At 38.0% G+C, this 40,469-nt stretch carries 34 protein-coding genes and 1 pseudogene; 19 read left to right on the top strand and 16 right to left on the bottom strand.

All coding sequences use genetic code 11. The features are described 5' to 3' along the window. The 5 genes from L647_RS0118430 to L647_RS0118450 all read left to right on the top strand — a co-directional run. Positions 1-669, top strand: a 669-nt coding sequence (locus tag L647_RS0118430) for an IS30 family transposase (protein ID WP_024610111.1), incomplete at its 5' end; no start/stop codon positions are given. A gap of 132 nt (positions 670-801) precedes the next feature. Further along, positions 802-2,100: a M20 family metallopeptidase gene (locus tag L647_RS0118435; protein WP_024612345.1), complete on the top strand. Its 1,299-nt coding sequence runs from the start codon at positions 802-804 to the stop codon at positions 2,098-2,100. 307 nt (positions 2,101-2,407) lie between these two features. Further along, positions 2,408-2,821: a GFA family protein gene (locus tag L647_RS0118440; RefSeq protein ID WP_024612346.1), complete on the top strand. Its 414-nt coding sequence runs from the start codon at positions 2,408-2,410 to the stop codon at positions 2,819-2,821. Positions 2,822-2,834: 13 nt separating this feature from the next. Next, positions 2,835-3,281, top strand: coding sequence for a Rid family detoxifying hydrolase (locus L647_RS0118445; RefSeq protein ID WP_024612347.1), 447 nt, complete (start codon positions 2,835-2,837; stop codon positions 3,279-3,281). A gap of 78 nt (positions 3,282-3,359) precedes the next feature. Further along, positions 3,360-3,581, top strand: coding sequence for a hypothetical protein (locus L647_RS0118450; protein WP_024612348.1), 222 nt, complete (start codon positions 3,360-3,362; stop codon positions 3,579-3,581). On the opposite strand, the gene L647_RS0118455 is transcribed toward L647_RS0118450, so the two are convergent. After that, on the bottom strand, positions 3,561-4,766 hold the full coding sequence (locus tag L647_RS0118455; RefSeq protein ID WP_024612349.1) for an MFS transporter: 1,206 nt from the start codon (positions 4,764-4,766) through the stop codon (positions 3,561-3,563). The genes L647_RS0118450 and L647_RS0118455 overlap by 21 nt on opposite strands. A gap of 105 nt (positions 4,767-4,871) precedes the next feature. Between L647_RS0118455 and L647_RS0118460 the strand changes: the two genes are divergently transcribed. Further along, positions 4,872-5,663: a helix-turn-helix transcriptional regulator gene (locus L647_RS0118460; RefSeq protein ID WP_024612350.1), complete on the top strand. Its 792-nt coding sequence runs from the start codon at positions 4,872-4,874 to the stop codon at positions 5,661-5,663. A gap of 19 nt (positions 5,664-5,682) precedes the next feature. Here L647_RS0118460 and L647_RS01000000124550 read toward each other — a convergent pair. The 3 genes and pseudogenes from L647_RS01000000124550 to L647_RS0118475 all read right to left on the bottom strand — a co-directional run bounded on the left by L647_RS01000000124550 (position 5,683) and on the right by L647_RS0118475 (position 9,210). After that, positions 5,683-7,747: pseudogene (locus tag L647_RS01000000124550) on the bottom strand (TonB-dependent receptor). Between the two features lie 74 nt (positions 7,748-7,821). After that, positions 7,822-8,478, bottom strand: coding sequence for a YoaK family protein (locus tag L647_RS0118470; RefSeq protein ID WP_024612351.1), 657 nt, complete (start codon positions 8,476-8,478; stop codon positions 7,822-7,824). 33 nt (positions 8,479-8,511) lie between these two features. After that, complete coding sequence (locus L647_RS0118475) at positions 8,512-9,210, bottom strand: transporter substrate-binding domain-containing protein (protein ID WP_024612352.1); 699 nt, start codon at positions 9,208-9,210, stop codon at positions 8,512-8,514. 122 nt (positions 9,211-9,332) lie between these two features. On the opposite strand from L647_RS0118475, the gene L647_RS0118480 reads away from it, so the two are divergent. The 3 genes from L647_RS0118480 (at position 9,333) to L647_RS0118490 (ending at position 11,129) form a co-directional block, all read left to right on the top strand. Beyond that, the gene (locus tag L647_RS0118480) at positions 9,333-9,581 is read left to right on the top strand and encodes a TIGR03643 family protein (protein WP_024612353.1); all 249 of its coding nucleotides are present in this window, start codon (positions 9,333-9,335) and stop codon (positions 9,579-9,581) included. 76 nt (positions 9,582-9,657) lie between these two features. Beyond that, on the top strand, positions 9,658-10,026 hold the full coding sequence (locus L647_RS0118485; RefSeq protein WP_024612354.1) for a hypothetical protein: 369 nt from the start codon (positions 9,658-9,660) through the stop codon (positions 10,024-10,026). A 23-nt stretch (positions 10,027-10,049) separates the two neighbouring features. Further along, positions 10,050-11,129, top strand: coding sequence for an endonuclease/exonuclease/phosphatase family protein (locus tag L647_RS0118490; RefSeq protein ID WP_024612355.1), 1,080 nt, complete (start codon positions 10,050-10,052; stop codon positions 11,127-11,129). Between the two features lie 452 nt (positions 11,130-11,581). Here the strand turns inward: L647_RS0118490 and L647_RS0118495 are convergent, their stop codons facing one another. From L647_RS0118495 to L647_RS0118505, 3 genes are all read right to left on the bottom strand, one after another. Continuing rightward, entirely contained in the window at positions 11,582-13,777 is a 2,196-nt protein-coding gene (locus L647_RS0118495; protein WP_024612356.1) for an AAA family ATPase, read from the bottom strand. Positions 13,778-14,643: 866 nt separating this feature from the next. Beyond that, entirely contained in the window at positions 14,644-16,020 is a 1,377-nt protein-coding gene (locus L647_RS0118500) for an NAD-dependent succinate-semialdehyde dehydrogenase (RefSeq protein ID WP_024612357.1), read from the bottom strand. A gap of 221 nt (positions 16,021-16,241) precedes the next feature. Next, positions 16,242-16,757, bottom strand: a complete 516-nt coding sequence (locus tag L647_RS0118505; RefSeq protein ID WP_024612358.1) for an NUDIX hydrolase — start codon at positions 16,755-16,757, stop codon at positions 16,242-16,244. Positions 16,758-16,991: 234 nt separating this feature from the next. Between L647_RS0118505 and L647_RS0118510 the strand changes: the two genes are divergently transcribed. From L647_RS0118510 to L647_RS0118535, 6 genes are all read left to right on the top strand, one after another. Continuing rightward, positions 16,992-18,332, top strand: a complete 1,341-nt coding sequence (locus L647_RS0118510) for a sigma-54 dependent transcriptional regulator (RefSeq protein ID WP_024612359.1) — start codon at positions 16,992-16,994, stop codon at positions 18,330-18,332. A 14-nt stretch (positions 18,333-18,346) separates the two neighbouring features. Continuing rightward, complete coding sequence (locus tag L647_RS0118515) at positions 18,347-18,556, top strand: hypothetical protein (protein ID WP_024612360.1); 210 nt, start codon at positions 18,347-18,349, stop codon at positions 18,554-18,556. Between the two features lie 38 nt (positions 18,557-18,594). Continuing rightward, positions 18,595-20,079, top strand: a complete 1,485-nt coding sequence (locus L647_RS0118520) for a sensor histidine kinase (protein WP_024612361.1) — start codon at positions 18,595-18,597, stop codon at positions 20,077-20,079. Further along, positions 20,080-20,541 (top strand): response regulator, encoded by a 462-nt coding sequence (locus tag L647_RS0118525; protein ID WP_024612362.1) that lies wholly within the window; start codon positions 20,080-20,082, stop codon positions 20,539-20,541. A 10-nt stretch (positions 20,542-20,551) separates the two neighbouring features. Further along, positions 20,552-22,519 carry a hybrid sensor histidine kinase/response regulator gene (locus L647_RS0118530; protein WP_024612363.1) on the top strand — a complete coding sequence of 656 codons (1,968 nt, stop codon included), beginning with the start codon at positions 20,552-20,554 and terminating at the stop codon, positions 22,517-22,519. A 381-nt stretch (positions 22,520-22,900) separates the two neighbouring features. Then, the gene (locus tag L647_RS0118535; RefSeq protein ID WP_024612364.1) at positions 22,901-23,515 is read left to right on the top strand and encodes a fumarylacetoacetate hydrolase family protein; all 615 of its coding nucleotides are present in this window, start codon (positions 22,901-22,903) and stop codon (positions 23,513-23,515) included. On the opposite strand, the gene L647_RS0118540 is transcribed toward L647_RS0118535, so the two are convergent. The 3 genes from L647_RS0118540 to L647_RS0118550 form a co-directional block, all read right to left on the bottom strand. After that, entirely contained in the window at positions 23,472-24,389 is a 918-nt protein-coding gene (locus tag L647_RS0118540; protein ID WP_024612365.1) for an ABC transporter substrate-binding protein, read from the bottom strand. The genes L647_RS0118535 and L647_RS0118540 overlap by 44 nt on opposite strands. A gap of 128 nt (positions 24,390-24,517) precedes the next feature. After that, the gene (locus L647_RS0118545) at positions 24,518-25,570 is read right to left on the bottom strand and encodes an aldo/keto reductase (RefSeq protein WP_024612366.1); all 1,053 of its coding nucleotides are present in this window, start codon (positions 25,568-25,570) and stop codon (positions 24,518-24,520) included. 12 nt (positions 25,571-25,582) lie between these two features. Further along, entirely contained in the window at positions 25,583-26,014 is a 432-nt protein-coding gene (locus L647_RS0118550; RefSeq protein ID WP_024612367.1) for a thioesterase family protein, read from the bottom strand. A gap of 403 nt (positions 26,015-26,417) precedes the next feature. Here L647_RS0118550 and dinB point away from each other — a divergent pair, with 403 nt between their 5' ends. Beyond that, positions 26,418-27,470, top strand: a complete 1,053-nt coding sequence (gene dinB / locus L647_RS0118560) for a DNA polymerase IV (RefSeq protein WP_033024493.1) — start codon at positions 26,418-26,420, stop codon at positions 27,468-27,470. A 142-nt stretch (positions 27,471-27,612) separates the two neighbouring features. Continuing rightward, on the top strand, positions 27,613-29,148 hold the full coding sequence (locus tag L647_RS0118565; protein WP_024612369.1) for a leucyl aminopeptidase family protein: 1,536 nt from the start codon (positions 27,613-27,615) through the stop codon (positions 29,146-29,148). An 88-nt stretch (positions 29,149-29,236) separates the two neighbouring features. Here the strand turns inward: L647_RS0118565 and L647_RS0118570 are convergent, their stop codons facing one another. Then, positions 29,237-30,874 (bottom strand): methyl-accepting chemotaxis protein, encoded by a 1,638-nt coding sequence (locus L647_RS0118570; RefSeq protein WP_024612370.1) that lies wholly within the window; start codon positions 30,872-30,874, stop codon positions 29,237-29,239. Between the two features lie 146 nt (positions 30,875-31,020). Next, positions 31,021-33,246 carry a S9 family peptidase gene (locus L647_RS0118575; RefSeq protein WP_024612371.1) on the bottom strand — a complete coding sequence of 742 codons (2,226 nt, stop codon included), beginning with the start codon at positions 33,244-33,246 and terminating at the stop codon, positions 31,021-31,023. Between the two features lie 111 nt (positions 33,247-33,357). Here L647_RS0118575 and L647_RS0118580 point away from each other — a divergent pair, with 111 nt between their 5' ends. Beyond that, positions 33,358-33,762 carry an HIT family protein gene (locus L647_RS0118580; protein WP_024612372.1) on the top strand — a complete coding sequence of 135 codons (405 nt, stop codon included), beginning with the start codon at positions 33,358-33,360 and terminating at the stop codon, positions 33,760-33,762. 41 nt (positions 33,763-33,803) lie between these two features. Here L647_RS0118580 and L647_RS0118585 read toward each other — a convergent pair whose 3' ends face one another. Beyond that, on the bottom strand, positions 33,804-35,513 hold the full coding sequence (locus L647_RS0118585; RefSeq protein ID WP_024612373.1) for a hypothetical protein: 1,710 nt from the start codon (positions 35,511-35,513) through the stop codon (positions 33,804-33,806). A gap of 300 nt (positions 35,514-35,813) precedes the next feature. On the opposite strand from L647_RS0118585, the gene L647_RS0118590 reads away from it, so the two are divergent. Next, positions 35,814-36,653, top strand: coding sequence for an HDOD domain-containing protein (locus L647_RS0118590; RefSeq protein WP_024612374.1), 840 nt, complete (start codon positions 35,814-35,816; stop codon positions 36,651-36,653). Between the two features lie 72 nt (positions 36,654-36,725). Here the strand turns inward: L647_RS0118590 and rdgC are convergent, their stop codons facing one another. The 3 genes from rdgC to L647_RS0118605 all read right to left on the bottom strand — a co-directional run. Beyond that, positions 36,726-37,643, bottom strand: coding sequence for a recombination-associated protein RdgC (gene rdgC / locus L647_RS0118595; RefSeq protein ID WP_024612375.1), 918 nt, complete (start codon positions 37,641-37,643; stop codon positions 36,726-36,728). An 80-nt stretch (positions 37,644-37,723) separates the two neighbouring features. Then, a complete protein-coding gene (locus L647_RS0118600; RefSeq protein WP_024612376.1) occupies positions 37,724-39,490 on the bottom strand; it encodes an ATP-binding protein in 1,767 nt (588 codons plus the stop codon). A gap of 310 nt (positions 39,491-39,800) precedes the next feature. Further along, positions 39,801-40,469 (bottom strand): IS30 family transposase (locus L647_RS0118605; protein ID WP_024610111.1); only part of this gene is annotated, 669 nt, incomplete at its 5' end.

Genomic DNA, 40,469 nt, shown 5'->3' on the forward strand with positions numbered 1-40,469 from the left:
AAAGAAAGTGAACGGTCTGTCAGCCATGAATGCATTTATCTGTATATCTGGGAAGATAAAAAAGCAGGTGGTGAGTTATACCTACATCTGCGCCGACACGGTAAGAAATATCACAAGCGCAGTCATGGTAAAACAAACCGAGGGCAAATAAAAAATCGCGTTAGCATTGAAGAACGTCCACAAATAGTTGATGAGAAAGGTCGTATCGGAGATTGGGAAATAGATACCGTTATAGGTAAAGGTCATCGAGGCGCCCTTGTTACCATTGTAGAGCGGGTCACCCAATTCACTGTATCAACTCAGGTGGCAGGCAAAACAGCACAAGCCGTCACTGCGGCGACGATAGAACTATTAAGGCCATATAGGTCAGCGCTTCATAGCATCACGGCTGACAATGGAAAAGAGTTCGCTTATCACGAGCAAATCACAGAGGCTTTAAGTGTACCTGTTTATTTTGCTCACCCTTATCACTCATGGGAGCGCGGATTGAATGAAAACACGAATGGATTACTACGCCAGTATTGGCCGAAGAGCACAGATTTTAAGACGGTAACACCAGCGCAAGTTATACCAGTACTTGAGCAACTTAATAATCGTCCGAGGAAGACACTAGGATTTGAAACGCCTGCAAAATTGATGCAGGATCACTTGGCGGCTAAAGCCGCCTAAACGTTATGCACTTCAGATTTGAATCCGCGATATAAAAAAGTGAACCCTAATTTACTTTTTTAATTTGTACGCATATATTAAAAATACAAAAGTCGTTGTTGGCTTAATTACAATAAAAATAAAGGATGGAACATGAAACGCTCATTAATTTCACTCGCAATAGGATTCGCCGCATTTAGTACTTTCAACGCAAACGCAAACGCAAACTTAGACCAGCAAGTAAAAAGCGTGGAGCAGCAAGTTATAAAGTGGCGACGCGATTTTCATCAAAATCCAGAGCTTGGCAATCGCGAAACGCGTACCGCCGGTATAGTCGCTAAACATTTAAAAGCACTCGGTATGCAAGTACAAACCGACATTGCTTATACTGGTGTAGTTGGTATTTTAAAAGGCGGTAAACCAGGTCCAACCGTTATGTTACGCGCCGATATGGATGCACTTCCAGTAACCGAAAAAGCCGATGTAGAATTTAAATCAACCAAAACGACTAATTATCGCGGCGTTGATGTAGGTGTTATGCATGCGTGTGGGCACGATACCCACGTAGCTATGTTAATGGGCGCCGCAGAAGTACTTGCCAATATGAAAGATGAATTACATGGCAACGTTATGTTTGTTTTTCAACCGGCAGAAGAGGGCGCACCACAAGGGGAGGAAGGTGGTGCTGAGCTTATGCTAAAAGAGGGTATATTTAAAAAATATAAACCCGATGCTGCATTTGGCTTACATATAACGTCAGGTCTACACAGTGGGCAAATAGGCTATCGAAGTGGTCCAGCAATGGCTAGCGCTGATAGTTTTGAAATTACTGTGCATGGACGTCAAGCGCATGGCTCTGCACCTTGGACAGGGGTTGATCCTATTGCAGCCGCTGCGCAAATAGTAACGGGCGTAAACCATATTGTAAGTCGTCAGGTTAATATCACTAAAGAGCCGGCAATTATCTCATTTGGAAAAATAGCTGGTGGTGTTCGTAATAATATTATTCCTGAAGAAGTTGAAATGGTAGGCACTATTCGTAACTTTGATATGGACAATCGCGCGCAAATATTTGAAAAAATTAAAACTACAGCAACACATATCGCTAAATCATCAGGTGCTACAGCTGATGTACATATTCACGAAGGCTACCCTGTAACAGTTAACAACCCTGAGTTAACGGCAAAAATGCTACCAACCTTAGAGAGAGCAGCAGGTGAGAATAACGTAATCGAAATGGATAAAATAACGGGCGCAGAAGACTTCTCGTTTTATGCACTTGAAATACCAAGTGTATTTGTATTTTTAGGCGGTACTCCTGCGGAACAAGATTTAGCAACCGTTGCAAGTAACCACTCTCCGTATTTTTATGCCGACGAATCATCATTTAAAGTAGGAACCAAAGCGCTTAGCTTATTAGCTATTGACTATCTAAACACCCATAAAAAATAGTTTTAATGCACCACGTTACGCATTAGCCTAACGTGGTATTGCTGTTTTATTTAAAAGGTTTCATCATGTTTTTAGCGGCTGCTCAAATTTTAAAAACATTATAAGGCATTAAAAAACCAACCGAAGATATAAAGAAGCGGTAAATATTTTTATAAATTATTAAAAATAATGAATCGTTATTGCCGGTCTTTATATCCGAGTTCAATCTTTGTAAGTGCTTGTGGCTCAAATGCGCAGCAATTTACATGAAAATCATTCAGAATATTTAAAGTATATTTAATCTTCATAAGCATTAAGGGTCTAAATAGTGAAAATTACAGGAAGCTGCTACTGCGGCGATATAAAATACCAAGCTACAACGCAGAACAATAATGCACTAGTGTGCCATTGTAGCGATTGCCAACGTATGTCGAGCGGTCCATTTAGAGCTGTTATAGTTGCAGATCCAGATAGTGTTGTGTTTACTCATGGCGAGCCTAAAGAGTATGTAAAAACGGCGCAAAGCGGTAACAAGCGCGCTCAAGGTTTTTGCGGCAATTGTGGTACAACACTTTATGCTACAAATGCAGAAAAAGAAGGTCGTGTTTATGGGCTGCGTATTGGTGCTGTTGATCAGCGCGATGAGTTTAAACCGTCTGCACAAATTTGGTCTAAATCAACGCTTACATGGTTAAATAATTTACACGAAGTTCCTGCTTTTGAAACCACACCACAAAAATAAAGTGAATCAGATAATGAACACACTGATAAAAACAGTTTTTATAGCAAGTTCGCTAATCACCTGTAATGCTTTTGCAACATCGAGTAATGTCGAATTTTTAAATACAGGTAAAGCGAACCCTAACTTACCATTTTCGCAAATAGTAAAATCTGGTAATACACTTTATATGTCGGGGCAAATAGGTATAAACCCTGCAACAGGTAAGTTGGCTACAGGCGGTTTTGAAGGTGAGACTAAGCAAACGCTTGAAAATATTAAACGTACTTTAGAGCAGCATAATTACAGTATGAGTAATATAGTTAAGTGTACGGTTATGCTTACTGATATAAACGATTTTAAAGCGTTTAATGCTATTTATACCCAGTATTTTAATGCGCCGTATCCTGCTCGTAGTGCTTTTGCTGTTAATGCGTTAGCGCTTGATTCGTTAGTAGAAGTTGAGTGTATAGGCGCACTTTAAATTTAAAAGTGAGTTTTTCTGAAATTTTATTAGTTAAACGGCTGTCTATTTGAATAGTTACACAACAGAGGAAAGATCATGTGTAGTTCACCAAAAAGCAGCCGTGCAGTAAATAAAACAGTAATAAATTTTAATGACGAGTTAACGCAAGAGCAACGTTTACGTTTTGCTGCAAAAGCTAATTTAGCGCAAGAGCGTCGTGAGCAGCGCGAAGCGACGAATAAACGCTATGAGCAAAAGCACGCGAGTAGTAAACCTTCATCTGGTTTATTTTCATGGTTACAACAACTCGTTAGCTGATTTAGCCAAAGTGGTATTTTTACCACTGCCTAAACCGCATAATGCACACAATACTCCAGCAATAGCGCATAACCACAATGGCGCACTCCAGCTTCCCGTAGTTGTGTGTAATGCACCAGCCAGCATAGGTCCAATAGCGGCAAGTAAATACCCTACACTTTGCGACATGCCCGAAAGCGAAGCCGCTTGTTGCGAATCATCGGTTCGTAAACTAATAAACGACAGCCCCAATATAAAACACGCTCCAGAGCAAAAACCCAGCATTAAGGTCCATACAAAGGCAAAGTTAGGCATGTAAAGTAGCCCCAACGCACTGAGTGCACTCAGCATGGCTAAAATAAAGCTAAGCGCGCTTTGATCTTTTAATCTGGCAAGTAGCGGAATTAATATTAAACCAGGCAATGCAGTCGCTATTTGAAAAGCACCATGATAAGCACCCGCTTGGGTAGCTGAGTGACCGGTTTCGGTTAATATGCTTGGTAACCACGTAATAATTATATAATTTAAAAAAGAGTTTAAACCCAGTAATAAGGTAATTTGCCATGCTAGTAAATAACGCCATACACTTTTAGAAGTGTCAGATTGCTGAGCAATATTCGCAGGTTTTGTATGCTTACTTAATTGCGACATCCATACAATAATACTCGCCAAGGTAATAATGGCTGATGAACCCAGTGCAAGCTGCCATCCTAACCCGTTTAGTTGGCTAAGGGGGAATACTAAAGTAGAAAACCCACCCGATACAACGCCCATAGTAAGCACGTAGGCAGAGGTCATTAACGCAATCTTAGCAGGAAAGTCGCGCTTAATTAGGCTTGGTAATAATACGTTTGCTATAGCAATACCTACACCAATAATAGCGGTGCCTACAAAAAGCATGGCTGAGGTATTTATTACCCGCGCCGCAACCCCTGCAAGTATAAATAACAAAGCTACAAACAAGGTGCGCTCTAGCCCTTGCTTTTTAGCAAGAGTTGCAGCCATTGGCGATACAACCGCAAAGGCAATGAGTGGTAATGTTGTTAAAAACCCAGCTTGTGATGCGCTAAGCCCAAAGTGATTAATAATTTGTTCAAGCACAGGTGCAATACCTGTAAATGTGGCACGTAAATTTGCAGCAATAAGTAATATGCCAAGCACAAGTAATATGCCAGCAAAGCGTGATTTGGGTGTGTTATTTAACAAAAAAGATGCCATTAAAGCTAATATTTAATGGGCGCTAGTATAAAGGCTTAGCAAAAACTATAATTTAGAGATAATGACATTAAATAACTAAAAACAGACAAAACTATGTTTGATGCAATTGGTTGGGACGACATTAAAAATTTTGAAACTATGGCGCAGCCCATAATAGCCAAAATAGAGCACGCCCATGCAAGTCACGAAATCCCTCTGCACACTCATCCAAAAGGGCAGTTAATTTTAGCGCTGCATGGTTATGTAACATGTGAAGTGTCGGCAAAAATATGGATGGTGCCTACGCACAGTGCAATTTGGATCCCAGCAAAAAAGGTGCATAGTAATAGGGCGTCTGATAACGCGCAGCTTTGCCATTTATTTATTGATAGTAGTAAAAGCGGTATGCCACTAAATACCTGTACGTTAGCCATTACGCCGCTGGTTAAAGAGCTAATGTGTGAGTTGGCTGCGCATAATCAGCACTATGCTTTAAATAGTAAAACTGCACGTTTAGCGCAGGTGTTGTTTGATCAACTTATAGATATGCCCGTACAGCCACTTGATTTTGTATTATCTAAAAACGAGGTAATTCAAATCATGAGCGATCAGTTAATAAACATGCCAAACAATCGAAAAACACTACCACAATGGGCTAAGCAGTTTGCATTAACTGAGCGCACATTAGCGCGGTTAATTAAAAAAGAAACCGGTATGACATTTGGAAAATGGCGTACGCAATTACATATAATTACAGCCTTAAAGGCGCTTTCTGATAAGCAAAGTGTGCAGCAGGTGTCGGAGTTACTTGGGTATGAGTCGGTGAGTGCATTTATTACTATGTTTAAAAAAGTGATGAAAAAGTCGCCCATGAAATACATGAGCGACTTAAATCAGTTAAATTAGCTTAGTCTTTAAATAAGCACTACCACGTATAAGTTGCCGAAAGCATGGCATTACGTGGTTTGCCAGGAAAGTACCTGTCGCCGGTAAAACTGGTGTAATCGGCGCGCTCTGCATAAGCCTCATTGGTTAAATTAATAATGCGGGCAAGCACTTCAAGATTACTAGTAACTTGCCACTGTGCGCGCAAGCTTAAAACATCATGCCCTTGGTATTTATTTAAGTTTTCTGGGTCGGTGTAGTAGTTACCAACACGATGCCATTGCAAAGCAAGTTGTGTATTACTGAGTGCTTGCCATGTTAAATCGAGATTAGCAATATTGCGCGGCGCGGTATCTATGTCGTTGCCATTTATATTTAAACCATTAAGTACTTGGTTGTTAGTATAAGTATGCTTTGCATGTGTGCCTGCAAAGTTAAGCGCAAGCGACTTAGTGAGCTGGTAGTCAAGCTCAAGCTCAATACCACGATGGCGAGAGCTGCCATTATTTACCGTAAAAAAGTCGCTATCGCGGTAAATAGTGTTGTGTTTACTCATAGCGTAAACCGACACGCCATAACGCAGTTTTTCGTAAATTCCTTTAATACCTAGCTCTGCATTATTAGCTATTTCGGCGCTTAAGTTTGCAGTAGTTTGCTCGCGTTGTAATTGGTATAGCTCAGCCGCTTGTGGCGCTCTGTAACCGCGAGAAAAGTTCGCATAAAGCGTGTTATTTGTATTGTACTGATAACTTACGCCAAGCTTTGGCGATAAATTACTAAAGCTATTTTTCCCACTTTCAGGGCGACTGTATCGGCAGNCAGCCACCAAAGCCGCATTTTGTGCCATCGTCTTTTGTTCTACCTGCTAGCATATTATTGGTGTAGTCGTACTGCATATGCTCGTAGCGTACACCTGCAGTAAGTAACCATTTATTTAATTGCCAATCAATAGATGCAAAAGGCGCATAAAGCGTCGCGTTTACATCGTAATCGTAATGTTTACCTTGTGGCACTGTAGCAACTAAAAATGCAGAGCCCTGAGTTGGCTCATTTTGGCTTTGAGTAAAGTCGGCTTGCGTGTATTCGCCATCAAGCCCTAGGTTTACTTTTACATTACTTTGTAAATTATGTTGATAAAGCGATTGCACACCAAAGCCGGTTTGGCTGTTTTTTTCAAGCGGTGTGCCGGGTAAAAAGTGCTTAAAAAAGTCCATGTTTTGGTCACGAAAATATAACGTAGTGGAGAGCACATCATCGTTATTTAATTGCCATGTTGCGTTGCTCCATGCTCTAAATGCACGTGCTTTTCTAAATGCGTCAGGGTCAAAGTTTTTTTGCGCTAGGTCTTCGTTTTTATAGCTTTCAAAGCCTGTAATAAATCCTGCAGTTTGCTGATCTAGGTTTGTGTAAGTAAGGCCAGAGGTAAGTAATAAATTATTATTTGAATAGCGATGGCGAATATTAACTTTTTGTTGTTTTACGCTTTCGTCGTCGCGGTAACCGCTATCGTCGGTAACACTTGCGTTAATGCCTATACCGCTGTTGCCGTAATCTTGTCCTGCGCGTAATTTGTAGCGAGTATAGCCGTACGAGCCATAGTCTAAACCAACTAAACCACCGCCTTGAGTGGTGTCGGGTGTTATTACATTAATAACACCATGCACAGCGTTTGAACCATAAAGTGCAGAACCAGGACCTTTTAACACTTCAATACGCTGCGCCATTTCGCTGTGCGCTTCAAATAACTCGTTTATGTTACAAAACCCAGCGGCTCTCAGTGGTATGCCATCTTCCAAGGTTAATATGCCACCACATGCGCCTGCGCCCGAAAGCACTTGTGAGCGCAATGCGGGTAAATATTCTTGACCATTTCCGCGTTGAATATTAGCACCTGCTACACGTTGCAGGGCTTCTTCAATATGGGTAGGCGCTATGCTATTTAGCTGCGCTTGCGTTAGTGTACTTATTGATAAAGGCAGTGGGGTCGATAACGCTTCAATACGTGATGCCGTAGTTGTTATGGTTTCTATTGCATCATTATTTTGATTGTTGGCAAACGCAGTGTGGCTAAAGGGTAATAACAGCGGCAAAAAATAAGGTTTCATACATTCCTTGAAAGTGATCTATATTGCATTGCCTCTATAATATGCGGTTTTTATGTGCTTTTAAACTCGTTGCGTTAAAGCGTACGTAACCTATATATTTTGTATATAAAAGATAATACAAAGCACGCAGCCGCCGGAAATAATAACGCGAGCACTAAAAAGTACTTAAATAAAATATAACCAACAATTCCACCTAATAAAAAACCGCTAATAATGAGTAAAAATATAACGCACTTACGAGTATCAAATTGCTCACCTTTTAATGCTTTGCCAATCATTAAACCAAGGTCGGTAAAAATACCCGTTAAGTGTGTGGTACGAACAACTGCGCCACTGTAATTAGTCGCTAGCGCATTTTGTAAACCACATGCGGCAGAGGCTAAAACAATCCCATAAACAAATGTGTTTTTTAGTAAATAGGCACTCGCCAGTAGTAGCAGTCCTTCAATAAACAGTAAGGTGTCGTAATGACGACCAAGTTTTAATGAGCCACCAGAGAGCAATAAGCCCGACAGTGCAGAGCCCAACATAAAGCTAATTATTATTGAGAGTAGCAACAAGGCTGTGCTGGTATTTGTTATTGTTTTAATACCAAGCAAAGTAACTGAGCCCGATACATGCGAAATAGCCTGATGTTCAAATCCTAATAAGCCTACCGCGTTAACGATGCCCGCTATAAATGCGAGTGTGAAAGCGCCGTATTCAACCCATTTTGGTAGTTTTTTAAACATGCGTTATTCCGTAAGTATTAATAGCTTATAAATTTAGTTATTTTTATGCTGTTGAGCTTTAAAGCGCTTTATTTGTTCATCAACTAATTTTGTATCAATTAAACCATGCTTAAAAGCAATGTAAGTAGGAAATGTAAACTCATTTAATTGCCGAGAATAAATATTCTTATATTCTTTTGAGTACCATAAACCTGCTTGATAGTTAGTTATCGCGTATTCAACACGGTTTTTTTCTAGTAGACCAAAGGTATCTTTTGTTGAGAGCGAGTGAATAAAATTATTATCATTAAGATTATATTTTGTAGCAATAATCTCAGGAACATCAACACCGCGTAGCATAGCTATTGTAGCGTGTGATAAATCGTCAGTGTGTAGTTTATCGTTGTTTAAAGTAAATAAACCATACTTAGTGGTATGCAAAGGTTCACTGGTAAAATCTAAATATTTTGCACGTTCTTGATTATTAGCCAAGGAGAAATAGCAATCGTAATAGTCTAGCGTCATTTCTTTTTTTACGCGTGCCCAAGGTAAGTGAACAACGTCAATTTTTAAGTTTAAATTACGCTCAATAAACGTTAAGTATTCAATATCTAAACCCGTAAATGTATCTGTTTTTTCATCATATATAGTAAAAGGCGGGTAGTGAGTTGTTACGCAGCGCAGAGTTTTGCTTGGAGCAGCAAGTAATAACGAGGAAAAATTTAAAGCTAAAAAAAGTAATATTACACGCATAATTATAAATCTAATTCCCTTTGAGTTTGTAACCTGAATGCTAATTATACAGCTACTGGGCTTAATTGTATTGATCTAAGTATTTTTACCTAGCGTATAAGTTAAATTTTGTGAGATACACCATGTTTAACCCAGAGCAGCAGTCCCGCATTATTGAAATGGCGTGGGAAGATAGAACCCCTTACGAGGCAATAGAGCAGTTATACGGATTAAAGTATCCGCAGCTGGTGGTTTTTATGCGAGACAACGTTTCTAAAGGCAGTTTTAAAGTTTGGCGCAAGCGACACGCAGGTCGAAAAACAAAACATTTAAAACTGCGAGACCCCGCAATTATGCGAAGCCACTGCAAAACACAATATAAACAACGTTAAGTAGGTATTGGTTGTTTCATACGATGTTCAGCCATGTTTGTTAATCTTTAGCTATTAACTATATTAGAGATTATTTATGAGAATACCTATATATACAGCATTGGTAGCATTGGCTTTATTTTCAATAAGCGCAGATGCAAATCCACATAAAGATAAGCATAGTAATAAGCACAGCAATAAACATAGTAATAAGCACAGTAATAAGCACAACGATAATGACTACCTTTCTAAAAAAGAAGCAAAGCAGTTAATTCGCGCAGGTTGGACGCCACCAGGGCTAAGTAAAAGTTACCACAAGGGCGACTTTTTAGAACGTGATATATATAAACGAGGTAGAGTGATTGAACGCTCTAAAGCGAATGGTACAGTTAGTATTGAAATAGACCGTACAATAATTCACATGGTGCACGATACCCGACAAATACTTTCAATATTAAGTCGCTAAATTAACTTTATAAGGATATTAAAATGCTCATTGCGCTGGCTATAATTATTGGCTTTTTTTTACTGGTTACCTTGTTACCAATGTCGTACAGCCAACACTACTTAGTGCGTAGCTGCGACTTTGTGCGCTTACAAGTATTTTATATTGCCAGCTTTGTCGCCGTTACTTCGTTATTTTTATTATGGCAAAGTGGCGCAGTAGGTTATGTATTTATAGCCTTAACCTCATTACTTATAATGGTTTTACAAGGTAAATGGATTTACCCGTATACGTGGCTTGCTAAAAAAGAAGTGCAAAGCGCACCAAAGCACATAGATCATAGCGTAAGAATTATGTCGGCAAATGTACTCATGTCGAACCACAAAAGTGAGCAGTTAATTAGCTTGGTTAACGAGCACCAACCCGACCTACTTATTACGCTTGAAAGCGATAGCTGGTGGGAAAATAAATTATCAGTCATTAAAAAAAATTACCCGTATTACATAGAATGCCCTAAAGATAATCGCTACGGCATGCATTTATACAGTAAATTTAAAATACTTGATGCACAAATATGTGAGCTAATAGAGGAAGATATTCCCTCAATTCATATTTTGTTCGAAAACGACGACGGTCTGCAAATGCAAGGGCACTTTATTCATCCTGCACCGCCAAGCCCAACGGAAGAAGACTCATCGCGTCCGCGCGACTCAGAGCTAATTATGGTGGCTAAAGCACTTAAAAATCCAACTCGTCCTACCATAGTTGCCGGTGACTTAAACGACGTAGCATGGTCGCGTAGCACGCGTTTATTTATGCAAATTAGCGGCTTATTAGACCCACGAAAAGGTCGCGGTTTTTACAATACATTTCATGCAAGTTACTTTTTTATGCGCTGGCCGCTCGATCACTTATTTCACAGCGAAGGCTTTAAAGTAAAGCGTATTAAGCGCCTAGCTAAATATGGGTCTGATCACTTTGCACTACTTACTGAGCTTTCTTACGAAAATGCTAATCAGCAGTCATTAGAAACTAAATCGGCAGAGCATAAGCAAGAAGAAATCCAAGAGCTCGCAATGAGTAAAGCAGATAAGCGAAAAGTGCCGAGATTTGAGAAGGAGTGATAACTGCTCGTTCTAGTTATTCGTCAATAAGTCTTAACTTGCACTAGCTCAGACCTTAACTGTCAGGTGTTTGACTAATAATATTTAATCAAACCTGACAGTCTCATAAGTGCCATGAGCGGACATTCAGTATTTGAATTTAGGTCTATATTGATGGTCGCAAATGCCACCACAGCGGACGTTCACCTTTTTTAAAATTGAGATAAAAGAGAGTATTAACTCTAAGGCGCTTTCAGCTCATTTCGACATACAAAACTACAGATTAGTGGCCAAAATCTTTTGGCTCCTCACATAGAAAAGTTTGAATTTATAGAGCTTGTGGATAGTCCAAACAAAATTAAATATTTATTTAATATCCCATATAAAATATTAAGGTTTTCAGCTTAGGTTATCAAATATGACAACCTACCTAATATGCCAATGAGATACAGAATGTATTCAACCTGCAAAGACTAAGTCATCATTTTATCGTAGTGTTCTTCAAAATCAGTTTTAACAAATACCTCTTTAAATTTAGTAATAAATCTATCGGAATCTATCTCTCCAAGATCTGTAATATTTATTGAGTCAGAATGCGATTCTCTATTAATAAACCTGAAGAAAGGTGAAAAATCATCATCATCTTCTTCTAGCTTATCCAATTCGACTTTTAATACGTCTGTCTTATGTACAAAAGAAAAGTAATATTCGAGAATGTTTCTCATAATATTAGGTAAAACAATATTGTTAGTGCTTCCACTTTGAGCGTCTTTTATAATCTGCCAGTATGATTGGTAATCATTTTTTATATCATCTCTTCCCATAGAAACGATACTACTATTAGTATTTTTCAGAACTCTAAACAAATTACATTTATTATCAAATTTATCATTACCTGTAGCATCTTTCCCTCTAGGTAAATACTTTATCACTTCATGTAGATAATAAAGGCTATGTGTAAGTAGTATTACTTGTGCATATTTGTAGCCTTTAATAAGCTTTTTATGGGTAAGAGATCCTATTTCATAAATATAATTATGAGAAAGGCTTGATATAGGATCATCTACCACAATGATTTTCTTATTATCTGGAGTAGAGGAGTTACTATCAACACTGCCCTGGCATAACTCTAAAAAGTAGAGGTAAGTAATAAGCGTTTTTTCACCTTCACTGAGTGACTTATATACATCATTACCGCTTGAAGAAGTACCACGACAAAGGTAATAATGATTACTATTACCTAGTTTTGGTTTAATCTCGAAACCTTCTAAACCTATCGACTTTATTTGATTATTTATATTGATTACAGACGTTTGAATATTGGTGATTTTGTCACGATTTTCAGCAATGATTTCATTTTGAGATTGAATAGCTGTAGTGAGGGTGTTTTCTTCAGTTGTAGTCATTTCAATATCGGTATCTATTATTTCAATTAAAGTATCGTGAGCTTTGATAGCTGCGTCGTATTTAATTCGAATCAAAGACCAAAACTTCTTTTTAATAACGGTGAGGGATTCTTTTTTCTTTGATAATCTACCATTAAATGTTTGTCTAGAAGCATTATGAATATTGATAATATCATTAATTTTCTGTACTAAATCAGTAGTATATTCTAGGGTGATTTTAATACTTGGATCTGCTAGTTTTTGATTCAGTTTCGTAAGGTTTACTTGAAGTACACCTGAAAGTTTTTCTTTAGCTAGGTCGAATTTTGTATCATTAAGCGTTGTGTAGTGAGTTCCTGATAGTGTCTCGTTTAAAGTTTTAATTGCTTGCTTATATCCACTCTGCAGAGTTTTTAACTTATCTTTCTTTTCTTCATACGAAACATCAAAAAGATTATTAATATTTGTAGTTAATTCATCATCAATAGCTTGTTGGCAAAAAGGACATTTTCCTTCAGCGTCACCGATATAAACTCGTCCATTATCTACCCAGGTTGAGTTTTGAAGTTTATCGACTAACTCAGCTAAATAACTATCACTTGAGCCAACTATAACCTCATTTAAAATAGTATTTGATTCACTCGAAGCCAGATCTAAAACTACATTTGGTATCATGCTTTTTGGTACAGCACTTTTATTATTTAATTCTTTAGACTCTGTCGCTAGGCTTTCAAACGTGTACTCAGGTGTTTCAATGAGGTCTGTTTTTAGGAGTTCATAATAAAAGGTAGAAGCAGATCCCTTAAAACCAACTAAACAATGATCTAAGTCTTTTTTGTCATGCTTTTTTTTGATTTCAAAACATTTATCTTTAATCGCTTTATCTTGTGTAGTTTTTTTATCTTTATGTTGATCTATTAGAATTTGTTTTTGGGTTCTTTGTTCTTCTAATTTTACTATTTCTGCTTCAGCGGTGCTTATAGCTTGTTCCGCTGTTACGTTCGTTTCGCCTAAAGTAAAAACCCCCTCAAAGCTATCTTGAGAGAAGTTTTTTTCAACAAAATCAGTGTTATACACTAATATTTGATAATCTTGAGAGTTGGGTAACACATAACTACAATTACTATAATTATTATGTGTTGTATCTTGAAGGTATCTTGCTACCGTTGATTTACCAGTACCATTATGACCGTAAAACAGTACTATTTTTTTATTTGTATTTAGTGATACAGGGGTAGGATTTTGGAAACTGGCCACTCCTTGTATAGAAATTGATTCGATCATATATCTCTTCCATGATTAGTGATAAAAATTCAGGTATACAATCTAGCATATATACTTATATTTCAATGAGTCTATATCAACAACACTATAAAAAAACATGCCATATTTAGGCTTTCGTATTGTTGAATTTATAACAAAATTATCTTATTAGACTAAAAATAAATGCCAACAATAGTTATTACAGCTATGCCTAAGTCAAAATTAAAACCGTCGATCAAATATATTATCGACGGTTTATTTGATCTGTTTATCCTTAATATTCATGCCGAAGAATAAAACTCCACTAGCTATAATGAGCTTGAACCTGTCATACAAAGCAAGAAATTCGACCGACCGCTTATCGCTCATTTTTGTCTGTCAGGTTTCAGGTATTAGCTTCTACATATTCATAGTTAGCTCTGGGTTTAATCGTACTTGGTCTCGCTCTGTTTAAGCATTATATTTGTGATGTTTTCTGTAATAGTGCTCACTCTATTTATGTCTTTAAATATACGTCTTAACAGGTTTGTAATCGCAATTTAAAATAGCGATAAAAGTAGCGTGCTTACATTTTTATTAAATAAGCTAAATTGTGAAGTGAGTTTTAAATTATTAAAATTTAATGAAGTAGTAATGGTTAGCTTGTAACTTTTTATTTTGAAGGATATTTAATTCTTAAAAGCGCGATGTAAAATCGCACCTACGAATATATCCAAAACTCGGTACTATCTCTTACTAAAAACTAAGTACTGCCTCCTGAAAATTACTTTTTAAAAGTAATAAAAAAGCCTAAAAGCGGTTACCCACTTTTAGGCTTAGTAATTTTGTATTTTAAACACGTATTAAAAACATCTATTTAAAACACTTATTTCATTTATGCAGCTAAATTAGCTGGCGATCATAATGCTTTTAACATTAACAAATTCGCGCATACCAAAGCCGCCGTGTTCTCGTCCGTAGCCACTGCCTTTAACGCCACCAAACGGTAAGTTAGGTTGTGCTAAACCGTAGCCGTTAATGTTGATCATGCCGGTGTCGAAATACTTTTTAGCAAGTTCAATGGCTTTTTTCTCATCTTTTGAGAAAATACCGCCGCCCAAACCATAGCGAGAGTCGTTGGCGATACGCATTGCATCATCGTTGTCTTTCGCTTTAATAAGTGAAGCAACTGGACCAAATAATTCGTCGTCGTAGGCTGGCATACCTGGTGATAAGTTATCGAGTAGCGTTGGTGGGTAGTAGTAACCTGTTTGCTGTGGTATTTCGCCACCCGTTACTATGTTTGCACCTGCTTTAACCGATTCCATAACTTGGTCGTGAATGCCGTCGCGTAAATCTTTACGTGCCATCGGACCTAAGTCAGTCTCGTCTGCCATTGGGTCGCCCATTTTCATGGCTTCAAATTGCTCTTTTATTTGCGCTTTGAACTCATCATAAAGTGACTCAACCACTACGTAACGTTTAGCTGAAACACACGTTTCGCCGTTATTGATCATGCGACCTGTTACACAGGTTTTAACTGCAAGCTCTAAGTCTGCGTCATCAAGTACTAAGTATGCATCGTTGCTACCCAGTTCTAACACTGTTTTTTTAGCGTGTTTACCGGCTTCTTCAGCTACTTTTTTACCTGTGGCATCACTACCCGTAAAGGTTACGCCGCTAATTGCTTTGTGCGCAATGAGTGAGCTGGCGGTTTTACCGTCGATGAGTAAGTTGCTGAAACAGTACTCTGGGAAACCGGCTTGTTTAAATAGCGCTTCAATTTTTTCAGCCATGCCAAATACGTTACCAGCATGCTTTAATACGGTAGTGTTACCAGCCATGATGTTGGCTGCACTGTAGCGAATTACTTGATAAAGCGGGAAGTTCCACGGCTGAATGCCTAATAGTACGCCTGTTGGTTGGTAGCTAATGATTGCTCGCCCACCATCCATATCGCGTTCTTCGTCAGCAAGTACTTGTGGACCGTTTTCAGCAGTGTAACGACAAATGTTAGCGCACAACTCAACTTCTTGAAAACCTTGTTTGTACACTTTACCCATTTCTTCGGTCATGAGTTTTGCGATAGCTTCTTTTTGTTCTTCAAAAAGTGAAGCTAATTTATTAAGATATTTTGCACGTTCGGTAAATGACGTTAAGCGCCATTTTAAATATGTTTCGTGAGATTTTTCAATTACCTGCTCAGCTTCTTTTTGAGAAAGTAGTGTATAGGTTTCAATGGTTTTCTCAGTTGTCGGATTAATCGTTTTAACTGTGTTACTCATTTCTATCTCCTTACAAATTTAGTTATTTGGAAGGGTGCAAGGCTAAAGCCAGTTTTTTAAATTACTGCTTTTTGTTTTTATTATATTGATTTTGTTGGTTAATTTTATATTTTTTGCTGGTGGGTTATTTTTTTAATATAAGGTATGAAGTGTTTAATGCAGTAAAATTTTCTGAGTGTTGCAAAATTTACAACACCCGCAAGGTACAGCAATAGTTAGTTTTATATTAGCTCGTCGGCAATGCGCTTTAGTAAGTAGGTTTCTCGTAAAATAGAGAGCCCTTGTTTTTCGCTGTTTGCCAGCGTGCGTTCGTTATGTGCAATTGCATCGTTAATATTAACCCACTTAGCGGTCATGCCATTTTGTTGCTCGTAATGCTCTAGTTGGGCTTTACCAAACTCGTCAGCAATATTGCATATATAGCAATACGATTTGATGTGAATAATGTCAAAATCGTCTTTATACCAAGGGCGATACTCTTCATAGAGCCCAAAGGCTTTAACTACATTTATTTGTTGTGCGCCGGTTTCCTCATTGAGTTCACGTATTAAACCTTGTTCAATGCTTTCACCTTCATCTACTCCACCACCAGGCAAGCTGTAGTCTTCATAACGGTTTGTGTACATTAATAATATTTTGTTATTTTTAATTACAATGGCGCGAGCTGTTAAGCGTGTAAATTGACTGCCTTGATCAATATTAATACCTGAATGAACTAAGGTTTTTAATTGCTTCATTTAGTCTCCTTTATTGAGTTTTTAATAATAGCAGTAGCTACCGTTCTATAAATAGAAACGATTTCAATTATTTTTTATATTTTATGATCGATTTTTTTAAGCATACGTAAATATAAGGTTGGTAATATCAGAAGTATTTAACCACTTCAGTTAATTTAAATAATTAGATTCTGAGTGTGCCTTTAAATTAGTATTTATGATGCGTAGAATAACAAAAAAGCATAGGGATTTATCATGTTAAATATACTTTTAGTAGACGATGACGTTGAGTTTAGTGACGTTGTTTGCCACATAGTCGAATTCCTCGGCCACAATATAAACACCGCTACCAGTTTAAAAGAAGCACACCAATGGTTTGAGAATAATACCTTTGACCATGTGTTGCTTGATTTTATGTTACCTGATGGTAGTGGTTTACATTTACTCGATCATTTAAAAACGATTGGGCAATCTCCAAAAATTACACTTATATCGGGTCATCCTTCAGTTAAAGGTATTTTAGCTGAAATGTGTGAGCCAAATGTAGGGCATTTATTAAAACCGTTACAACGCGAAGACTTAGAGCTAGTTTTAAACGGTCCTAAAAAAGCAGTTAAAAAAGCCAAGTCGAGCGGAATTACACGCCACTTTGGTGGCTTAATTGGTGAATCGGAAGTAATGCACAAGCTTTACAACATGATTGAACGCGTAGCTAAAACAAATGCTAACGTAATGCTTATGGGTGAAAGTGGTGCGGGTAAGGAAGTGGTGGCTCAGGCTATTCATAATGCAAGCCAATGCGAAGGACCACTAGTTGCAAGTAACTGTGGTGCGCTTTCAAAAGAGCTAATTGGTAGTGAATTATTTGGTCATGAAAAAGGTGCCTTTACGGGCGCTATTGCACGCAAAGAAGGTGTATTTGAGCAATCAAATAACGGCACTTTATTTTTAGATGAAGTAACCGAAATGCCAATTGATATGCAGCCAAATTTACTGCGAGTGCTTGAAACTAAAAAAGTAACACGCGTAGGTGGTAACAGAGAAATAGCCACTAACTGCCGCGTTATTTCAGCAACTAACCGCTCACTTATCGATTTAGCGCAAAATAATATTATTCGTGAAGATATTTACTTTAGGCTGGCTGTTTTTCCTATTGATATACCGCCACTTCGCGACAGGAAAGAAGATATTCCTTTACTAGCTAAAGCGTTTTTAGATCAGCTTAATGACGAAAATGGCACTGCATTTAGTTGGACACCAGCGCAACTTAAAGAGCTACAAAGCTATGAGTGGCCGGGCAATGTGCGCGAAATTCGCCACGCAATACACCGAGCATTTATTATGAGTGACCCGCAAACCAGCGACATTATTTTACCTGATAATTTAGAGTCGCCTTTTTCGCGTGTTAATAATCAAACCGCAGATAAGCCTGTGTCGGCAGGGCAAACCATTGAAGAAGTTGAAAAAGAACTTATTCATGCAACGCTTGATAAAGTGCAAGGTAATAAAACACTCGCTGCGCAAATGCTAGGTATTAGTACTAAAACACTTTATAACCGCCTTAATGCATACGGCGGTATTGGCGAATATAAATAGATCTAAGGAAGGGTATGACATCTGAAAACCAAACAGAGCAGCTAAATAAATTAGTACACGATGCAAGGGCACCGCTTAATCGTATATCGATGAATGCAGAGCTTATTAAGTTGGTACTTGAAAATGATATGCCAAAAGAAAAAGCGTTAGATGCGCTCAATAAAATAATTAATAACTGCCAGCAGTGCAGTGCAAGTTTACAAAAAATATCAGACTCTCAATAAATAGTAAGTGTTGTATAAACTTTAATTCGGGAAGCTAAATGAGCAAGCAAAAACAGCAAAGTAAAGCGAATATTACTTGGGCAGCTTTTATAGTTGTTGTGTTGAGTATTATTGTGGGGAACGCATTTTTAGCATTGAACACCATTCAAGGTTTAACGCAAACCCAAAAGAGTTTAGACAACACTAATATGCTGACTACAGCAATTGAGCAACTGCATTTATCAATAGTGCAGGCTGAGTCGGGTCAGCGCGGTTACTTATTAACAGAAGAGACTGATTATTTAACGCCTTATTATGATGCTATTGGGCAAATTGAGGCTCAAACAAATCATGTTAAGTCGCTTCATTCTGAAATCGACGGTCAAGCAGAGCGTATTGCCGAGCTGTTAGTGCTTGTAGAGAGTAAAATTAAAGAGCTAAAACAAACGGTTAATCTTGCTTTAGATGATAAAGAGCGACGAGCACTTTATGTACTTAATACACACAAGGGACGAGAGCTTTATAAGCAAATTCTTGAGCATGTTAATGAAGTTCAAGACCGTGAGTTACTCTTTAAAGTAAGTCATTTTTCTAAATTAGCTAATATAAAAAACGAAGCTAAAATTACGTTTGCTATCACTGCAATCACAAGCGCTTTGCTTATTATTGGCATGTTTGTGATGACGCGTCTTAATTTAAGAAACGCTGCACAGTATCGTTTTGAGCTTGAAAAACAAAACGAGACGTTAGCAATTAAAGTGTCTGAACGTACGCAAGAGCTAACGTTGTACTCTGATGAGTTGAGCCGAAGTAACCGAGAGCTAGAAGAATTTGCTTTTGTAGCGAGCCATGATTTACAAGAACCCCTTAGAAAAATTCAGGCTTTTAGTGATCGCCTCGAAACCATGTTTAAAGATGAACTAGGTGAAAAGGGGATTGATTACATTGGGCGCATGAAAAATGCAGCGCAACGTATGTCTAATTTAATAAATGATTTATTAGAGTTTTCGCGTATTACAACACGCGGCAAAGACTTTGATGACACAAATTTAAACGAAGTGGTAGCCGATATATTAAGTGATTTAGAAATAGCGATAAAAGAGTCTGATGCACAAATTGACGTAGAAGACTTACCGGTTATTCAGGCTGATAAAAGCCAAATGCAGCAACTATTTTTAAATTTGTTATCAAATGCGGTTAAATTTAGACGCCCAGATATAAGCCCACATATAAAAATTAGTTATCAGGATGAAGATATTTTTAGTGCTGATCATAATGCACATTTAAGTTTTCAAGTTATTACGATAACAGATAACGGCATTGGTTTTTCACAAGACTACGCCGATAAAATATTTGTACCGTTTCAACGTTTGCACGGTCGTTCACAATATAAAGGCACTGGTATTGGTCTTTCTGTTTGTAGGCGTATAGTGGAGCGTCATGGCGGAACAATTACAGCAAAAAGTACAGACGGTGAAGGTGCAACCTTCATTATAAAACTACCTGTGGAAGCTGCGCTTTTCACATTGCAAGGAGAGGCTTAAATGCCCTATTCAAAAGTAAAACCTATTACTATTTTAATGGCAGACGATGATGAAGATGATCGTTTGTTAACACAAGATGCCCTTGCCGAAAGCCGTGTACTTAACGAACTTCATTTTGTTGAAGACGGCGTCGAGTTACTTGAATACTTAGAGCGTAGAGGTAAGTTTGAAGACAAAACTGTATCGCCACGACCAGGCTTGATATTGCTTGATTTAAACATGCCAAGAATGGATGGTCGAGAGGCGCTTGAAGCAATTAAAGCAAACCCTAACTTAAAGGGTATTCCGGTTGTTATTTTAACTACGTCTAAGCAAGAAGAAGACATGGTTAAAGGGTATAACTTAGGTGCAGCATCTTACATAACCAAACCAGTAACATTTGACGGTTTGGTTGATTTGATGAAAACCCTAGGAAAATATTGGGTAGAGTTTGTAGAGCTACCGACAACATTTAACGATTAATGGAGATTTTATGTTAGATAAAGTGACTCAGTTGCTGCTTGTAGAAGATGATGAAGATGATTACATACTCACCTGCGACTATTTGGACCAATTGGATTCACACACGTTTAACATTCAATGGATAAGCTCTCCAGAGCAGGCAATTGCAACGCTTAGTAAAAATGAGCATGACATTTGCCTGCTTGATTACCGCTTGGGTGCATCTAATGGTTTAGATGTATTAAAAGAAGCCATTGCTAATGGCTTTAGCGGCCCAATTATTATGCTTACCGGGCAGTCAAACGACGAGTTAGACTCGGCAGCGCTTGATGCCGGTGCAGTAGATTACTTAATAAAAACAGAAATGAGCTCTAGCCGCTTTGCGCGTGCTATTCGCTATGCTTTGGCGCGTAAAGATGTTGAAGGTGAGCGAGTAGAGCGTTTAAAAGCCGAAGCAGAAAACCGTTCAAAAGACCGCTTTTTAGCCCATTTGAGCCATGAATTAAGAACCCCTCTATCGTCTATTTTAGGTTACACCGAACTATTGATGCAGAGCGACTTTAGTCAGCAAGCAGAAAATGAATTGGGTGTTATTTATCGAAACGGTAAACACTTATTGAGCCTATTAAACGATGTGCTCGATTTATCTAAAATAGCAGCCGATAAACTAGAGCTGACTCTAAGCGAAGTTAACCTTGATAGCATGCTTGCCGATGTATACACGTTAATGCGCGTATCGGTGCTTGATAAGGGGCTTACGTTGCGATTTGAATCACATCAGCCATTGCCTTTAGTTGCACGACTTGATGCAACAAGAGTTCGTCAAATTTTAATAAATCTAATAAATAATGCGGTTAAATTTACCGATAAAGGCGAAATTGTTGTTAATGCATGGACGCAATGGGTTGATGATCGTGAAATGCTATTTTTTAGCATTAAAGATTCGGGCATGGGTATAGCCCCTGAAAAACAAGAACTGATATTTAAACCGTTTGAGCAAATAGCTGATGTAGAATCACGCTCTGTAGGTGGAGCTGGTCTTGGTTTAGCAATATGTGCTGAGCTTTTAGCGCGTATGCGCGGTGATATTAGTTTGCACTCTGAAGTTGGTAAAGGCTCTACGTTTACTATTTCGGTTTACCCGGGTGATATTAGCGAAGTAGAGCGACAAGTACTTAATTTTAGTAGTGCTCCGCAGTTACAAAATAAATTGGCTCCTTGCAAAGTACACGGGCGAGTATTGGTTGTTGATGATTTACGTGATTTACGCATGCTAGTTGGTCATATGATCAGTACCTGTGGCGCGCGAGTAGATTACGCTGAGCACGGTCAACAAGCACTTGAAAAAGTACGAATTGCAGATGCATATAAAGCGCCTTACGATATTATTTTTATCGATATTCATATGCCTGTAATGGGTGGTAAAGAAGCGACTATAGAGCTCAGGAAAATGGGTTATAAAGGTCCAATAATCGCGCTTACTGCCGCTACTATGAAAGGCATACATGAGGAACTAGCTGCACTTGGTTTTAACGATGTTATTCCAAAGCCTGTAGATAGTGCTGCTTTATATCAGTGTTTACAAGATTACTTAGTCGCACCAGAGTATGCACCACAGGCCAAAGATATAAACAGTACTAAGGGTTTAACTGAGAAAAAACAGCGCTTTTTACTCGTAGAAGACGATCACGATGCAGCGCAAATTACACAGTTACTTTTAGAGAGTTTAGGTGTTGAAACGGTGATAGCATCGAGTTGCGCGCAGTGTTTGCAAATACTCAATCACGACCAACAATTTAATAAAGTATTACTAGATATGCATTTACCCGATGGGAGCGGCATTGACTTAGGGCAAAAAGTCAATGAGCGTTATCCAGATCTACGTTTGGTGATCGTAAGTGGTGCCGAACCCGATCCTAGGCAAATAAAAGATTTAAATATTGACCGAGTTTTACTTAAACCTATTAATTTGAGCTTACTTGAAACGCTTATTAGCTAGGACCTGTTTATCTTTCGAGGTTAAATTTGCAGCAGTATGTTTGGTATTTAGGTTAAGGCAGAGCCTGTGTAGTGTGGTTATTCCCCATAAATAGGCAATAACGTAGCATAAAGGCAAGACATGCGCTGCCCGAAGGGTTCTGCCCAGGGACTATTTACTCTTTGTTGCCTACATTGATGTCGGTAAGGGGCGTGAGCAGGACGCGGAAGCTTTGCTCGGTTTTTACTTATTCTTACATGGATGTAAGTCAGTAGAATAACGCAGGAGCAGTTATCGAGCCCACTAGGTTACAAACATCGCGCCGCGATTAAATAGGCCCTAGATTGAACAAATTTTAATCCTGAAAGGTCAACAGGTCCTATTAACTGAGACGTTATTTATATGCATTCAATAAAGTTAGTATCTGAAAAATTAACACCATCAAAAGTAGTGTGTGTTGGTCGTAACTATACCGCACACATTGCAGAGCTAAACAACGAAACGCCAGACCAAATGGTGTTATTTAACAAACCAAACAGCGCGATTACGGATACGTTATTTGCAGCTCATAACGGCGATACGCTGCATTATGAAACTGAGTTATGTTTTGTCGTTAAAAATAAAAAATTTGTTGGGGTTGGGCTAGGTTTAGATTTAACTAAACGTACCGTACAAAGTAAATTAAAAAATAAAGGGCTGCCATGGGAGCGAGCTAAAGCGTTTGACGGCTCTGTTATTTTAAGTGACTTTGTAGAATTAACTGATGAAATGCAGCACTTTAAGTTCGAACTTAAAATTAATAATGAAGTCATTCAGCAAGGCGATTCTCATTTTATGCTTTATAAGCCTGAATCAATTTTGCAAGAAATTAGTGAATTTATGAGCTTAGAAGATGGCGATATTATTATGACAGGTACGCCTGCTGGAGTAGGTGAGGTGACTGCTGATTGTATTTTTAAAGTAGCACTTTACACTAACGAACAATGCTTGCTTGAGCAGCAGTGGTGTGCGAATTAAAATTTAATACATAGTCACTATAGTGCTGTCTAAAGTTATTAGTACCGTTGTTTAGCCAGTCATATTGAGTATGTTGATATTCATAAGATTGTAATATTTTATTTTTTAATGCGAAGTTAATTTTATTTATAGCTTGTTCGGCAAAGTTATTAGGTGCATTAACTGCGCAACCCACAGCACCTTGAATAACTGTATTGTAATTTTCTTCGATTGGTATGCTTACAAGGTTATTAAACTTATTTTGTTGTTTAAAATAGTTAATCATAAATGGGTAATCAATTACATAATCTAAAAAACCGTAATTTAGCTGCGTAGTCATTGTTTGGTTTTCGTTACTCAAATTTAAAGGTGCGTTAATATGCAGAACTCTATTATTAATAATTGTATTTATGTTTGGTGAAAACCTTCTAGTTGCAGCTTGACCATAAATATAGTTCTGATCAGTTAATAAACTAATTAAATGAATAGGGTTACCGTACTTTTTAGTAAGTATAGGCTTAAGTGCTTTTGTTGTAATAACAGAAAACGGCGGGTACACAGCTGTTGGGTTTGAGTATTTAAACATCTGATTAGAGTGGTTTTTATAAATAGTACACGGCAAGCAGATATTTTTACCTTCAGCTAAGTATTTATGAATTCGCGCTTGCGGAACTGCTAAACGAGTATGTTTTACCCCAGGGATATTATTTATAAGTTGCTCTGTTAAGTTGTCGCATAACCCACCTTGTGGTGAGCGCTCACTTTTAGCAATATGAAATGGGGCAGTATGGCTTTGTAGCCAAATGATTTCTTGTAAAGGCTGTTTTTCTTGCTCAGAAGCGCATACGTTATATGTTATAAATAATGAAAGTACAAAGTATCCGTTTTTTGGCATAGTCAATGACTCTTAACATAACAAAAGTTAATTAAAGTATAGCGTTAGTCGTTTAGCGAATAAATTTTACAAAAAGTTTATTGTTAATAAGTAGCCATAATAGCACTACCTATTAACGAAGTACGAATTTAATATGGCATCGGAAAGCTTCTAAAAATAGCATTTATATCGGCTAAAATTTTGTCGCTCAACGTTATGCTAAATGCGTCTATGTCTTCCTTTAATTGAGCTATAGATGTTGCCCCAATAATTGAAGAAGTAACCCCATCAACCTGATTACACCACGCTAGCGCAAGCTGTGCTGGGGTAATATTATTTTCACGAGCAAGCTCTACATATTGCTTTGTTGCTTGCTCTGCGTTTGGTGTATCTCTAAAAATACCGTTACGCTGCATAAAGGTCCAGCGAGAGCCTTCTGGTCGGGCACCGTTTAAATATTTACCCGTCAATAAACCAGCAGCTAAAGGTGACCACGGTAAATAAGCTATATCCTCATGAACACATTGCTCAATTAAATATGGCCAATCTTTAGCGTGGGCTAAGCTAAATTCGTTTTGAATAGACACCATGCGCGGCAAATCGTGCTCTTTGGCTAAGCTTAAAAACTGGCTTATACCCCATGGTGTATCGTCAGACAAACCACAATGCTTAATTTTTCCTGCTTTTACGCAGTCATTTAAACCTTCTAAAATATCAAGCATGCTGGCTTGTTGCTCTTGTGTATTTACATCAGTAAATTTGAGCGTACCGGGCCATTGCCTACCAAAGTGTGGAGTAGAGCGGTTTGGCCAATGTAATTGGTATAAATCAATATAATCAGTTTGTAGACGCTTTAGAGAACTATCGACTGCTTCGATAACTGTTTGGCGAGTAATATTGCCGCCATCACGAACCCACGATAAACCGTTACCAGCAATTTTAGTCGCGAGTACGATCTCACTACGTTTTTGCTTATTTCGTGATAACCAATCGCCAATAATTAGCTCTGTTTTACCATAAGTTTCAGGAGACGGTGGCACAGCGTACATTTCGGCTGTATCAATAAAATTTACGCCTTGGGCAAGAGCATAAGTTATTTGTTCATCAGCATCGCTTTGTGTATTTTGCTTACCCCATGTCATGCTGCCTAAACATACTCGAGAAATATTAATACCACTGCTACCTAGTGGACTGTATTGCATGAAAGTTCCTTATTAGTCGTCTTGAGCATAGCTAATTAAAGCTGATAAAAGAGGCTCTGAAATAGGGGCTTTTTTCCCTGTTGTAAAATCAAACATAACCACTTTTGAGTTGCCGGTTGTAGTTACGGCATTTTGTGCGTGACTAAATACGGTGTAATTCATCACAAAGCGATCGGTTTTAATATCTGTAATTGTAACGCCTACAGTAAGCGTATCTGGAAAAGTAACTGGGCGCTTATAACGAATGTTATTTTCGCTTATAACAGGACCAGTACTATTTGGGCTAATGGTATCAAATAAGTTTATTTTATTTAAAAAGTCGATTCGGGCTATTTCAAAATAACGTAAATAAACGACATTATTTACGTGTTGAAGGGCATCCATATCTGCCCAAGCTACGGTTATATCGGTATGAATAGGGTGCTGTTCTTTAAACGCTTGCATGCACTTATAGCTCTTAGTTTTAAAGTACTTAGATTATCAATATGAAGTAACTACCTCAAGATATCAATCGTCGTTTTAATAATTTTAGTTGAATGAAATTAATTTTGAGACTAGAGTTAAATTACACACTGTAGTACACAATAGGACACACACATTGCAAAATATAATTAGTTGGGCTTTGGCTTCTTTGATTTTTATTGCGTCTTTTACCTGCTTTGCGATGGGTAATGCACCGGGCGCAGTTACGTTACTTGTGATAGGTTTTTTAACAGAGTTTGCCTTTTGGATGCACTGTTCTAATAAAACACAAGTGATTAAATAATTAGTTCATTGCGCAGATACTTGCTAATTAAAAGTGATTACATAATAATGGCTGTATAAATAAACAGTTGTTATTGTGGTGATGAAAAAGTTTATTCACATAGATATGGATTGCTTTTATGCAGCCGTAGAAATGCGCGATAACCCTAAGCTTGCAAGTGTTCCACTGGCAATTGGGGGGAATAGTCGTCGTGGGGTTCTTTCCACGGCGAACTATATTGCAAGAGAATATGGTGTGCGATCGGCTATGTCGAATTATCATGCCAAACAACTGTGCCCCGATTTAGTTATTGTACCTGGGCGTATGGCTGTTTATAAAGAAGCCTCAAATCAAATACGTGAAGTATTTAACCGTTACACAGACTTAATTGAACCTCTCTCTCTTGACGAAGCCTATCTTGATGTAACAGACAGTACCGTTTGTAAAGGCAGTGCCACACTTATAGCTCAACAAATTCGTGCTGATATTTATAATGCAACGGGGCTTACTGCATCAGCAGGCATTGCGCCTATTAAGTTTATTGCAAAAATAGCCAGTGATGAAAATAAACCCAATGGTCAATTTGTTGTGTTACCCAATGAAGTAGATGACTTTTTAGCACAGTTACCATTAGGTAAAATTCCGGGAGTGGGTAAAGTTACGCTCGAAAAACTCAACTTAAAAGGGTTATATACCGGTAAAGATATACGCGAAAAAGGCGTAAACTGGATGCAGCAACATGTGGGTAATTTTGGTGTGTCGCTTTATCAAAAATGTGCTGGTGAGTATGTTGGTCAGGTGTCTACTAACCGAATTAGAAAGTCGCTAAGTGTTGAGCATACCTATGAGTATAATAAAAATAGCTTACAAGAATGCCTTGATCAGCTTCCTAAATTACTAGACGAATTAACAATACGTTTGAATAAGCAGCAATTAGAAAACCGAATTAATAAACTGAGTGTTAAGGTAAAGTTTGCAAACTTTGTAGTGACCTCTGCGGATCAGGCATATCATCAATTAAATACTGAAATTTTTGCTCAATTGCTTACAAAAGCCCACCAGCGAGGGCTCCAGCAACCAGTACGATTATTAGGGATTGGCGTTGGTATTAAAAATAAACCAGAACAAAACCAACAACTCAGTATTCTTGATTAGTTAAGTAAAGTTGTAACTTTAAGTTGCCAATAAAGTAAGGTGTTAGCAATATCTTAAATGGCAAAGTCGTTGCAGCTTACTGGTCTTCAATATTTAAATCGACGATAATAGAGGCTTATGTTTTTTAACAGGACCTTTATTTATGGCATATCCAAAAGCTGTGCTGGCTCAGCCAGTAAGTACTAGCCTTGAATGCACATATCATGATGCATTGATCATTATCAGTGATGATTTTTCTCAATTACCAAATAACCCATTACGCGATGCTGTTTTAGCACTATCAAAAGTAGACTCTCGCATTGGTAAGCAAGTTACTTTATTAGTAATTGAAAACAAGCGTGTAATACTTGCTCCAACAGGTCCGTTAAACAGAGATTACGACGACGTACGTCGTTACTTTGATGCCGCTAAACTAGCAATTAATGAAGCGAAAGCATCGGGCAGTGTTAACCCTGCAATATTTTTACCAAATCTTAATGGCGATAGCCGTTACCAACACGCTCTAGAAGTTGCTTATTTAGGCGCTTGTCAGGCTTTATGGCAACCATTAGAAGCGCGCGAGTTTCATGGTGAAGGAATTGAACCAGTAATAAATATTGGTTTAGTTGGAGCTAGTGATCAAACAATTAAAGCCGTTAATGCAATTGCTGCGGGTCAATATGCTGCACGTGACTTATGTGGTACTGAGCCTGAGCGTATGGCTCCGCCTCGCTTTGCAGATTACTGCGTTGATTTATTTAAAGGCTCAAAAATTGCGGTTGACGTAATTGACGATATTGCAGCTATTGATAAAAATTATCCAATGTTAAGTACTGTTGCTCGTGCATCTTATGCAGTTGAGCGTCATCATCCACGTGTTGTTAAGCTTGAATATGTACCAGAGGGCGAAATTACTCGTACGCTTATGTTTGTAGGTAAGGGTCTTGTATATGACACCGGCGGTGCAGATTTAAAAGTTGGCGGACACATGGCAGGTATGAGCCGCGATAAAGGTGGCGCAGCATCTGTTGCAGGGTTTATGAAAGCCGTTGCAGATTATCAGCCTAAAGGCGTAAAAGTAGTATCGTACTTAGCCGTTGTTCGTAACTCTATTGGTTCTGATTGTTTTGTACCAGATGAAATAATCACTAGCCGCGAGGGTGTACGTGTACGCATTGGTAATACTGATGCAGAAGGGCGTTTAGCTATGGGCGACTTACTTAGCGAAATGAAAGATTTAGCTAAAGGCGAAATCAATCCAACGTTATTTACTGTTGCTACATTAACGGGGCACGCTGCTCGTGCAATGGGTCCTTACGGTGCATACGTTGAAAATGGTCCAGCTCGTAGTGCAGGTGTTTCACGTCAAATAGCCGATTGCGGCGATTTATGGGCAGATGGCGCAGAAGTATCGCGTTCACGCCGTGAAGATTATGATTTTATTAAACCGCGTACGTTAGCTGACGATGTACTTTCTAGTAATAATGCCGCATCTGCAGTTACAGCCCGTGGGCATCAGTTCCCAATGGCGTTTATGGCTATTGTAGGCGGGCTAGATAAGCACGGTAACGACTCTGCGCAACCTTTACCATATGTTCATATGGATATTGCAGGTAGCGGTGTTGAAGGTGGTGATTGGCAACATGGTAAGCCAACTGCTGCGTCTGTAACTAGCTTGTTTGCACGTTATTGTTTGTAATACTTAATAAGTTATCGCTTTAAAATAAAAGCCCCAAATTATAAGTCATAATTTGGGGCTTTTTAATGAATACTCAATAAGTTATCGCTTAATCTAGTTTAAATCGATTAACAACACTTGATAGCTGCACACTACTTTGTTTTAGTTTATCGCTCGCACCAGTTAACTGCTTGGTATTATCTAGCGACTTTTCGGTTGAATGCGACAAATCGTTTATTCGTAAATTAACCTCATCGGCGGCTTGAGTTTGTTGTTCTGTAGCGCGAGCTATTTGGCTATTCATCTCTGTGATTATTGATACGAGTCTTTCAATTTCATTAAGAGAGGTATTAGCTAATGAGGCTTGATCTACTGTAGAAATAGAAAGTGCTTGGCTTGATTTAACAGCCTCTACAGCCGCTTTCGCACCTTCTTGAAGTTTGGTTATCATAGCTTGAATTTCATCAGTACTTTGCCCTGTACGGCTTGCTAAAGTACGGACTTCATCGGCAACTACAGCAAAACCACGACCATGTTCGCCCGCACGTGCCGCTTCAATTGCTGCGTTTAATGCGAGCAAATTGGTTTGTTCCGAAATACTCCTAATAACATCAAGTACTGAACCAATATTGTGACTTTCGTTTGCTAGGTCTTCGGTTACACGGCTCACCGTTTCTATATTGCTAGAGAGCGTTTCTATTGCGGTAATGGTTTTAGCGACTACATTTTTGCCAGTAGATGCATTTTTAGCTGCATCGTTTGCTGCTTGCTCAGCGGCTTCTGCATTGCGGCTTACGTCATGTATTTGATGGGTCATTTGTTCCATAGCGGCTGCTACTTGTGTTGAACTGTCGTTTTGTAGTTCAATGTATGAGTGACTCGTTTTACTTGATTCATCAACTGTATATGCATGTTCACCCACATCAGTTGCACTTTGCGATACATGAACTAAAGATTCACGCATTTTTGATATAAAAGAGTTAAATGAATGAGATAGCTCTGAAATTTCGTCATTTCCTTCTTCATTTAAACTACGTGTTAAATCACCTTCACCTTGCGATATATCTTTCATCATATCGGCAGCAAGCCGTGTAGGAGCGACAATACTTTTGCCTATAAAGTAACTAAATAAAATAATGGCAAATATCATAATAAGAGCATTTATAATTATTAAATTTCGCTGTTCTTCAAATGCGGTATCAATCGAATCGAGGTAAACACCAGATCCAATAATCCATTGCCATTGGTTAAATCCTTTAACAAACGCAATTTTATCGACTGGCTTATCTTTTCCGGGTTTTGGCCATTTATACGGTATAAAACCTTCACCAGAACTTTTGACAATATTTACCATATCAACAAACAATGCTTTACCGTCTGGGTCTTTATTATTGGTTAAATCTTTCCCTTCAAGTGCCGGTTTTATGGGGTGCATTATCATTTCTGGTTGGTAGTTATTAATCCAAAAGTAATTAGTATTGTCGTATCTGAGTGCGCGAATAGCTTGCATTGCTTGTGATTGCGCTTGTTGTTGGGTAAGAGTTTGGTTTTGTTCAAGCTCATGAAAGTGGGTGATTATACTGTAGGCAGTTTCTACTACATTTTGTGTTTTTATATATTGTTCATTTTTGAGTGCGTCATATTGATGATTTAAGCTAGAAATACTTAATACAATCAAACCAAAAATAACAATCCCCACCAAAATGGCAAACCGTTGAAAAATACTAAAACGACGAAGGTTGGGCATACATTTATCCTTTATAAGTTTGCACTGATAGGTGCATAGAATAAGCGTAGCTAAAAAGTATATTTAATCTAGGCTCAATAACCATTAAGGCAAAAAAAAGGCTGATTTATCAATCAGCCTTTAGTCTACTTTTTAAACTTGTTTAACTATTTAACATCAAAATGACGATTAAAGAAGTTAGTAATGGTTTGATGTAAGTGCGTTTGTACTTGTTTACCACGTAAGCTGTGTTTAGAGCCTGGGTAGGTCATCATTTCAAACTGTTTCTCATTATCTTGAAGCTGCTTAAATAATTTAGTGGAATGAGTAAACAACACGTTGTCGTCTGCCATGCCATGGTAAATCATTAATGGACCTTTTAAGCCATCTGCGTAAGGAAAAACAGCACTGTCTTCATAGCCCTTAGCATTTGTATCAGGGTGACCTAAATAACGCTCAGTATAATGTGTATCGTATAGTGCCCAATCGGTTACAGGTGCACCTGACACGCCTGCTTGAAAGTAATCACCCGCTTTAAACATGGTCATAAGTGCCATGTAGCCGCCGTAACTATGACCATAAACACCAATGCGTTGTGGGTCTACAAAATCAAGAGTACGTAAAAACTCTACGCCTTTAATTTGATCTGCCACTTCAACCACACCTAAGTGCTTGTAAATAGCATCTTCAAACTTTTTACCACGGTTATAAGAACCACGGTTGTCGAGTTGAAAAATCACGTAACCTTGTTGCGCCATGTACTGAAAATACAAGTTTTTACTACGCCAGCTATTCGTTACTCGTTGTGCATGCGGACCACCGTATACGTTAACAATAACAGGGTGTTTTTTGCCATCAGTTACGTTGCTTGGTTTAAATAGGCGATAATGCATTACTTGACCATCTTCGGCTTTAATTGTGCCGTACTCTGGTTTTGTTAAGTCACTTAAATAAGGTGTAAGCGGGTGATTACTGTCTAGCTTGTTTTCTTCAAGCCACGTAATAAATTCGCCATTTATTTTGCGAAGTGCTGCTGAATTTGGTTTATTGTCAGACGAGCTATTATCGATAAAGGTTTTGCTGTCTTTTGCTATTACAACATTATGGTACTGACCTTTTTCGGTAATACGTTTTGTTTCGCCCTTTTTGAATAAAGGAGCGCTGTATAGGTGGCTTTCAAGAGGGGTATCTTTTCGACCAGCAAAGTACACAACGCCTTTTTTCTCATCAATGCCTTTTAAGCTATCAACAGTCCAATCACCAGCTGTAATTTGGCGAACAAGCTGACCATTTGTGCGATATAGGTATAAGTGTTTAAAACCGTCGCGTTCAGATGCCCATACAAAGTGTTTTTTGTCTTTTAAAAACTCAAGATCAAAATGTAGGTTGATCCACGTATCGCTGTTTTCGGTAAGTGCTACCTTTTGCGTTTTTGACTCACTGTTATAAAAACGAAGTTCTAGTTTATGTTGCGAGCGGTTTTGCCACTGGTACGACAGTGTATCGCTATCTTTTAACCACTTAGCGCGGGCAATATAAATATCTTCGTCTTTACCTAAATCAATCCAATCTACTTGTTGATCGTTTAGTTTTACTACGCCAAGTTGAATTTTGACATTATCGGTACCTGTAAATGGGTAACGTTGATTAAATAGTTTTACTTCATCAGCGTAAATTTCGTTACGTATGGCTTCTTTTACTGGGGTTTCGTCAACACGAGTGTAAGCAATTTTAGATTCGTCACCTGACCACCAATAGCCAGTCATGCGGCTCATTTCTTCTTGAGCAACAAACTCGGCCATGCCGTTTTTAATAACGCCGCCACCGTCTTTGCTAAGCTGAATTTCTTTACCTGATTCAAGTTCTAAAGCATAAAGGTTTTGCTCTCGAATAAACGATACATAGTTACCTTTAGGTGAAAAACGTGCATCGGTTTCAAATGTTTCAGTGTCGGTTAGTTTTTTACTTTTACCTGATGCTAGTTCGTAATAATAAAGGTCGCCGTTAAGTGGAAATAAAAGCGCTTTACCATCTTTAGACCATTTGTATTCAAGTATGCCTTTACCAAAAATACGTTGGCGTTCACGGCGTGCTTTTTCTTCATCAGATAGATTTTCTGGGCCTGAAAATAATTTAGCTGAATCAACCAGAATACGATTTTTTTTATCTTTTAAATTGTATTCCCATAAATCGTAGCGGTTGTAGTCATCATTTTTACCTTGTAAATAAGTTACTCGGCTGCCATCCGGCGAAAATTTAAGTTGTACCGGCGACTTACCCGACAGGCTAGGATCGTCAAAAATACGCTCCAGCGATAAAGGTTTTGCTTGAACACTAATAGCGCCAACTATTAATGGCAGGGCAAGTGAAAGGTGTTTTATTTTTTTTAGCACAAGATTGCCTTCGCTTTTATAAATATTACTTTGAATGGTAAAGCCAAGCGTGTGCAACTGCAACTAAATGCTATAAAGTGTCAATTATTAAAGACTAAGCAGGACATTATAATGACTAACCCTGAATTCGAATTAGCCCCAGAGCTTAAACGCGACTGTATAGCTCTTGCCGATTGGCCGCTGTGTAAAGTACTTTTGTTGAACGATAGTCAGTATCCATGGTTTGTATTAGTACCAAGGCAACCTGCCTTAAAAGAGATTATTGATTTATCTGAGGGTGATCAAATTGTGTATTTAAAAGAGTCTGCAAAGCTAAGCAAGTTGATTATGAATGTATTTAAGCCTGATAAGTTAAACATTGCTGCTTTGGGGAACATGGTGCCGCAATTACATATTCATCATATAGCACGTTTTACGACTGATGCTGCCTGGCCTGCGCCAATTTGGGGTAAGTATCCAGCAGTTCCGTATACAGAGTTACAAATTACAGAGTTAAAAAAAGCGCTACAGTTTTAAACTGCAACGCTTTTTTAGGGTTTAGCTAAGTTTAACTAAGCTTATTTAAGCCCTAGTACTTCTTTACCTTGCTTAAACGTTACATCTACAGGAATATTTGCTTTGCTTAGTTTTTCTAAGTCTTTAGCAAGTTCTTCTTTAATGTCGCCATGAGTTGCAATTAGCTGGTCTACTTTTTCGTAATCGCCATCACCTTGTAAGGTTAAAATTAAGCGAGAAAGCTTAGCCATTGCAATGCTCATTTTTTCCATATTAACGCGATATAAACCAGCTTCATTTTTAGAAAATGCGCCTTCTTGTGCAAAAAAGTTAAAGCGGATCATGTTTGCTTGACCATGTGCACTTGATGCACCAAAACGTACTGAGCGGAAAATACCAGCCATAAAGGTTGTGTAGTAATCTTCAAGTGTACCTTCAGTAATCTCGCCTTTTTTAAGCAACTGCTCAACCATATATAAACCAAGTATATCGGCTTTACCTTCCTCAAGTGCACTTGCGTGTTCTTGTAGAGATTGGCGAACGGTACCTTTACCTGTAATGGTATTTTTAATACCTAGACCGTGAGCCACTTCGTGAAACATGGTGTTAGCAAAAAATGCATTGAAAGTAATATGCTTACGTTGTTCAGGTACAATCAGTTGATCAGCAATTGGTACTAAAATTTTGTCAAACTTAGCACGCATTGCATTTTTAAGTTGTAGGCGGCGAGTACCTTTTTCTAGTTGTACTTGCTCATCGTTTGGCAAGTTAATTGCTATTGTTTTACTACCAGCGTTAGAGTGGCCTGCGTAATAAACAACATCATAAGCGTTTAAGTCGGCGTCAGAGCCAGGTACTTCCTGTTTGTACTTAGCATCAACAGGTAAATCTTTTTGAAGCTCAGGTAAAAATGCTGCAAATTTAGCTAGGCGTTCGCTCCATTTTAGATCTTTAATTAATACATAAGACTCATAAGCAGCACGGTAACCAAACAACTGGTCTTCGTAAGTCTCAATAGGACCAATAACCACATCAATAGGGTTATTCTTCATATCCATCCATGCAAAATCAGATACTTGAAAATCATTTTTTTGCAGTGCATCAGCACGAAGGTTTAGATAGCTTGCAAATTCTTTGTCGTCAGCAAGCTTACTTGCTTCGCGTAGCAAGTCGGCTGCTTTTGCAAGTTCAGTGGCATACTCTTTAGAGTAAGGTACGCTGTAAAGTTTGCCTTGCTCATCACGTTTAATAACAGAGTAAAGACCTGTTTTGTCTTCAACGTCGGCATTGTTTAATTCTTCTTTAGTGATGTCTGCAGGGTAAAACTGCGCACCAAGTGGTTTTTCTTTATAACCAGATAAAAAAGCTTCATCACCATTTAAACGATCCCATGGACCATAGTTAATATCGGCAAATGTACGAACTTTTTCATCGTTTAACTTTGCTAAAAATGCACTTTTACTTTCACTAAATGATTGTTTCCAAAATAACTCATCCATTACTTTTGATGCATCAATAAGTTTAACAATCATGGCTTTTTGATTATCACTTAAATGCGACAAATCACTTTGTAAACTAAAGTCGGTATAAATATCTAAACGTTGCTGGTCAGCATTTATGAGTTGTGGACCCATTTGCTTATTTTCTGCTTTTGAAGATTGATCTGTTTTTGCTGTTGTGTTGTCGGTAGAAGAGGGAGCTTGCTCTGAGCATGCACTAAGAAAAACGACACCAGAGAGCATAATTGCTTGGCTAATTTTATTTAAGATCATTATTTTGCCTGTTAAAAAAGTAAGTTTAATATTTTGTACTTGCTAACAAAGTAGCTGAAAATGCACAAACGCTTCCTTATTGTGACTGCATTAAAGCAAAACTGAATGGTAAATAGCAAGTGTTAGGCGTTGTAAGGCAAATGGTCGGGATAAAATAGTGTTAATAAAAAAATAAATCTCTATAATTTCCTTAACTTTAGCGGTAAGTTAGACAATACTAATTGTATTACTAATATCAAAAAATTAATTGTCGTGGTTTGCATTTGCATTGCAACCTAAGAACAAAAGGATGACCGTTTTATGTCTACAGAAAATGCACTTTTAACTATTTTAGTCGATAGAATAAATAATGACACACTGGTTTTACCCACGTTACCTGAAGTAGCTATTAAGATCCGCCATGCTGCCGATAACCCCGATGTGAATTTAATGCAAATGTCAGATGTTATTTCACAAGATCCCGCTTTATCTGCACGTATGATTAAAGTAGCTAATAGTGCGATTATGGGACGCTCTGTAAAAGTATCTAATTTACATCAGGCGGTTACGCGTATTGGCTTGCGCCAAATTAAAAATATTGCAACAGCGATGGCTATGGAGCAATTATTTGTGTCAAACAATGAGCTCATCAAGGGTTATATGGGCAAGGCGTGGCAAAAAACGCTGACCGTTGCGAGTCATTCTATATCGTTGATGGAATTTTATTTAAAAAATAATAAGCATACATCACTAAACCGCGATGCAATTACATTAACTGCACTTGTCTATAATATTGGTGTGTTGCCTATTTTGACTGAAGCTGAACGACACCCAGAAGTGTTTGCTAACCCTGGTTTTTTAGCGCATGCAATCCAAAAACTAAGTGGTAAAATAGGTTTTTCTATTATGCGTGCATGGGAGTTTCCGGATGAGTTTTCTGATGTGGCACTTAGTTGGGCGGATCCGAGTTATAAACCAGCTCAAATTGGCTATGTAGACTTTATCCGCATTGGCGCTATTTTAGAGGGGACATTACAGGTATCTGATAAATCAGCTGCATTACAGGTATACATAGATAAAGGTGTTATTCCGTCTATGCAGTTGTTCTCTAGTGATGAGTACAACGATATGTTAGTTGATGTGAAAGATATGTTTAGTTAAGTTCTCTTAAATTTTAAGCATAAAAAAGCACGAGTGAATCGTGCTTTTTTTATACTTAAAATAGTTTTAACTTTAAGGTTTTACTAAATCGTCTGCATCACCTAAGCCAGACGTTAACTCTTCAAGTAATTGTTTAATTTCTTCTGAAGAGAGAATAAAGTCTGCATCTAGTTTTACTGCCATATCTTCTTTTGGGATATCAGCATTTTCTTCTTTTAACGTTTCTGAATAGCTTAAACGTTTAATAGAGCCATCATTTTGCAGCATGAACTTAACGCGCTCTTGCCAATCGAGTGCAAGTTTAGTTACACGTTTACCGCTTTCAAGATGCGATTTAACTTCGTCACATGATAAGTCATGACCTTTAAGTTTAACTTGTGCGCCACTGTCGTCTGCTTCTTCAAGTTCGGCATCTGAGCCTATTGCAAAGCCTTCAGGTGTGCTGAAGTTAGTTAACCAATCTGTTAAAAATACATCAAGGTCGTAATTTGCAAATGCAGGTACTACAGGTAATGTACCCAGTGATTTACGAAGTAGGGCAAGTAACTCTTCTGCTTTATTAAAGCTGCCACTGTTTACTACAACCCAACCGTTTTCTTGGTCGATAAATGCAAATTGTAAACTAGATTTTTTAAACGCTTGTGGAAGTAGAGCATGAAGAATATTTTCTTTTAATTCGTCTTTTTCTTTTTTCTTAACTGGGCGATTTTCTTCTGCTTCAATTAAATCAACTTTTTCAGCAACAAGTTCATTAATAACAGAAGCAGGTAATACTTTCTCTTCACGCTTAGCACACACTAAAATACTTTTTTGTGAAAAGTGCGATAATGTACCGCCGTGTTTTCCAAATGCTTTTGTCCAGCCAAATGTCGATAATTCTTGACCTGTACATGGACGAAACAAGTCTTGCTCTAATGCTTTATCGAAATCTTCTTGAGTATACGAAACGTCTTGCTTAAAGCGGTAACAAATAAGGTTACTAAACCACATGGGGATTGATCCATTTGAAAATTTATCCAATCATAACAATAAAATCAGTATCTCGAAATGACTGATTTGTTACTGGCTGTTTAATTTTGATTAAAAATAGGCAGTGGTTTAGGCATGTTTTTTGGAAATTTAATATAGTAACGTAAACCCTTACCAGCTTCGCTACTTGCATCTATAGATCCGCTTAAAGTTTGTTTAACTAAATTGAGCATTATGTGTGTGCCAAGTCCGCTTCCGCCCTGATCTCGTTTGGTAGTAAAAAACGGATCAAACAACTTTTTCAATTGCTCGCTTGTCACTCCATTACCATTGTCTTTGTAGTCAATGATTAGATTTGTTTCGTCACTGGTTATTTTTATATCCATAATGCCGTTATTTTTGCCTTCAAAACCATGGATAAGTGAGTTCATAATTAAGTTAGTAAAAATTTGGCTTATTGCACCCGCAGGCAAATTTAAAACAAGATCATCAGGGCATTCTAATTTAATAGTATGGGCTGTTTTTTTAAGTTGTGGATGAAGTGAGCGAATAACCTCGTTTACATAATCTTTAAAATTAATGGTTCTTATGGCTTCGCTTGCTTGATCAACTGCTATTTGCTTAAAGCTGGCAATTAACTCTGAGGCTCTATCAAGGTTTGTTGTTAGTAAACTAGTACTTTGTTGAGCATCATTAATAAAATTTTCGAGGGCTTTAGGCGACAGGGTTTTTTCTTTATAGGCAGCTTCAAGTTGATTTAAACGCTCTTGTAAAAATGAGATTGCGGTAACACCAATACCTATTGGAGTATTAATATCGTGAGTTATTCCTGCAACTAGCCCACCTAATGCGGCCATTTTTTCAGTGCCGAGTAGGCGCTCTTGTGCAAGGCTTAATTCATCTACGTAACGTTGTAACTCGGTTTGTTTTGTTAGTAGCTCTTGTTCGGTACTGCGACGAAGATCGACTTCATCAGTTAATACAATTTTTTGTTTTTCTAATTCATATTTTTGTTGTTGTAAATCCATCATCGCTTGGCTTAAATTTGATGTTTTACGAGCTACGTCTTGCTCTAATTGAACATTATGTTGATCTAGTTTTTCGTTACTTATTATTAGCTGTTTTTGCGCATGCTCAAGCTCTAGGCGGTATTGAACAACTTTATCTATCAGATTGTTAAATGACTCCTCCATTACTTTTAGCTCGTTATGTTCTTCTGTTTCTATTTCTATGTGCTGACCTTCAAGTTCGTCTAATTCAAGGTTTTCTATTTGTTCTATAAATTGAGATAGGGGATCGGTAAGTAGTTTTCTGAACGCCATTAAAAACAAAATAATCAAAAATGTTGTTTTTATCATCGCATTACCAATCAAAAAATAGATTGAAACCATAATGCGACTAAATACGACTTCTCGACTAGAAAATAAAGTAACGTCGCCAACTTGTGTTGCTCTACCCGAAAATTCGAATATAAGCGGAAAGGTATATCCAAATAAACCTGACTTAGAATCTTCTAAAATAACTTCTTCTTGAACTAATTGTTGGCTATACAACTTATGTATGTCGAGAGAACGCCCAAGCTGCGAGATTATTTCGCCGCTATCGTCGCGCACTATTATGCCTTCAATCATAGGGATGGCTAATAGGCCTTCTGCCGTGGTAATAGTTTGCTTGGTGTTTAGCTCCCAAATGGCTCTGGTTAAACTACGACTAAAGGTTTTTTGTAAGGTGGCTAATTCATCTCTAATATAGTCTTTTGTATTTACATATTCAGCAAGGACTTGCCCGCAAGTGACCACAAAGGTTAGCAAGAAATAGACCGATAAAACACTGGTCAGCAACTTTTTAGAAAGGCTTTGTTGTAACATAAGTGGCTTATGGTTCCTTTGGTTTTAGTACAAGATTGCTTAGTTACATAAAAGTTAGTCAATAAATGCTTAAAAATAAATAAAAAACTTTTAATTTTAAGCGTTATTTCAATATCAAATGAGTTTTAACTTTTACTATGGATATACCAGTAGATTTGTGAGATGTTTTTTTAATCAGAAACCTTTAGATGCTTTGTTACGCATATAGGTACCGTGATAGAATAAAACAAGTCGCTATGGATGGCTATTTCTTAACAGCTTTAATTATGCTCATTTAGTAGCGCGGATTCAAATCTGAAGTGCATAACGTTTAGGCGGCTTTAGCCGCCAAGTGATCCTGCATCAATTTTGCAGGCGTTTCAAATCCTAGTGTCTTCCTCGGACGATTATTAAGTTGCTCAAGTACTGGTATAACTTGCGCTGGTGTTACCGTCTTAAAATCTGTGCTCTTCGGCCAATACTGGCGTAGTAATCCATTCGTGTTTTCATTCAATCCGCGCTCCCATGAGTGATAAGGGTGAGCAAAATAAACAGGTACACTTAAAGCCTCTGTGATTTGCTCGTGATAAGCGAACTCTTTTCCATTGTCAGCCGTGATGCTATGAAGCGCTGACCTATATGGCCTTAATAGTTCTATCGTCGCCGCAGTGACGGCTTGTGCTGTTTTGCCTGCCACCTGAGTTGATACAGTGAATTGGGTGACCCGCTCTACAATGGTAACAAGGGCGCCTCGATGACCTTTACCTATAACGGTATCTATTTCCCAATCTCCGATACGACCTTTCTCATCAACTATTTGTGGACGTTCTTCAATGCTAACGCGATTTTTTATTTGCCCTCGGTTTGTTTTACCATGACTGCGCTTGTGATATTTCTTACCGTGTCGGCGCAGATGTAGGTATAACTCACCACCTGCTTTTTTATCTTCCCAGATATACAGATAAATGCATTCATGGCTGACAGACCGTTCACTTTCTTT

The organism is Pseudoalteromonas sp. TB64 (genome assembly GCF_000498095.1).
Lineage (GTDB): Bacteria > Pseudomonadota > Gammaproteobacteria > Enterobacterales > Alteromonadaceae > Pseudoalteromonas.

Coding starts and splice junctions, on each gene's coding strand:
- L647_RS0118500 (WP_024612357.1), bottom strand. CDS start 16,020: ATGAGTAACACAGTTAAAACGATTAATCCGACAACTGAGAAAACCATT.
- rdgC (WP_024612375.1), bottom strand. CDS start 37,643: ATGTGGTTTAGTAACCTTATTTGTTACCGCTTTAAGCAAGACGTTTCG.
- L647_RS0118490 (WP_024612355.1), top strand. CDS start 10,050: ATGCTCATTGCGCTGGCTATAATTATTGGCTTTTTTTTACTGGTTACC.
- L647_RS0118480 (WP_024612353.1), top strand. CDS start 9,333: ATGTTTAACCCAGAGCAGCAGTCCCGCATTATTGAAATGGCGTGGGAA.
- L647_RS0118450 (WP_024612348.1), top strand. CDS start 3,360: ATGTGTAGTTCACCAAAAAGCAGCCGTGCAGTAAATAAAACAGTAATA.
- dinB (WP_033024493.1), top strand. CDS start 26,418: ATGAAAAAGTTTATTCACATAGATATGGATTGCTTTTATGCAGCCGTA.
- L647_RS0118540 (WP_024612365.1), bottom strand. CDS start 24,389: ATGCCAAAAAACGGATACTTTGTACTTTCATTATTTATAACATATAAC.
- L647_RS0118460 (WP_024612350.1), top strand. CDS start 4,872: ATGTTTGATGCAATTGGTTGGGACGACATTAAAAATTTTGAAACTATG.
- L647_RS0118520 (WP_024612361.1), top strand. CDS start 18,595: ATGAGCAAGCAAAAACAGCAAAGTAAAGCGAATATTACTTGGGCAGCT.
- L647_RS0118550 (WP_024612367.1), bottom strand. CDS start 26,014: ATGCAAGCGTTTAAAGAACAGCACCCTATTCATACCGATATAACCGTA.
- L647_RS0118435 (WP_024612345.1), top strand. CDS start 802: ATGAAACGCTCATTAATTTCACTCGCAATAGGATTCGCCGCATTTAGT.
- L647_RS0118470 (WP_024612351.1), bottom strand. CDS start 8,478: ATGTTTAAAAAACTACCAAAATGGGTTGAATACGGCGCTTTCACACTC.
- L647_RS0118570 (WP_024612370.1), bottom strand. CDS start 30,874: ATGCCCAACCTTCGTCGTTTTAGTATTTTTCAACGGTTTGCCATTTTG.
- L647_RS0118475 (WP_024612352.1), bottom strand. CDS start 9,210: ATGCGTGTAATATTACTTTTTTTAGCTTTAAATTTTTCCTCGTTATTA.
- L647_RS0118530 (WP_024612363.1), top strand. CDS start 20,552: ATGTTAGATAAAGTGACTCAGTTGCTGCTTGTAGAAGATGATGAAGAT.
- L647_RS0118495 (WP_024612356.1), bottom strand. CDS start 13,777: ATGATCGAATCAATTTCTATACAAGGAGTGGCCAGTTTCCAAAATCCT.
- L647_RS0118485 (WP_024612354.1), top strand. CDS start 9,658: ATGAGAATACCTATATATACAGCATTGGTAGCATTGGCTTTATTTTCA.
- L647_RS0118510 (WP_024612359.1), top strand. CDS start 16,992: ATGTTAAATATACTTTTAGTAGACGATGACGTTGAGTTTAGTGACGTT.
- L647_RS0118585 (WP_024612373.1), bottom strand. CDS start 35,513: ATGATCTTAAATAAAATTAGCCAAGCAATTATGCTCTCTGGTGTCGTT.
- L647_RS0118590 (WP_024612374.1), top strand. CDS start 35,814: ATGTCTACAGAAAATGCACTTTTAACTATTTTAGTCGATAGAATAAAT.
- L647_RS0118535 (WP_024612364.1), top strand. CDS start 22,901: ATGCATTCAATAAAGTTAGTATCTGAAAAATTAACACCATCAAAAGTA.
- L647_RS0118445 (WP_024612347.1), top strand. CDS start 2,835: ATGAACACACTGATAAAAACAGTTTTTATAGCAAGTTCGCTAATCACC.
- L647_RS0118525 (WP_024612362.1), top strand. CDS start 20,080: ATGCCCTATTCAAAAGTAAAACCTATTACTATTTTAATGGCAGACGAT.
- L647_RS0118580 (WP_024612372.1), top strand. CDS start 33,358: ATGACTAACCCTGAATTCGAATTAGCCCCAGAGCTTAAACGCGACTGT.
- L647_RS0118600 (WP_024612376.1), bottom strand. CDS start 39,490: ATGTTACAACAAAGCCTTTCTAAAAAGTTGCTGACCAGTGTTTTATCG.
- L647_RS0118505 (WP_024612358.1), bottom strand. CDS start 16,757: ATGAAGCAATTAAAAACCTTAGTTCATTCAGGTATTAATATTGATCAA.
- L647_RS0118545 (WP_024612366.1), bottom strand. CDS start 25,570: ATGCAATACAGTCCACTAGGTAGCAGTGGTATTAATATTTCTCGAGTA.
- L647_RS0118515 (WP_024612360.1), top strand. CDS start 18,347: ATGACATCTGAAAACCAAACAGAGCAGCTAAATAAATTAGTACACGAT.
- L647_RS0118565 (WP_024612369.1), top strand. CDS start 27,613: ATGGCATATCCAAAAGCTGTGCTGGCTCAGCCAGTAAGTACTAGCCTT.